Origin of the sequence: Paenibacillus hamazuiensis, assembly GCF_023276405.1 — a bacterium.
Lineage (GTDB): Bacteria > Bacillota > Bacilli > Paenibacillales > NBRC-103111 > Paenibacillus_AF > Paenibacillus_AF hamazuiensis.
Genome location: NZ_JALRMO010000001.1, coordinates 1,903,161 through 1,959,059, shown reverse-complemented (window position 1 = coordinate 1,959,059; position 55,899 = coordinate 1,903,161). Strand labels below are relative to the sequence as shown.

The window sequence follows — 55,899 nt, the reverse complement described above, 5'->3', positions numbered from 1 at the left end:
GCCCGATTACCTGAACCCCGTTATCCTTCGCTTTGACGACGAAATATTCGCCTTGGCTCGTTTCCATAATTAAGCCCTCCTCAGGTCATTCACTTTCCTTATGATGCTAAAAAATAAGCCGCCTGTCAACTGCGCTATCGAAAACGTGCTCATACCAGGGCTTTGAAAAAAAAGGCCGCCTGTCAGGCAGCCACCGAATCCGATGCGTAACGATTTTTCTTTTGTCCATAAAAGCCTTTGAGCTTGGCAGGAATCAGCTTCGTGCTGACGTTGATGAGCAGATCGGCCAGCTTCACCGTGCCGTAGGCGAACAGCATGCCGGCAATGACGTCGAGCACCCAATGGATCTGCAGGTACATGGTGGAAAAAATGATCGACGCGCAGTAGGTGACCATTACGTATTTAAAGATGCGGTCTTTTTCTCTTAATGCGAGCAGCAGCATCGCGAACGAGATCGACGTATGCATGCTCGGGAAGCAGTTCATTACATTGACGAGCAGGTCGTTTTGCGTCTCGAAGTGGCGGCCCAGCAGATCGGGCTGCTTTTTCACCCACCATACTTCACGGAGCAAAATCAAGTTATAAAACGGCAAAATCAACGGAAACTGAAGCAGGTGCCCCGACAGCGCGTACGACATCATTTTCTTGATGCTGCGCGTCCAGTAGCTGCGAATAAGACAAACCCACAGCGAAAGCACAAAACCGTAGTTGTAAATCCACACCATCAGCTTATCGAGCCTCGGGTGGTTGAACGCGCGCGCCCAGGCGGCATCGTTGTACGGAATGCTGTTCATAAGGTCGTCCCATGTCCAAGGATGCCGGTTGTTTTCGAACATCCAGTTGGCGATTTTCCACCAGAGCCCGTTGCCGGAACCGTAAAAGTAATAAAACACGCCGAGGAGCGGAATACCGAAGATGAAAAAACGTCTCCAATCGACGTCTACCTGGTCTTTACGCACCCCCAGCAAGCATACTAAAAGAAGCACCCAACACGAAGATGACCAGCCGCCCACGACGCCAATCCGCCACGTTAAAAAAATGGATGCGATGATGCCGTACATCGTCCAGTCCTGAGACCGGATGATATCGTTAATTCTCTCTTTCAACAACGGGCCCCCCTTAAGTATCAAAAAACATAGGCTGCAACAAGTATAGCAAAAAAGAAATCATAATGCTTAATAAATTTTTTACATTAAGATAAAATTAAGAAAGGATTAGATCGAAGCGTCTCAAAGGCAAAAAGAAAAAGACATCGCATGTACGATGTCTTTCTCATGGTCGGAGTAGCGGGATTCGAACCCACGGCCTCACCCACCCCAAGGGTGCGCGCTACCAGACTGCGCCATACCCCGAATTACTCACGTAACGAATATTATATAACGCTTTTTGATATTTTTCAATAGCCCGGAAGAAATTTTTGAGAAAACCGAAAAAAACCGCAAAACGACCCGAAGTCGCTCCACGGTTTTTATAAACGTGTCATATACTGAAAATGTATGTACGTTCAAGATTACTGAATTCCGTCTCTCAACGCCTTGCCCGGTTTGAAAGCAGGAATTTTGCTGGCCGGGATTTCGATTTCCTCGCCGGTTTGCGGATTGCGTCCTTTGCGTGCGGAACGCTCGCGAACCTCGAAGTTACCGAAGCCTACCAGTTGAACCTTGTCCCCGCTTTGCAGCGCCTCGGAGATCGCCTCGAATACGGCTTCAACCGCTTTCGTTGCGTCTTTCTTGGAAAGCTCGGTGGACTCAGCTACTTTAGTGATCAAATCAGTTTTGTTCATGCCTTTCACCTCCCTCCAAAAGTGGAATAGATTCTATTCTCTTTGTTCACCGATTTTTGCAAAAATATACATAAAATTGGCGGCAAATAAAGGAAAACCTTGGTGTAAAGCCGTTTGAACAACAAACTTATAGTAATACAGCCGAAGCCGTTTTTCAAGGGGAAAAACAAAAAAGGCACTCAAACGAGTGCGCTTTTCGTCGATTGTGATCAAAGGATGATCGCGATGAGTCCGCCGGAACCTTCGTTGATGATGCGCCCCAGCGTTTCCTGCAGCTTGTATCGGGCATTGTCCGGCATCATCGCCAGCTTGCCTTGTATGCCTTCGCGAACGATGGAGTGCAGGTTGCGGCCGAAAATATCGGACTCCCAAATTTTCAGCGGATTCTCTTCGAAGTCCTGCATCAAATAACGGACGAGCTCCTCGCTTTGCTTCTCCGTGCCGATGATCGGGGCAAATTCGCTTTCGACATCGACGCGGATCATATGGATCGAAGGGGCCGTCGCCTTGAGGCGGACGCCGAAGCGGGAACCTTGACGGATGAGCTCCGGTTCGTCGAGCGCCATATCGGCCAGCGACGGCGGGGCGATGCCGTAACCGGTCGTTTTCACCATTTCCAGAGCTTCGGCAAAATGGTCGTACTCCCGCTTCGCGTGGCTGAATTCCTGCATGAGCTGCAGCAAGTGGTCTTTGCCGCGAATCTCGACGCCGACGACCTCCATCAAGATTTTATCGTACAGCTCGTCTGGGGCGTACAAATCGATTTCGGCGACCCCCTGCCCCATATCCATGCCGGCCAAAGCCGCTCTCTCGATGAAATCATAGCCCTCGAAATTGCTGACGACGCGGTCTACGTCACGCAGACGGCGGATGTCCTGCACCGTTTCGCGAACGGAAGTTTCGAAGTGGGAACGAAGCCAGTGGTTTTCCTCCAGCACCATCACCCAGCTCGGCAAATTCACATTGACCTCGTGTACCGGGAATTCGTAAAGCACTTCGCGCATGACGGACATCATATCGTCTTCGTTCATGTTGGCGACACTGGCCGTGACAACTGGAATGTCATGTTTGGCCTGGAGTTCGTTGCGCAGCTCGATAGCCGCATCGCTGCCCGGTCTGGTTGAGTTGACTATCACGATAAACGGTTTGCCGACCTCTTTCAGCTCGTTAATGATGCGGTCCTCGGCTTCAACGTAAGAGGCGCGGGGAATTTCCGCAATGCTGCCGTCGGTCGTTATGACGACACCTAGCGTAGCATGCTCCTGAATCACTTTGCGGGTGCCGATTTCCGCCGCTTCCTGAAACGGAATCGCTTCTTCGAACCACGGCGTATTGATCATCCTAGGACCGTTTTCGTCCTCGTAGCCTTTGGCGCCTTCCACGACGTAGCCGACGCAATCGACAAGCCGGACGTTCACGTTCAGCCCTTCCGCGACGCGCAGCTGAACGGCGTTGTTCGGGACGAATTTCGGCTCGGTCGTCATGATCGTACGTCCGGCTGCGCTTTGCGGCAGCTCGTCGGTCGCGCGTACACGATCCGCTTCGTTTTGGATGTTCGGCAGCACGACCGATTCCATGAAGCGCTTGATGAATGTCGATTTGCCCGTACGGACCGCTCCAACGACCCCCAGGTATATGTCCCCTCCCGTTCGTTCTGCAATGTCCTTAAAGATATCCACTTTTTCCAAGACAATCCCTCCTACAGGTTGTTTAATGAAGCAGAGCGACGATACGAGTCAACCGGCACCAACCTTGACCGTATACGACGGAACCTTGTACATTCTTTCGGACTAGTAAAAATATATGTACTAGACTTGGGAATATGACTGATGCCCCTTATTAAATTATTTGGCCCCGGCTCCCCATGAATCATCTCCTTGCCGCGACATCACCTTCTCCTGCCCACTGTCAAAATATATATGTTGGCAGTCCATCCGTTATTCATCCATCCGCGCTCGCCGGAACAAAAAAACCTCTATTTCTACCATTTCAGGTAAAAATAGAGGTTCGTCCTGTTATTTGTCGGCCGGTATCGGCTGCTTGCCGTCCCAGTAATACGGATAAGAACGGGCGGGCACATAAGGCGATTCGCCGACCAGCAGCTGGCGCAAATCCTGCTTCGGATCCAACTTGGCCTGCAATGATTTTCTCTCGATAAGCCTGATAATTTCCGCCGTATAATCCAAAGCGACCTGCCCCGATTCGTGCAAAATAAAAGAAAGTGTCAGCTGCCGCGAGTACACGCTCGGCACCTGCATCGGCTTCGTATTCAGCTTCACGTAGTCGACATCGTAAAAATGCGGTGCGAGCTCGGCACCCTTCGGCAGCTCGCCCCCGTGCTTGGAACGGTATTCGTCCACGAGCCGCTGCAGCTCCACCGTCTTTTGAAAAGCGGCCAGGTCCATCAGCTTGACGGTCGGTTTCGTCTCCGGATCGACAAGCACATAAATGTTCGTGCCGCCGTTTTCAAATGCATTCGCCGGCGTATTGCTTATAAACCCGCGTTCCTTCAGCTTTTTGAAGTCGATCATATATTTCTCGTAGATCGGCGTCGTTTCCTCGCTGTTTTTGATCGGGAACACACCCGTCTTGGCGTGGTATTGATCAATGGCGTTTTGTACGAGCAAAATCGATTCTTGAACCGCAACCAGGTTTTCCTTGCGCAGCTCTTTGGGGTAAAGACAGCCGGATAATAAAAAGACGCAGCCGGCCAGAAGTATCAGCATTCTGCGACGGACGCTCATAAGCCATCCTCCTCCCGCTGGCGGGCGAGCTGCTCCCTGATGACCGCTTTCAGCGGATCTTCGGGGACCGTAACGGTTACAGGCCCGATTATCTTCGCTTGGCAAGCAAGTCTGTATCCATTTTCCTCCAGACCGCCGAGCTTCAGCTTTTCGTTCTGCGTAAGCGGAGCAAGTCCCTGCCCGTCCGTTACGATCACTTTACACATCAGACATGCCGCTTTCGCCCCACAGCGGGTCCGTATGCCCACTCCGGCCCGCCGGCCGGCGTCCAATATCGTCGTGCCCGGCCTTACCGATATTTTTCTAAGATCGGGCAAAAAAGTCACTTCATGATTCATGGCGATTAATTCCTCTCGTAGCCGGAGCATCCACCGCAAGCAAATCTTCCATGCGGCGAAGAAGTTCCTTACTCAGGGTGTTGCGTCTGAGCAGCGAATTCAGCGTGGGCCAATGGTTGTCCGGATCAGCGCGCATGACGGCCGCAATGGCCCCGTAGCGGTCTTCCCGGCCGCGCAGCAGGTTGAAAATAAGCTCGTGCGCCAGCGGCATGAGAGGTACCAGAACTTCGCCGACTTCGATCATGACGGCATGCGAGCGTCTTAAATATGCCGTTTCAACCGTATAAATGCTGCCTTTTGAGATAATTTGAAAGCCGCCGACCAGCTCGACTGTCATCTGGTTGAATCGGTAGTGGCTCAGTACCGACCGGTAAATCTCGGTTTCGCTGTATTGCGGGGAATCGACGGACCAAGGGGATAGCTGCATGGCAATGGCAGCCGCATCGTCGCTGTCCGCGTACATATCCAAATCTCTCGGCTCCTTACCGATTTGAACGCCTTGCAGCAGCAGCCCGCAGCTTCCGCCGATCAGCCAATTTGCACTTACGCCTTGAAGATTTTTCACAACTTCGGCAATCGTTTGCTTCATGTGTACACCGGTTTCCATCGTTAAAAATACGGCTTATGTACGACGACGATCGTACCTTCCTGCTGTTTGATAAGCGCCTGGCAGCCCAAACGGAAGCCGCCTTCGATTTCCTCGGGTTCAAGCCGGTCAAGCTCTTCATCCGTCGGTTTGGCCAAATGCTCCAGCCCTTCCGTAACAAGGCAGCGGCAGCGCGCGCAAGTTCCTCTCGTGCACGAGAAACCCCAATCCACTTCATGCTTCAAGGCCAGGTCGAGGATCGACATGCCTTTTTCCGCATCCACTTGCTTTTGCACTTTACGTCCCTTTAGCTCCAACATGTCCTGCCAGTTCCCCCCATTTGCCTGCAATCAAATCATCGATACGAGCATATAGAGCAATATCGGTATAAACAGTAAAAAAGCGACGAACGATAATACGAAACGTAGCACCCCTTTGGTTTTGGCGCGCGCAAACGTGATTAATGCCGAAGCGAAAATCATCAGCCCGATCGCGATGAAAGAAGCCCACATTTTATCCATGCTTGACATCGATTTTTATCTCCTGTAACTGTATGATGATTCAAAACACTAACTTTCATTATAGCATAAATCGCCCATGTAAGTGGAAGCAGAAATGAACGGCCGAGGTATCAAAAAGTAAATTTATCGACTAAATCAAACACAATAACAATCACAAAAAATGAAGTAAGCAAAAAAACGAAACTCAAATAGAGCACCGTACCTCGCCTCAGAACGGGAAGAGAAACCCCGGAAGCTTGCGCATAATGTGCAGCCGTGAGACCGGACAAAATGCCCATGATGAGAAACCATGGTTCGTAAAGCAATAAATCCCATAAAGCAAAGCTTCGCATTTCGGCTTCACTCCAATGCGGTAAGTTAAGCCGAATGATACCGGCAAAATACATGATTTTAGTCAACATACCGCCTGTTCCGTGCGCAATTAAAAAAGCAGTGCAAAACAGGGTGGGGATCAGAATGAGAAGCGGGTGAATCTTGATCCCCCCGAACAATGGCACCGATACAGGAATAACCCTCGTCCAAGGCTTGACAAGCCCGAGCAAAACAAAGCCGCAGAACAGGATCAGGACGCCGGCGAAATAATTGGCCATATTCGCAGAATCTCGAATCGCCTCCGCAGCAATCATTTCAAAAGTTCCGCCTGCCGCTGTATAGAAGCGGACAAATACGGCATACAAAAGTGCCCAAAGGAACCCAACGTACGCCGGCCATACCGATTTCTTTGTAAATCGCTCGAAAGCATTTTCATATTCCTCGGATAAATCTTTTGTTATTGTCCGCTTCATTCGTCCCCTGAGTTGGTAAGATATAGCCGCCATAGTGACGGCGAGCCCCCATACAAAAAAACCGCCGTAAACGAGGATAAACACCCATAGCTGCATCCCGTACATGTCTTCGGGGCCTGAAGTCATCAGGAGATATAATCCTGCAAGCCCAAAATAAATGAATGCCAGACCGCCAAGCCATGCCGGAATAAGTATTAACCGTCGAGCCGCCTTTTTCCCCCAGGGTTGGACCAACGACAGCCCTAAAATTGAAGCCGCACAGGCAAGAAGAGCCGTGATATCAACACCGATGGAATATAAAAAAGCAATGACCGGACCGGATTGCGATTTCATGGAAACGTGCAGCTCTGAAATCCCGTATTCGGAGAATCCTAGAGCAATTCCGAATGCCCACAGCGTTTTCAAACCAGCGTAAGGAAGCAGTGCGGTTGCGGCGATATAACCCCAAACCTTAGAGTAAAGCACTTTGGATATGTTGGTTTTCATTTCGCCCGCACCCCCATCGCACTGTAAACAATCGTCTTTCTTGCCCACTTCATCGCAATCACAACTCCTTATACAACGTTACTGTTAGTATAAGGATCTCCGGTAAACAGGAGGTAAACGGATCATCAACATTACCCTAACTTTGCGTGGAAAGCAATTGAATCGTCAGTGTAGTCCCTTCACCCGGATTGCTGCTGACGATCAACTTACCGCCATGGGCTTCAATGAGTTGGCCGGCAATGGACAAACCCAAACCCGATCGCCCGAAGGAATCGGTCGTTTCACTGCCGGGCACATTGGTTTTGCTGAAACCGATTCCGTCATCGTTTATCCGAATCTCTACGGTCCCGTCATGCAACATAGTTACACCGACTGTAATTCTCGTTCCTTCCGGATTGTGAACAACGGCATTGACGAGCAAATTGCGGATTGCGCGTGCAAGCAGCTTAGGATCACACGACAAGGAAACTCGCTCCGGTTTCGCTTCCATCGTAAGCAGGTAGCCGTTTGCCCAGGGCGCGCTGCCGACGTCCGCCACAGCTCTTCGCACAAGTTCAACGATGTCCGCTACCTCAAGTTTTAAAGGGATTTGCCCCTGAATCGTTTCGTTGAGATCCTGCACCAGCTCTTGCAAATGAGCCGCTTTTTGATGAATGACCGTGAGAAATTCCTTCCTCTCCGTTTCGCTCCAGCGATACTCGTTATTAATCAACATGGCGGAATATCCGGTTATGTAGGTTAATGGCGTCTTTAAATCGTGCGAGATCCCTCTGATCCACTCCCGCTTTGCCCGTTCGGAAGCTTGAAGTTCCTTCTCGTTTTTTTGGAGTGTGCCGGCAAGCATCCGTACATGCTCGAACAATTCCTTGTAGATCGCATACGGAAACTTCAACATGCCGGTTTTGTGTGAAAGGATCTGATTCCGGCGCATGGGAACATCATAATGACCATTTGCCAAGTGTTTGATCCATATCATAATAAAATAAATCGGCTTCCCCAAATACCAACCGATTATAAGCAAGGTGAGAATAAACATGACGGCAAACGCGGCCAATACATAAATTTCTAAAGTACCCGAACCGTTCCCGTCAGAGCCCCTGTTTACAATTGATTGCGGTTCGATTAACCATGCGGCTGCGAAAATAAAGATATGAATGCCAATAAACAGTAAAAAGAATGCGAGCAGTAATTGCAGCGCCACGCGCAGAGTAAAGTTCATAACTCAGCCTCCCGATGGAGGAACGAATTTGTACCCGATCCCTCTCAGCGTCACGATCAGCTTGGGGTCGGACGGATCGATCTCCAGCTTTTTTCTGAGTCGGGAGATGTGAATAACGACCGTTTTCTCATCCCCCTGCACAATAGTGCCCCATACCTGCTCATATAATTGCTGGGCGGTGAACACCCGGTTCGGATGTTTGCAAAAGTAGAGCAGCAGCTCAAGCTCCTTGGCCGGACATGGAGTATCCACGCTGCCCACGATAAGTTGTCCGGCGGTTCGGTTCACCGTAAACGATTCATACCGGTAGATTTCCTCGCTGAATAAAGTATCGGACGCATACAGAGAGCTTCGTCTTAAATGAGCCTGAATTCGTGCGACCACTTCCATCGGATTGAAAGGTTTGGTGACATAATCGTCTCCGCCCAAGTACAAACCTTGCAGCTTATCCAAATCGCTGGAACGTGCGGTAAGGAACAAAATAGGGGTTTTTAAGGTTTTGCGCAGCTCCGTGCACAATGTAAATCCGTCCATATCCGGAAGCATGACATCGAGCACGATCATATCAAACCGTGTCGTTCGCACCGCCATCACAGCTTCGGCAGCGGAACCGGCTTTGGCAATATGAGTGTATCCTTCTTTGCGAAGAAGATTTTCAAGCATGATCAAAATGCCTTCCTCGTCGTCAACTAGTAGAATGGCTTCATTCCGCACGTTCCGGACCTCCTTTGAAATAAGCATATCGTACAAGAAAAAAAGCGCCTTCTGCAAGGCGCTTGACGAACGGTTCATTTCTTGCCCATCATCATTTTCATCAGCGATTCGATGTTGTTCGGATTCATTTTGCTTGCTTTGATCGCCTGAATAATTTCGTTGATGGTCGCCTCGCTAACCGGCACTTTCGCCATATTCGATACCTGCTTGATAAGCTGCCTCAGCTGCGAATCGCTTTGCAAGGTCGACGGTTTTACGCCGCTGGCGATTTTGTTGATATCTTGAGCCGATATATTTTTACCGGTCTTTTTCTTGACGACGTTCAGAACCTCTTTGGATAAATCTTTTCCTGGCATCCTGCATCCTCCCATACACCTAAAGTTAGACATACAAAGTCTAACGTATTGTATGTGAAGAATCGGATTGCGGTATAGGCTCCTGACCGAAGCCCGAGTCGATTTTTTCCGTAGGGGTAACCGTCTTATTCAAGCTCTCGGGTGCGGTCCCGGCCCATTAAGTCCTCAACCGCCAGTCTGGGAGGCTTGCCCTCGAACAACACGCGATGCAGCTCAGCTGCAATCGGCATCTCTACATCGTACCGTCTGGCGAGCCTGTAAGCGGCCTGTGTCGTTTTGACGCCTTCGACGACCATGCCCATCCGTGCGAGTACCTCGTCCAAAGATAGGCCTTGAGCGAGCATAGACCCGGCCCGCCAGTTGCGGCTGTGCTTGCTCGTACATGTGACGATGAGATCGCCGACACCGGCCAGCCCCGAAAACGTCAGCGGGTTGCCGCCCATCGCCGAGCCAAGCCGCGATATCTCGGCAAGTCCGCGCGTGACAAGCGCCGCTTTCGCGTTGTCGCCGAAACCGAGTCCGTCGGAAAGACCGGCACCTAGCGCGATGATATTTTTCAAAGCTCCGCCGACCTCTACCCCAACCACGTCCGAATTCGTATACACGCGAAAATACGAGTTGATGAGCAGATCTTGAGCATGCTCCGCGGCATCCGGCAGCTCGGAAGCGACGACGACGGTGGTCGGACTGCGGCGTATAACCTCTTCCGCATGGCTCGGGCCGGACAAAACGACAATGCGCCGGCTGTCATACTCGGGAAGCGCCTTGGCGATCACCGTGCTCATCCGGTCGAGCGATTCGGCTTCGAAACCTTTCGTCGCGTGGATGAGCAGCGTCTCCGGCTGCAAAAAGGGGCGCATTGCGGAGGCCACGTCCTTCATCGCAGCGGAAGGAGCGACCACGATCACCGCTTCTGCGCCGCTTACGGCTTCTTCCATCGAACGCGTCGCCCTGATGCGCGGGGATAAAGAAACGTCGGGTAAAAACCGGATATTCGTATGAGACGTATTGATTTCATCGACTTGCTGTCCATTGCGGGACCAAAGCGTAACGTCGCGTTCGTTGTCCGCAAGTACGGAAGCAAGCGCCGTTCCCCAGCTCCCTGCTACCAGCACCGATACTTTGCGTAAGTTAGCCATTGTCCCTCCTTGCGGTGTTCGCCGTAATGATTCACGGCTGCGATTTTTTCGAACCGATTTTATTTTCCGTTCCTCGAAGCAGCTTGACGATGTTTGAGCGGTGGCGTACAAATGCAAATACGGCGAGAACCAGGCTTGCCCAAAAAACTTCGGTAGGCCGTCCCATAAAATAACTAAGAATGGGCAAAAGAGCTGCAAAAAGGAGAGAGCCTAACGAAACGTATCGGGTAAACACGATGGCCAAAATCGCCACCACTCCGGCATAAAGCGAGGGAACAAGAGCCAACGTCGCCATTACGCCGATCGTGGTAGCGATCCCTTTGCCTCCGCGAAAGCCGTAATAAACCGGCCAGTTATGGCCGACGATCGCCGCAAGCCCGCAAAGCGCTTCGACAAGCGAGGAACCGCCGCTTATCGCATAGCCGATCCAGATGGCGGCCGTTCCTTTCAACGCGTCCAGGATCAGCACTGCTATGGCCGGTCCTTTGCCGAGCACGCGCAGGGTATTGGTCGCCCCTGCGTTGCCGCTTCCGTGATTGCGGATGTCGATGCCTTTGAGCAGCTTGCCGGCCGTGTAGCTAAAGCTGATCGAGCCCAGCAAATAGGCGATCGCAATCGGTATAATATACGTTAAAGCGAATGTCAAGGTGCAACTCCCCTATTCATCGTCAGACTTTCTTCTGGTCACAATACGAATCGGCGTGCCCTCGAAGCCGAAGGCGTCGCGGATCTTATTTTCCAAATAACGTTCATACGAAAAATGCATCAGCTCCGGATCGTTGACAAATAGAACGATAGCCGGCGGCTTAACCGCAACCTGTGTGGCATAGTTGATGCGCAGCCTTCTCCCCTTATCGGTAGGAGGAGGATTTATCGCAACCGCATCGGAAATGACATCGTTGAGCATATGCGTCTGTATGCGCAGCGCATGCTGCTCCGCTACATTGACGACGACCGGCAGCAGCTTATGCAGCCTTTGCGTCGTCTTGGCGGAAAGAAAGACGATCGGCGCATACGTCATGAACAGGAAATGGTCGCGGATTTTTTGCGTAAATTGCTGCATCGTCTTGTCGTCTTTTTCGACGATATCCCATTTGTTGACGACAAAAACCGCCGCTTTCCCGGCCTCGTGCGCATAACCGGCGATATGTTTGTCCTGCTCGATAATGCCCTCTTCGCCGTTGATCACAACCAAAACGACGTCGGCCCGTTCGATCGCCTTCATCGCCCGCATGACGCTGTATTTTTCCGTCGTCTCGTACACTTTGCCCCGCTTGCGCATACCGGCCGTATCGATGATGACATACTTTTGGCCGTCTTTCTCGAACGGCGTATCGATTGCGTCGCGCGTCGTTCCCGCCACATCGCTCACGATAACGCGCTCTTCCCCAAGTATCGCGTTTACAAGCGACGATTTGCCGACGTTCGGCCGGCCGATAAGTGCGACTTTGATAACCTCTTCGCCGTACTCCTCCTCCTCCTCATCCGGAAAATGCTTGACGACCTCGTCCAGCAAATCCCCGATGCCGAGACCGTGAGAGCCTGAAATGCCGATCGGATCGCCGAAGCCGAGGCTGTAAAACTCATAGATTTCGTCATGTCTTTGCAAATTGTCCACTTTGTTGACGGCCAAAATAACCGGTTTCTTGGCACGAAACAGCATTTGCGCCACTTCGCTGTCGGAAGCGGTCACTCCCGCCTTCGCATCGGTCATGAAGACGATGACGTCCGCTTCTTCGATCGCAAGCTCCGCCTGCATGCGGACGGAACGCAAAATTTGATCGTCGTCATCAAGCTCGATCCCTCCGGTGTCAATCACGCTGAATTCCCTATCGAGCCAGGTACCGATTCCATATAAACGATCCCGTGTCACGCCGGGCTTGTCTTCCACAATCGCTAACCGGTCGCCTATAATGCGGTTAAAAATCGTCGATTTCCCCACATTAGGCCTGCCCACGATGGCAACTATCGGTCTCGCCATCCATTTCACTCCTTACATGCCGTCTCGCGCAGCATGAAAAATTTCACAATGTACATCATATCAAAATCTTTTATTCAAGTCTATGCGGCTCCGGGACCGCAGCCCTATTCGCTGCTGTCACCGCCGTGCTTCACGATGATGAAGGTGCCGTTTTTCATATCGTGGGCGCTGGCGTCGAGTATTTTTTCCAGAAGGAAGGCGAGCTGCTCTTTTTCCGCATCATCCCCGGCGATGAAAATCGGCGCTCCACCGCCGACCTTGTCACGATCCGCCGTCACAACGGCCACGATTTTGCTCAATGCTGCCCCTCCTTTCGCGCTCCGCTTACGTTCCTCTCCGAAGGCATGCGCACGGCGCTTTCCAAAACAGGCACCTTCATCGCGACGTGTTTCGCTTTCTTCGCATCATGCTCCTGAGGCAAAAGAAATACCGCCAGCCGCCCGTCTTTTAAATCCAGCTTCGCCAAAGGCACAAGCGCAGGTTCCCCTTCGTCGCGGTAAACGCCCAGCATGGTCGAAATATCGTGCAGCAAAGCCTGCCTTTGCCCAAGATTGGCAAGCGTCACGCGGCTGTCTTTATTTTTCGGCTTTAAAATGAGGCCGATGCCATGCTCGACAATTTGCTTGCGGTCTTCCTTCAAGCCGACGTTCATAATGTAAATATCGCCGACATATAAATCCGGGCCTTCCAACCGAACCTCCGCTTCCTCCACGTCCGCTATATGGCATAGGCTTTTGCCCGACTTGAAAAAATGCGCCACCAATATGGCCGCCGCCCCCGACAGAAGCCCCCAATACCAGGCAAAAACGATGCTGAACAGCGAGGTTATAAAGGCGGCAAAGATAACGAGGTAATTGCGTCCTTCGAACACCATCGCAATTCCTTCAATGTAGGTGGCCCCGCGCGGAACAAGCTCCATGCTGTCAATCTTGCTCAGCGTCTGGCGCTCCATATTGCGCACATCGCGAAACTGTTGGGCCGCCAAGGAAAGAAACGTCATCGCCGTGTAGTTTTTATCGAGCAGGGACGGGACGGCTACCGCACCCAAGCCGGCAGCGATGACCCCCAGCGAAACGTGTATGATTTTGCCATGCGGATAGGTCGGATATTGTCTGTAATCGGTGCGAAGCATGCCCAGCCTGGCGACGATGCCGAAAATGATACCGAGTACGACGCCGACGGTATATTTTTGCTCAGTCACCCATGCGATCATCCGCTCCCTCCTTTCTGCGCCCTGCCCAATATCGAGCGGCGCTCCTTCCTCCCGCGCATACACCTTGCCAAACGACGCTGCTGCCCCGCGCCATCCAAAGTGCCAGCCACCAGCGGTCCTGAAACCGGGGGCCGCCAATCACGGCGGGAAATCCTTCCGGCGAATGGACGTAAACCGAATACGCATCCCCGAGGAGCAGTCCCACGGATACGCATGCCGCTTGCACGAGAGGCAGTCTGGTCATCAGGAAAGCGGAAAAACCGACAAGCAGGCTTGAGTTCAGGTCGGGGTGAGCCATCATCGCCGGAATAAGATGTGACGCTTCCTGGAGGAAAAAATAGATCGAACCGAGCAGCAGCCCGACCGAGACCAGATGACACTGCAGCATGAAACTTTCGGTTTTCGCAATAACGGCTGCCGAAATTACTACGGCAACGCACGCGCAGCCATAAATACGCCAACTGCCAAACGGAATGACGATTTTTGAAGTGCCAAGCCATAAGACAAAAAAAAGAAGTATCGCCTTGTGAGAAATACCTCTTACCAATACGTCCTTCCATCCGCTGGCCAGCAAAATGAGCGTCATCGCAATAAGCAGAAGGGATAAATAACCGGGATTCATCGTACCCGTCTCCCCGCTTTCCGCCCGAATCGCCACCATTGCCGGCAGCCGTCAAGGAAACCATCAGGAAAAAGCATGCTCCTTCTCCTTTATATGAGCTTGATCTTTTCCTTAGTATGGCTTATTCGGTTGTTTTTACTCCAAGCCCCGTCGTGCATATGCGTACCGATCGATACCGCGCAGCTCGCACCACTCCGCCGTCTCTCCGGTGATAACGGCGGGAACGCTTGTGAGAGCTTCGACAGATGAAACTCCGAGCGCCGTCATAAGCAGCTTAAGCTCATCTTTCAACGTGCCAATATATCCGATCAGCCCGCCCGTTCCCTGCTCCTGCAGCACCTTAAGGAAGCGTCCTGCGATCCCGACGGCCGAAGCGCCCAAAACAAGCGATTTGCAGATGTCCAGACTGCTTATAATGCCGCCGGAGGCGATGATGCAAGCCTGGCGGCGATACTGCAGCGTCTCCAGCAGCGCTATGCTCGTTTTGACGCCCCAGTCGTTCAGCCACTCCATCGGCATTGTACGGCGCGCATTTTCAATAGCTGCAAAATTCGTTCCTCCAAAGCCGCCCACGTCAATGATGCGGATACCTAAACCGATAAGCGAGCGGGCCGCCTCCATATTCAGTCCGAATCCGACTTCCTTGACGATTACGGGTACGTCGAGGCTGGCCGCGATTTCCGCAATCCGTTCAGCAGCACCGCGAAAATCGCGGTCGCCTTCGGGCATGATCAGCTCCTGCATCGCGTTCAAATGTATTTGCAGCGCATTCGCTTCAATCATATCCACGGCTCGCTTCGCCTGCTCCACAGTAGCTTCGCTTCCCAGGTTGGCAAACACGATGCCTTGCGGATTCATTTTACGGACGATTTTGTAGCTGCCGGCAACGTCTTCGTTTTTCAGCGCCGACATTTGAGAGCCTACCGCCATCGCAAGCCCTTGTTCCCGGGCGGCTACAGCCAGCTCCCGGTTGATCGCCTCCGTCTCGCGGGCTCCTCCGGTCATCGCATTAATAATAATCGGCGAGCTCAAAATGAGATCGCCGATTCGGGTCGATAATGAGATATGTTCCACGGAGGTGCCAGGGAGAGGGCTATGGATCAGCTTGATGTCCGCAAATCCTTGATTGCCGCTTTGTCCAAGCTGCAGAGCGTGACGGACATGCTCCATTTTACGCGAGATTCGCATGCGCCTGCTCCCCTTTATCCTGTCAAGATCATTTAAATTTGCTCAATTTGTCGCCAAAACGCTCTCCGAGCGTCATGGTCAAGCTTTGGTTAGGCGGAAGATCCACATGTTCCTTCGGTTCGCGGCCGCGAGGTGCTCTTTCCTTTTCCGGCTTCGCTTCCTGGGCAGGCGCTTCCTCGGTTTCCTTGATGCTCAGGCTGATGCGTTTCTCGTCCACGTTGATATCCAGGACTTTAACGTTTACTTCCTGGCCTTCTTTCAGCACTTCATGCGGTGTACCGATGTGACGGTGAGCAATTTGCGAAATGTGAACGAGCCCTTCCACACCAGGAAATACTTCGACAAACGCGCCGAACGGTACGAGGCGCTTCACGGTTCCGGTAATAATATCGCCGACTTTGAACTTATCGGCCGCTTGCTGCCAAGGACCCGGCTGGGTCGCTTTGATGCTGAGGCTGATGCGCTCGTTTTCCGGATCGACCTTGAGCACCTGCACCTTCACCTGATCGCCTTCTTTAACGACCTCGGAAGGAGTCTCCACATGGTGCCAAGCCATTTCGGAAATATGCACGAGACCGTCCACGCCGCCGATATCGATGAACGCGCCGAATTGAGTCAGACGCTGAACGGTACCGGTCAGCTCCTGACCTACGGAAATACCTGCGATGATGTTCTTTTTATTCGCTTCGAATTCTTCGTCAAGCACGTCTTTTTGCGAAAGGATAACCTTGTTTTTCTCGCGGTCCATTTCCTTGACGCGCAAACGGAGTGTGCGGCCTTTGTAATCGCTGAAATCCTCGACGAAATGGCGTTCCACCATCGAAGCCGGAACGAAACCGCGAAGTCCTACATCAACAACAAGACCGCCTTTAACCACTTCGGCTACCGTCGCTTCGAGTATCGTTTTATTTTCCATATCGGCAGCCAGCTTCTCCCAAGCTTTCTCGGAATCGACCGCGCGCTTGGAAAGCACGAGTTCTTCCTTCGCATCGTTCAGGCGAACGACGCGCAGTTCCACTTCTTGTCCTACCTGCACGCCCTGCGAAGCGTCTTCGAGTTGGACGGAGGACAGCTCGCGAAGCGGAATGACGCCGTCATATTTATATCCGATATCGACGTAAGCCTGGTCGTTATCGACTTTTACGATCTTGCCTTTGACAAGATCTCCTCTTTTCAATGCGGCAACGTCGCCCATGGATTGCTCTTGCGTCACTTCCGCTTGCTGGTTTTCTTGCTCAAATTGCTCAACTTTTGTCTCTTCTGACATGGTAAATTACCCTCCTTGATATGCAACCTGCATCAATACAGCGTTACAATCGCTTATCATTTCAATATAATTAATCTGCGCGGATAACGCAGTTAAAATCGGTTTTAACGGTAGTATGATTCCAATTGCTGTTTTCCATTCAACTATTTGACTCCGCTTTCGTATTCGGCCTTCATCGCACGGATGGTCGACATAATTTTGTCAGTCGCCTTCTCAAGCGCGTCGGCTCCGCCGTCCGCAAATTCCGACAAATCCAGAGGCTTGCCGTAAACGATCACCACTTGCCGGAATGGAGCATAGTTTCCGATTATCGCTGCGGGGATGACCGTCGCGTTTGCTTTCAAGGCAAGCATCGCCGCGCCTTTCTTTCCCATTCCCCCGGCGTTGTGGCGCGAGCCTTCCGGGAAGATGCCGATCAGATTCCCCTCCTGCAAAAGCTGGATCGACAGCCGGATCGACTCCTTGCTGACACCTCCGCGCTTGACGGGAAACGCTTTGATCTTTTTCAAGATTGCGCCGAACACCGGAATCTCGAACAGCTCCGCCTTCGCCATGTAATAAACTTCCCGATCCAGAGGAGTGCCCAGCACCGGCGGATCCAAATTGCTCGTATGGTTAGCGCACAATACGACCGGACCCGAGGCGGGAATGTTTTCTTTCCCGACCGTCTTAAGCCTGAACAACACGGCAAACAATACGCGGAATATTCCTCTAAAAAAGCGGTACAACATCAGTTCATTTCCCCCCGCCTGCATGCTCCCGGCATAAGGACAAGATACTTTCCACCACTTCCGGTATCGTCATTTCCGTCGTGTCGAGCAGCACAGCTCCTTCCGCTCTGACGAGAGGCGATGTCTCTCTTTCCTGATCCATTTTGTCGCGGGCGGCTATATCCCGCTCCAACTGTTCCAAGGAAATGCCGGTCCGTCCGGCATCCTTCAGTTCTTTGAACCTTCGCTCCGCTCTGATGCTCACGCTGGCCGTCAAAAATACTTTAACCTCGGCATCGGGAAGCACGGTGCTGCCGATGTCCCGGCCGTCCATGACAACGCCTTTCGAGGCGGCCATTTCTTTCTGCTTCGCCACAAGCACTTTGCGGATGCCCGCAACCTGAGCCACCTGCGAAACGTTCCCCGTCACTTCAGCCGAGCGAATGTCCGAAGTAACATCTTTCCCGTCGATGAAAACAAGCTGTCCTTGCTCCCCCGGCAGCAGCCGAATTTCAGACTGCTTCGCCAGCTCGATCATTTCCTGTTCATCGTCCAAACGGATGCCCGACTGAATGATTTTCCAGGTGACAGCTCTATACATGGCCCCCGTATCGACGTAAATGAATCCCAAGTTATCTGCGACAAGACGGGCAATTGTACTTTTGCCGGCGCCTGCCGGGCCATCTATAGCAATGTTGAACTTTTTCAAACCGCGGGCCTCCTGACTTCATAAAACGAACGTAGAAAATTATACCATACCTGCTTGGGCTATGCAAAAAGCTTCCGTTTCCCCGGCGCCTTCACCGGCGGTACGGAGTGCCCTCAAGCTGCTCGACTTTGACCAGAAACAGGCGCACCGCCTGAATTTGCAGCAGCAGCTGGGAAGCGATCAGCAGCGCCGTCAAACCTATAATAAACCGAATGAACGCTTTCTCCACTTTGCCGGAGAAAAGCTTAAACAATCGGTCATATCGTCTTTGCCGTTTGCCGTCCGACACACAAACCACCCATTCTTTTCAGAATAGGTGGATAGTATTTCCTATTTCAGCAAAATTATGATATCTTCATTTTTTGCGAAAATCGAGCTGGCGTTCGAAGCAAAAGCGGATGATCTTTTGCCGGTCACGGTCGGATATTTCCTGAAACCTCATCATCACCTGCTGTCTGCCGGTTTCCAGCGGTTTGATGCGAACGATTTCGCCCTTAAACGGCACATGCTCGATCTGATTGTTTTTGAAGTTCACGAGCAGCCAGCAGGAAACGGATTGCTGGCTCTGCAGCGGAACGTATCCGTCGCATATAAACGAGATGCCGCCGCCGCCCACATCGTCCGTCAGCGCAACAAATTGCAGCTGGTCCGAATATTTGACGGCAATTTCAAGCTCGGCCGGAACGCGCAGAAAATTGCGGCGCTGCACCTTCGTAATGGTTTCGGGATCCGGCCGTTTGATCATGACCAGACGGACGATGTCCTCTTTAAAGCCGAGTACCGTGCTGGTGAAGTAATTTTTCACACCACCGTCGGTAATGAAATAAACGGACAGTTCGTCACCCGAATATAACCGTTTCAGCCGGCCTGTTTTTTCATGAATCGGAATTTCCATGCTGATGGACGTATCCGTTACGTCGGCAATTCTCGATTTATATTCTTGTTTAGCCTCTTCCTCGTCGATGGAATTGACTTGTATGTATAAGATTTGACCTATCTTTGGACCCAACTGCACTCGCACCTCCTGATCGCCGGGAAAAGCCTCGGGCTTTTCCGCTGCCTACATTTGCTATTATAACACGGTTCGTCAAGAGGGGGCCGCTTACACCATATCCTCCCCTCTCTTGATTTCCCCTTTTAATCTGAGGAGTCACCCCCTCAATCCCCCTTTTAGGGGGACTCCAGGCGCCCCAAGCGCCCTGGACCCGCCCGGTTTGCGCGGCTGCTCGCTTCTAATTCGCGTCTGTCCGGCATGGATTTTTTGCTTTCAGGCAAAAAATTTTATGCCGGACACGCTGCACGATCCGCTACTGAGTGATGATTTAACCGACAATTCTTACCCCTCTTATCCACTATCCGACCACAAAAAAAGCGACCCAATATGGGCCGCTTCGGTTATGCAGAAGGCGGGGTTTCTTGCTGGTACAGGTTTTCGATTCGCTCCTGAAGTCCGGTATTCGCGTTGACGTAGATACGGTAGTTGCCGCCGTTTACTTTGCCGATGAACTGGTAGCAAAGCACCTCCTGATCCAGCTCGTTGCGAATTAATGCGAGTGCTTCGCTCGATACCTGGAAATTCGGATTGAGCACCTTGCGGGCTTCCGCCGAAGTGATCGAGGGCTTGCCGATTTGCCGGCCGTCCTTGCGGTCGAGCACGTAGTCGGTCGCCTGCAGTCCCGTCACTTCGCCGTTATCCAGTGCAACCTGGACGCTCAGCTTCTCGAGAAGATTCAAAACGTTATCCTTCTTCGTGGCGAACACCATATGAGCGACATTATTATATTCCTGATAGCTGGTGAGCGTCATGTCCTTGTAACCGCGGGTATCGAGAAATTCCGCTGCGGCATCGCGAGCCTGCCGCATATCCAGCTTTTTCTCAGGCACGTTGCGGTCAGCCGAAAACCACAGCAGCTCCCCGCCGTTTTTCGTATAATCCATATGCACGCCGTCGGTTGTGTTGTTTTTCGGAGCGAACACGCTGTATGTCGAATACCCCGTATTTGTTCCATTCTCCACAACGTTAAGGGTGGAAGCATCGGCGTTTAAAAATTGCGAAGCTTTTTGCTTGATCTCCTCCGCACCGACTTCCTTGCCTCCGAGCATGCTGACGTTCCTGTTTTGTTCCGCGTTCAGCGATGTCGGTCCGAAATTCAAATCCGAGTAGGAAGCGACTTTCTTGTCCACCATCATGAACCCGTCGATGATCGTGTTGTCCTGCGGTTCTTTTTGTGTGGCGAGCGCCGTCTCCACGTCCATCCAGCGCAAATTGTTTTTGATGACCTTGTCCTGCGTATCGCGAAGCTGCTTGCTGATTTCTTTCGAATGCTCGTACAGAGCGTTAAGCGTTTTGATCTCATCTTCATTCAGCGGCTGTTTCGTATAATCCCTCACCGCCGCGGTATAAGCGAATTTCGATGTGTTCGCCAGCATCTCCTCCGTCTTGTTAAAAGGCATCAAAGACAGCGGCAGCTGATTGATCTCGTTTTGCGCCTGGCTCGTAATTCGCCAAACGTTGGCCAGCCCTTTGCGGTATGCGTCGGACGATACCGAGTTGACCGCCAGCGTGTTGCCAAGCTCCGTATGAAGCCGGTCCACATAGTAGGACAAGTCGTGGAAAGCCCGCTGATACTGGTTTTCGGCTTTGATCAAAATCGCATTTTTTTCCTGATGCTCCTGGTATCCCCATACCCCCGTCCCGACGAGGGCGATAAGAAGAATCGGAAATAACACCATACTGAGTCGTTTGTACATGAAACGGCAGTCTCCCTTCTTCTGCTTCGCTTTGCCTCTAGTGTTCGCCTCCGGGGTATGGTTTATGCATCCGTAAAAAGCAAAAAGAAGCTCCCGTGAGAGCTTCTTCCGTTTTAAAAATCTTCGGCTTCGATGTCAAAATCATGCTCATTATTGCAGATACACATTTTAAAACCGGTATCGATTTTGCCTTTCTCCCTTTTGCCTTTCAAAATGAAACGTTCACCGCAATGTTTGCAGCGGATCGTCACTTTTACCCGGGAACCTAGAGTGGTCATGCTTTTCCTCCGTTGTTTTCGCAGCTTGCGTTAAGGAACGCTTACCATTCATTATAGGCAACGGATTCAAATTTTAACCTCATCTTCCCGGTGTACCGCGCGAAACGGAGACGTATTGTTGGCGCGGTTTACTTTCCATAAGCTGCGCACCCACAAATAGACCATGAGCGGCACCATCAGCCACGCCCAGTTTGTTTTATAGGCAACCAGAATATAATCGTAAACGCCGTGCCAAAAAATCGGAATGAACAGAGAATAAATCAGATGCTTCTTTTCTATATGCGGGTTGAACTTCGCTTTGCCGAGATGATACCCCATCAGCACGCCGAACATCGCGTGGCCCGAAACCGGCAAAAACGCTCTCAACAGCAGAGCGGAAAAGCTGGAAAAGTTGAAAAACGCATAGATGACGTTTTCCAGCGTTGCGAAGCCAAGCGACACCGCCACCGCGTAGACGATCCCATCATAGGGCTCGTCGAAGGACGCATGTTTATAAATAATGAAATAAACCAAAAACCATTTCAGAAACTCCTCGAGTCCGCTTGAAATGATAAAAGAAAATACGAACGGATCTTCGCCGATCGCGTGAACAAGCGCCCGCTGCAGCACCATCGTCGGAAATACGATAAGCATCCCGAAAATAAACGTCCGTACGACCAGATGAATCGGCTCCGCGTCGTACCGGTCTTTCAAATAAAAATACGACAAAAGAGCGACACCCGGTGCAACGGCTGCCATGAAGATTGAAAAATATTGCATCGTGCGCGCTCCTTTCTTTAAATTATACCCAACCGCGGTATCGCGCGGCTTCGGCCATTTTGCGAACACCTACCATATAGGCCGCGAGGCGCATGTCGACCTTGCGGGTAATATGAACATTATAGACGTTTTCGAACCCTTTTTCCATGACCTCTTTTAGCCTTTGATGGACTTCCTCTTCCGGCCAGTAATACCCTTGATTGTTTTGCACCCATTCAAAATAAGACACGACTACGCCCCCGGCGCTGGCCAGCACGTCCGGAACGATAAGAACGCCGCGTTCCGTCAGGATGCGCGTCGCTTCCAGCGTCGTCGGACCGTTGGCCGCCTCGACAACGATGCCGGCCTTGATGCGCTCTGCGTTTTCCGACGTAATCTGGTTTTCGATCGCCGCAGGAACCAAAATATCGCACTCCTGCTCCAGAAGCTCTTTATTGCTGATCGTGTTCGAAAACAGCTTCGTCACCGTACCGAACGAATCCCGGCGGTCAAGCAAATATTCGACGTCGAGACCGTCCGGATCATATAAAGCGCCGTGCACATCGGAGATGCCGCACACCTTGGCGCCCGCTTCGTGCATGAATTTGGCCAGGTAGCTTCCGGCGTTGCCGAAGCCCTGGATAACTACCTTAGCGTCTTTAATGGAAATGCCCCGCGTTTTAAGCGCCTGATCGATGACGATCGTAACTCCTTTGGCCGTTGCCGTCTCCCGTCCGTGCGAACCGCCGAGCACGATCGGCTTGCCGGTGATGAAGTTCGGCGCGTCGAATTCGCGGATACGGCTGTATTCGTCCATCATCCATGCCATAATTTGCGAGTTGGTCATCACGTCCGGCGCGGGAATATCTTTCGTCGGGCCGACGATTTGGCTGATCGCGCGAACGTATCCCCGGCTCAGCCGCTCCAGCTCGCGGAACGACATTTGCCGCGGGTCGCAGATGATGCCTCCCTTGCCTCCCCCATAAGGAAGATCGACGATGCCGCACTTGAGGCTCATCCAAATCGACAGCGCTTTAACCTCGTCTTCCGTCACGTCCGGATGAAAACGGACGCCGCCTTTCGTAGGTCCGACCGCATCGTTATGCTGCGCGCGGTACCCCGTAAAAATTTTGACGGAATCGTCGTCCATGCGTACGGGAATACGCACGGTCAGAACGCGGATCGGCTCCTTCAGCAGCTCGATCATCGCCTGCGAATAGCCCAATTTGGTAAGCGCCTCTTCAATAATAACCTGGGTCGACCGGAAAACGTTCAAATTTTCAGCCATAGGGAGCCACCTCGGGTAAAAAGGATGTTATTCCGTAAAAAGTGCTTTCGAATCGAAAAATTGCAGCGGGATCGAAACAAGATTGCCGTTTCTATGCTTGACGACCTCCAAAATGACGGGCTTCGCACCGCCATCGGCCGAACCTCCATATTTCAGGAACATGATCACATCCGCCGATGCCTCCACTCCCTCCGGCAGCCGCGTTTGCCCGGGCTCCGTAGGAAGAGCCGCCACTATGGGCAGTTGCCGTTCCCGGCTCCACTGCTTCAGCGCATAAGCGATGGTCGACTGATCTTCATTCCGGGAATGCGGGATTTGCTGCTTCAAAGCCGGAATCCGTTGAAGATGATCGACAAAAATGACAGGCGTTTTCCCGACGTTCGCCGCAATCGTCCCGATCGATGAAATGACCTTGTCGAGCGTCGTATCCAGCGAGCATTCGAGCGTCCACAGCATGCCGCCGATTTGCGAATATGTTTTGTTGGCCTCTGCGATTTGCTCGGGATGGGCTTTTCCGCTCAGCACCATCTGCGGGGCTATGCCGAGAATTCTAGCGATGCTGCGGGCCCAGAGCTCGAAGGAGGTCATATCCCAAGATACGTAAACGACCGGAGTACCTGTACCGGCGATATGGTCCGCCATCTGCTTCATCAGCATGCTTTTTCCTGTGGACGATGCCCCGGCCAGCAAATACAGACCGCCCGTCAGGCCGCCGAACAGCGCCTCGTCCAGCTTGGAGATTCCGGTCGCCGCTCCGGAAACTTGCCCGCGGTACCGCTTCATGTATTCCTCGGTATACACGGTTATATTGCGGACGTCCGGAGAAACCGGCACCCGCAGCGTCTCCTCGATCGTATGGTTCAATATTTGCATAAACATATCCAGCGGGTTTTGCACGCGAACGAAAAAATCGTTAATATCGCGGATCGTTTCCGGCAAATGCACAATGTAGGATTCACTGGCGTACTTTTGCAGTATCGTTTGTATTCTTACACTTTCTCGCCTTCCCAATTCGTCGTTCCCCATACAGATAAAAACCCGCTTTTCCCGCAGCTTCTCCGCATGCTGCTCCTTGAAGGTGGACAGATCCGGAACGGAGACGGCGGGAAGCCGTACTTGAGCCAAACTGAGCACATCAAAAACGCCGTTGCAAAGTACAACGTCTTCGGTTTCGGCGAGTATGAGCTCGTTAAACAAATGGTCCTCCAAGCTGAACAGCGATTTGTATTTCGGCTCGCGGTGATCGATCGTGCGGCCGATCAAATCGACGGTTGTCCCGTTTTCGTCGGTAATCGGGATAATCACCCGGTTTTCGAAATAGTTGCCAAGCTGGCCGGAATCGACGACAAAGCCGATTTTGCCCGGATCGAAGCCGATGCGGTACTGCTCTATGATTTCTTCGCTTATGCCGCGCTTTTGCAAATAGAAAAATGCTTCCTCCCGGAGCTGCTTCTGGTAATGAGCAACCATTTGCTCCAGATCAAACGAGGTTTTTCCCGTATGCACGGATACGCGTTCGTTGTTGGACATAATGCTCCTCCACTTCTGACACGATAAAAAAAGCATCCCACAAAAACCGAATCGTTTTTGAAGATGCTTTTTCAATAAGGTGCGTTATTCAGCCTTTAAAATACGAACAGAGCACTTTGACCGCGTCGTCGGAGATGACCGTCTTCCCGTATTCCTCCAGCACCGCTTGAGTGACGGAAGTCGCTTCGCCATATTCCGACAAAATAGCGATGATTGTCTGGTACCGGTCCTCCTCCATCTCGACAGGTTCGATTTGCAAAATCCACTTGTCTTTATAGGAGTAAAGCGTGCCCCCTTCAATCAACAGAGGATTAAGCACCCGCGAGACGCGCAGCAAATCTTCGAAATCGTGGAAAGCGTACGAAATGAGGTCGCTTTGTTCCAGCGTCACTTCCATTTCGTAGATCTCTTCCGCTTCCTCCATATCATCTATGTGTCGATGCAAGTCCATTTTTCCTCTAGTCACAATGACGACCATCCCTTGGGCATGCATGCCGTATACTTCCACGGCTAGCGGACCTGTCGCATCAAAGCCGAGCTCCGTGTAGGCTTGATCCATCATCTCGCTGAACAATTCGTGCACCTTCGGAATTTCCCGCCACATGTCGTCTTTCTGGATACCGCGCTCAGACAAGTCGTCAAATGTGAGGAAAATCCGAATTTTGTCCTGACTTAAACGCTCAATTTTCACACAGGATCCCTCCCTGCCGACAGGTATAATAACAGCTTATGAAACCGATTGATAAAACGTGAAGAAAAATGGCTTGTATCCATATAATATTATAGCACAGGATGCTCTAGAATGCTTAATTATATTAAAAGTCGCCTTCCGGATCGTAATAAAAATTTTTGGCGACCCATTTACATACCGATGGTCGGTTTGTTATAATCACTTGTAAATAATGGATTTGGTTAGGAGGCTGATTATGAAACGGGAATTGAAACGCGAGCAGACGCTTCAGCTGTTGCTGGGCAGTACGGAACAGTTGGTCCGAGAAAAAGGCTGTGCAAAGACGACGTTAAACGACATTATGGAACGTTCCGGGCTGTCCAAAGGAGCGATCTTCCATTATGTCAAAGGAAAGGACGAATTGTTCGCTCTCGTTCTGAAATCGAAAATCGACGATACGAACCGGAGGTTTTTCGAGGTGGCGAATCAGCCTCAGGCCGGTTTTGAGGGACCGATGAAGGAGATCGCAGGCAGTTTTTCAAAAATGGAAAAATCGGATGAGGTTGCCAATCAAATCTTCCGATATATGCTCGGCAGGAGCGATGAACCCGTGGCTCTCGATATTCTCCGGGAATTTTACGATTACTCCGTGAAGATTTCCAGGCATTGGATCGAAACGGGGCAACAACACGGCGTTATTCCGACCGATATCGACACCGAAAAAACAGCCGAGCTTTTTGTACTGCTTTCCTTCGGTTTGCGCATGCGCAGTGGCATTGCACCGGAGAATTTCGCAATGACTCCCGAGGATTTGATGAAGTACATGGCAAGCACTTTACAACCAAATAAGAAAGAAGGGAATCGATGATGAGCGGATACCTGTTTATTCATTTGCTCGGAGTTGTGCTTTTTGTCGGCAATATCGTGACGGCGGCGTTTTGGAAAGTTCGCGCGGACATCAAGGGAGACTTGAATGCCATTCATCAGGCAGCCCGCAACGTCATGATCGCGGATTGGGTGTTTACACTTCCGGGACTTGTGCTTATTATCGTATCCGGTATTTTGATGGCCGTGGAGCGTGGGTATACAATGAACGGATTTCATTGGATGACTTTATCCCTTTTGCTGTTCGGCCTAACCGGCGTTATTTGGCTGGCCGTGCTCATTCCGCTGCAGCGCGGCATGATCCGCCATAGCGCCGCCTCGCTCCAAGCCGGCAAGCTTTTGTCCGAATATCACAAGGCATCGCTTTATTGGGCCGTTTTCGGCGTATTGGCGACGCTGCTGCCTGTTGTCATCCTTTTTCTGATGATATTTAAAAATGTATGAATCGGGGGTAATAAGAAATGGCTCCTCTAATTGCACTTATCGCATCCTTCCTGCTGTTTCGGGTATTAGGCTGGACGTTCGTCCCATATTTCAATGATTGGGTGGTTGTAATGCGGTTTGCCGTCGCGGTGATGTTTCTGCTCACAGCATCGGCTCATTGGGGCAAACGGCGTCCCGACCTGATTCGGATGGTACCTCCCGCCTTTTCGAATCCGGCTATGTTGGTTACACTAACGGGTTGGCTCGAGATCGCCGGCGCGATCGGTATCGTCATCCCTGCGACCGCCCATCTCGCCTCGATCGGACTCGCCTTGCTGCTCATTGCTTTGAGTCCGGCCAATATTTATGCCGCGCAAAAAGGACTGACGCTGGACGGCAAGCCGGTGACGCCATTGATTCCGCGTATGATTCTGCAAATTGTGTTTTTGGCTGCGGTTATTGCGGCGGGGATCGGCTAATAATAAGCGGAAAGAGTCCAAAATAGGGGAAGAACAAAAAAGCAGCCGAGTCTGTAAGACTCCGGTTGCTTTTTATGGCCGAGGGATTAATTAATGGCTTTGGTATGCGGACTTCTGATTATTATCTTCCAAAATCTCGTCCACCTGCTGCTTGACGCTCTGGTCTTTCTTGACCATATCTTCAACTTTGCTTAATCCGTCTTTGCCGGCTTCGTACGATTTGTTATCAAATGTAGTTGAAGTATAATTCGCTTTTTGCTTCGAATTGTTCGCGCCGCCTGCGTTGCCGCCGATGCCCGCCATCGACATGCCCTTTTCGACGATCTTGCCGATCGAATCGGATGTGCTGCTCATTGTGGACATCATCAGGTTTTTGCGGTTTTGTTGAAAATAAACAACAGCCGCAGCCCCGACGAGACCCCCGAGCAGAAATGCGCCCATTCTCATAAGATGATCCCTCCCAAGCTGTAGTTTGTTACAATCGTATTTTTCGCTACCTCGAAGAGACGCATGCATGATAAAATAAGGAAGCAAACCGCATTTCAACAACTGCAGACGGGAGCTCCATATGAACAGATTAGCCATTTTCACCGCCTTGCTGATGACGCTTGCAGCATGTGCCAAAACCGTACCCGAGCAAACTCGGAATACGTCCGAAAGCGTACATCCTCCAGCCGCTTCCGCACCTTCAACGGTACAAGTGAACGCATCGCCTTCAACCGAACCGCCGAAATCTGCTGCGCCCGATCAAACCACCGCGGCAGCGGAGGTTTCCGGCGCTGTATCCAAACCTCTTGCAGAGACGGAGATCAAAAAGCTGTACCGGATGAATCCGAAAACGTATGACATCGTTCCGATCGACCCGGCCGGCAATAAAAAAGTGGTCCTGCTCACCTTCGACGACGGTCCCAAGGAGAAGGAAATGATTGATTCCATCATCGATACTCTTGATAAGCATAAGGCTAAAGCGATCTTTTTCGTCAACGGCTACCGGGTTAAAAAAAATCCGGACCTGCTGAAGCTCATCCATAACAGAGGACAAATTATCGGCAATCATGCGTGGGATCACGACGATTTGAAGAAAATGAGCAGCGAAAAGGTAGACCAGCAATTGGACGACGTTCAATCGATCGTACGCGAACTTACAGGTGAAACCCCTGTGTTCTTCCGTCCTCCTTTCGGCTCGGGCAGCGATTATGTGCGGGAAAAGGCAAAAAAGGAACATCTGCTGTACATGACCTGGTCCAATGGCTCCAAGGACTGGGAGATGACGGTCAAGAAAAATAATCCTGACGAAGTCGTGCAAAACGTGCTGGACCAGCTTCACTTTGGCAGCAACATTTTGATGCACGAGCTGCCGTGGACGGTTAAAGCTTTGGATACGCTGCTGACAAAGCTGGAGGAGAAAGGATACGGCTTTGTCGATCCGCGGAGCATTGAAGGGGTCACCCCCTAGATCCCCCCATCCGGGGGGACCCCAGGCTCCCGAAGCCGGCTTTGCTCCGCAAAGCCCTCAAGACGCTCGGGCGCCCTGGACCCGCCAGCCGGGAGCTCATGCTCGCTGCTAGTTCGCGTTTGTCGGGAATGGATTTATTGCTGTTTGGCAATAAATCCATTCCCGATACGCTGCACTATCGGCGCGGTGCCGGTGGAGGCGATTCGTGCGTCGGGCCCGCGTTTGCCCGCCACGCTTCGGCTGACGCCGAAATTATGCCTGGCACGCTCTACAGACTACTGACCAGCGGCAGACAGCGAAAACCGTAAAAAAGAGCCCTCAATTCGAAGGGCTCTTTTTCATTGCATATAATGGGTGACGCCCCATGTGAGCAGTCCGGCGACCAAGGCGACAAATAAACCGAGCAGCGACCGGTAAAAGATTTTTACCCATTTTTCCTTCTCGGTCGGATGCACCGCTTTGCGCGGCGGCAAAAAATGCTCGTCCTGCTCCCTCGCGTCTTCCAAATAACCAGGCTCGGGCGAACGTCTGCGGGCCATTATGTCTTCTCCCTCCTGAATCGTAAAATGCAGCCCATCATAAAATCGATCACGAAATGAGCGACGATCGGAGTCCATAGGGTGCCCGTCTGCATATAAATCCATCCCAAGCCGTAGCTGATACAGAACACGAGCCCCGTCATCAGCCAATGCTGCAGGTAGCGGATATGAATGGCCGCAAACAGGATGCTGGTCCAATACGCGCCCCAAGAGTGCTGAATGGCGCCTCTGAATAAAATTTCCTCGCTCAGCGAGACGACCAAAGAAATAACGGCGATATGCCACAACGGACGCCGGGCGAACAGCATTTCGTTCACGCCGCCGTCGTCCAAAATTTCTTCCGGCACATAACGGGAGATGAGCATATCCACGATCAGTACGGCCGCGGCGAAAGCGACTCCCCATAACAGAACGGGAAGCAGCTGCGGGTAATCGAACAAGCCGAGCGGATTGCGTCTTTGAATGAGCATAATAACAAGTCCGACTAGCAAAATAAAGCCCTGCGTCCCATATAAATTGATGAGCAGCATGCGGTCGTCCAGCTCGCTGATGTCAATTTTTTTCAGCTTGAACTGGTCGAAATTGATCTTTTTCATAGAATTCCTCTCCCATTTGAGGCCGTCAAGTATTCCCTTTTCGACATTTTTCACCTATACTAAAAACAAAAAAATAGAAAAGATGAGGAGCATTTCAGAGTATGGAAAAGCGGCTGACTCGCACTGACTATCTGTTTGCCATCATGTTTATCTTTATGCTCGTTGTGGCGCTGGGCGCCTTTTTCTACGGGCTGAAGGTCGGCAAAGAGAAATCGGCTATGAAATACGAGGAACAGATTGCCAAACAAAACGAAGCAACCAAAGAGTTAACCGCCTACCATCAGCAGCACTTGGTCTCATTTTACCACACCATCTACCAACCTTATAAGGAATTTCAGAAAAAGTGGTTCGACCAAATGTATGAAATCGACGCCACAGGCTCGGCCGATGCGTCCGGCATCATGAAAGACCTCGGGAAGCTGGCTTCCGACAAGTATGATGCGTTATCAAAGAAAACGATGCCCGATTCTTCCCCGCTGCTTCAGGAGGGACTGCAAAATTATTTAAAAAGTTTGAAGCTGTTCAGCGAAGCGGCGAAAAACTTCCAGTCCAAGGCAAATTCGATGAAAGGCACCGACCTGCTTGCCGAAATCGAAAAGGACGCGTATTTCACGGAAGCAAAGACCTTCACGCTGAAGGCGCAAAAAAATTATTACGACGCGATGGTCGAATGGAACAAAACGATCGATCCCCAGTTTAAGCCGGCCGATACGGGCAAGCGCATCGGCATCAAGGATTGGAGCCAGCTTAATCTGAATATGAAAAATGATTACATAGCCGCCGTTATGCTGAACGGCAAAACGTTCAAGCCTTATACGCCCCAGGACTTGACGGCCAAAATCGACGACCTCATTGCGAGCGGCCAAGCGAAAAAGATGAATTACGGCGAAGTGCAGCAGGCCGTTGATGTGCTCGTCGCTACCGAAGCGGTTCGCCCCGGCGATTTTATCCGGCAAAAGAACAAGCTGTATGGAAACGAAAATCTGCCCCAAGTTCCATTTTTCTTTAGCCAGGACTAAAGCAGAATCCCTCGGAAGGCATCAGTCGGACGAGGGATTTTTATCTTTTACGGGTGCGTCCCAAAAGTACCAGAGATGAGCGGCAAAGGTTCACTTCACTTTTGGAGGATTGCTCGCGTCAGTCATACTGGAATCCGCGCAGCGATGCTACGGCGGCCATCCCGCCTTCGACATTCACGACCCGATCCACGCCATGCTGCAGCAAATAGTTGCAAACGGCCGCACTCCTCACACCGTGTGCGCAAATGACATATATCGTCTTGTCGTCCGGCAGCTCGGACAATCGCGACGGTATCGAATTCATCGGTATATGCCGGGTATTTTCTAAGTGATAATAATCCCACTCCATCTGCTCTCGAACATCGATGACCAGATCGTCCTCCAGCCCGCCGTTTTCATATTCTCGGACAAACTGTTCGGGGTCGATCGATTGAAATTCGGGCTGCCTCCCGAAACTTGCATCTGACATGAAGGGTTGTCTCCTTTGGATGAAAATTAGCATTCCTTTTATTGAAGAATACTGAAAATTTACAAAGCAATCAAGCTAAACCCGTTGCAAATCGGGAAGGTTTTTTATAGAATATTAAAGGTGAAAGGCGCCGAATCGACAATTTTGTCATTCCCGTGACAATACATGCAGTACCTATTGACACCCCCGAAAGGGTCATGTTACATTAAACACAATTTAGAAACGCAACAAGCAGTGACGGAGACAAGCGTCTGGGACACGAGCAGAGAGCCGATGGTAGGTGCAAATCGGACGTGGATGGACGCCAGGAGCACTCCTGAGCTGCCGTGCTGAACCTGAGCCGGAGATTTCCTTCCCTCAGCATTAGGTGCGGTCGGGCGGAACCCGTTACAGTTCCGGGTCATCAATGACCGATTAAGGTTGCTTGTGTGAGCAAGCAGCGAATTAGGGTGGCACCACGAAGTCAAACTCTCGTCCCTTGCGTACGGCAGACGTATGGGATTGGGAGTTTTTCTGTTTACTGAAGCAAAAATTTCTTTAGGAGGGTCCAAAATTATGTTTAAAGTACTTGTAATGGATGGCATCAGCGATCAAGGTATTCAATTGCTGGCAGACGCTCCGGATGTTACGGTGGAGAAAAAGAACGGCTTGTCCGAGGATGAACTTGTTGCGATTATCGGCGATTATGACGCACTGCTCGTTCGCAGCCAAACGAAGGTCACTCCCCGCATCATGGAAGCGGCCGGCAAGTTGAAGGTCGTAGGTCGCGCGGGCGTCGGCGTGGACAACATCGATCTGGAAGCCGCCACCAAACGCGGCATCGTCGTCATCAACGCTCCGGACGGCAATACGATCGCCACTTGCGAGTTGACGTTCGCCATGATGATGTCGGTCGCCCGTTCGATTCCGCAGGCTTACAAAAAAACCGTTTCCGGCGAATGGGACCGCAAAACGTTTGTTGGCGTTGAGCTGCGCGGCAAAACGCTTGGCGTCGTCGGCATGGGCCGGATCGGCAGCGAAGTGGCAAAGCGTGCGAAAGTGTTCGGGATGGAAGTCATCGGCTACGATCCGTTCCTGTCGGAAGAACGCGCGGAAAAGATGGGCGTTAAGCTCGGATCTGTGGAGGACATTTGCCGGAACGCGGACTTCATCACGGTACATACGCCGCTGACGAAAGAAACCCGGCATATGATCGCCCGTCCGCAATTTGAAATCATGAAAAAAGGCGTCCGCATCATCAACTGTGCACGCGGAGGCATTATCGACGAAAAGGCGCTCGTGGAAGCGATCGGCGAAGGCATCGTCGCCGGGGCCGCTTTCGACGTGTTCGAGGAAGAACCGCCGAAGCCGGACCATCCGTTCCTGAACAATCCGAAAATCGTCGTAACCCCCCACCTCGGCGCATCTACGGTGGAAGCGCAGGAAAACGTGGCCATCGACGTATCCGAGGAAGTGCTGCACATTTTGCGCAACGAGCCGTTTAAAAACGCGGTCAACATGCCACCTGTGCCGGCAACCGTGCTGAACAAACTGCAGCCGTATTTTAATCTCGGCGAAAAGCTGGGTCTGTTCCTCGGTCAAGTGGCCGACGGCGCGGTGAAGGAAATCGTGGTGAACTACTCCGGCGAGCTGTTGGACGTCGACACAAGCCCGCTCACCCGCTACATTGTGAAGGGTGTATTCACCAACAAACTCGAAGGTGTCAATATCGTCAACGCGATGCATTTGGCGAAAACGCGCGATATCAACATCACGGTGCAGACGTCGTCCGCTTCGAAGAGCTTTACGAACCTCGTCTCCGTTACCGTCAAAACGCAAAAGGAATCGACGACGGTGGCCGGCACGCTGCTGAGCGGCTACGGCGAGCGGATCGTACAGATCGACCAATATCCGGTCGACATCCCGCCGGAAGGCACGCTGCTGCTCATTTCGCACAACGACAAGCCGGGCATTATCGGCAAAGTCGGCACGCTGCTCGGCAATAACGATGTCAACATCGCAACGATGCAGGTTGGACGCAAAGTCGTCGGCGGATCGGCGGTCATGATTTTGACGACCGATAAAATGACGCCGCAGGATGTCTTGAACCAGCTTGGCCAATTGGACGATTTGACGGATGTGAAACAGTTGACCATATAGTGCGCCCCCCCCTAAATCGGGTGTGTGCCCCCCTAAACAAGATGACAGAGCGTCACAATAAGATATGAAAATGTTCGAGCGGTTCACGGTTTAAACTCTGTTTAAACCGTGAATTCTTTTTACTACACAGTGCAGGTAAGTCGCCGGGATTTTGAGTGTACGACCTCGCCCCCTAAACTGACTTACCACACCCTGAGAACAAATCTTTGTCGCCACGAGCACACCCATCAAATTTCGGTCTGGGAGGGTGTTGGTAGCCTGTGTAGAAAGGATGATCTATTTGGATGCGATTCGTACTTGCTGCGCCGGCCTCGATGTTCATCAGGCCAACGTTGTTGTTTGCTTGTTAAAAGGCCCTCTTCATCAAAAGCCGACGAAAGTGATTCGGGAGTTTTCTACGGTACTCTCCGGCCTGCTCGAACTAGCCGACTGGCTCACTGAAGAAGGATGCACAGAGATCGCCATGGAAAGCACCGGCATCTTCTGGCAACCTGTTTACAATGTACTTGAAGCTTCTTGCACCATCACTCTGGCCAACGCTGCCCATATTAAAGCCATCAAAGGCCGTAAAACCGATATGAAAGATGCCCAATGGATCGCAGAACTTCATCGGTGCGATTTAATCCGCGGCAGCTTTGTGCCTCCTGTGGAAATCCGCGAATTGCGAGATTTGACGAGATACCGCAAAAAACTCGTTGGGCACGCTACCGCCGAAAGAAACCGCATCTTGAAGGTTCTCGAGATGGCTAACATTAAGCTCTCCACCTTTATGAGCGATGTTTTTGGCGTTTCCGGCCGTCTCATGCTTCAAGCTCTTGTGAATGGCGAAGTTATTGAACCCGCGCAAATCGCCGATCTTGCCAAAGCCTCTCTGCGCTCCAAGATTCCGCAACTCGTTTCTGCTCTCAATGGTCGCGTCACCAAACACCATCGTTCCATGATCGCTAGATCGCTCAAACATCTCGAATTTCTCGAACAATCCATCGCTGAGTTAGAGGCCGACATGGAAGTATACTTCGCACCGTATCAGCGGCAATTAGAGCTATTGGATAGTATTCCTGGTGTTGGCGAGCATACCGCCAAGATCATCTTGGCTGAACTGGGAACGGATATGTCTGTATTTCCCACGGAGATGCACCTATCTTCTTGGGCAGGGCTTAGTCCGGGCAATAATGAGAGTGCCGGTAAAAAAAAAGTACTACCATAACCAAAGGCGATAAAATTCTTAAGTCTGCTCTCACAGAAGCAGCCTGGGCCGCCAGCAACACGAAATCCTACTTAGGTGCAAAGTTCTGGTCCATTACAAGTCGGCGCGGGAAAAACAAGGCTGTCATTGCGATCGCCCATAAGATTCTAGTCATTGCGTACCACATCCTATTGAAGAACGAACCGTACAAAGAACTTGGTGCGGACTATTTAGAGAAACGACGAAGCATTTCCAAGGAAGAGCTAATGATTCGTAGGCTACAAAAATTAGGTTACTCGATACAAAAAGTAGACGAACTTCCCTCAACCAGTTAGGCTCTTTTAAAAAATATTCATTATGGGGACCGGGCATCCTATTGCCTTTTTTCGGCTTTTGACCTCATTTCAATCCATTTTCTCTTCGAAGTGACCTCGAGCTAAACGTTATTTTCCCATCAAATCCCCCCACCGGGGGGACCCCAGGCGCTCGAGCGCCCTGGACCCGCCCGCAGTACGGAAGTGCTCGCTTCTAATTCGCGTCTGCCCGGCATTGATTTTTGGGCTTCGCACCAAAAATCCGATGCCGGGCACGCTGCACTTTTTGCGCGATGTTGTGGGAGTTAGTACGTGCCACGGGCCCGCGTATTTTGGAATGGATTTTGCTTCGGCAAAATCCTATTCCAAAACGCTTTACCACGTACTAAGAGATAGGTTTAGAACCTTCCCTACAATTTGCAAAAAGCGTCAAATTCGGGAATAAGTTGTCCATGTTCCACGAACAACAAGATTTGTCACGCCGATTCTACAAAAAAAGAGGGCTTCCGCTACAAAGGCGGAAGCCCTTTCTACATTTTTTACACGCGTACGCACGGAAGCATGATGGAAAATGTCGTGCCTTGTCCGACGACGCTGCGCACTTGAACCGTCCCCTGGTGCGCCTCGACGATGTTTTTGACGATCGCAAGTCCAAGGCCGGTACCACCGCTCGCGCCGCGTGTACGGGCCTTATCGGCCTTGTAAAAGCGCTCGAACACGAAAGGCAAATCTCCGGCGGGGATCCCCTGCCCTTCGTCGGATACTTCGATGAGCACCGCATCGGCGTCTTTCAGGCGGGCGGCGTCCGCTTTGATAACAATCGAGGCGCCGCTTGGCGTATGGCGCAGCGCATTATCGAGCAAATTCGTCAGCACCTGCTCGAGCCGGTCTTCGTCGGCCTGCTGCAGCCGGAGCGGTTCATCCGGCAGTTCGGCTTTGAGAGAGATTCCTTGCTCCTTGGCCAGGGCGGCGAACTTGCGGTGCACCCTCCTGATGAACGGAGTCAGTTCCACCTCGCGGAAGTTCAGCACAAGATTGCCCGTCTCCATGCGCGCGAGGTCGAGCAGGTCGTTGACAAGCCGGCCCATGCGCAGCGATTCGTCGTGAATGACTTGAGCGAGCTCCTTGCGCTCTTCAGCCGTTCCGGCGATATCGTCCAGGAGCGCTTCGCTGTAGCCCTGCAGCATCGACAGCGGCGTTCGCAGCTCGTGGGAAACGTTCGCGACGAAATCTTTGCGCAGCCGGTCCAACCGGTATTCCTCCGTCACGTCACGCATGACGGCAACCGCTCCGCGCACGACATCCCGCGAATACAACGGCGCCATCACGACGGACCAGACGCCGTTTTGCACATGCAGCTTCGAGGTCATTTCGGCGGCTTTACTGACTACCGCGTCGAACAGCGGCTGCATCGGCTCGGGAATCGCATGGCGCTGCACGGGCGGAACGCCGTCCTCTTCCCACACGATGGTGCTCCATTCGCGCAAAATTTTGTCCCCTTGCGGATTCGTTAAAATGACGTTGCCTTCGGCGTCGAAGGTGATGACGGCATCCGTCATACTGCGCAGCACGCTGGAGAGGTGCTCTTTTTCATGATTGAGCGCCTTGATCGTTTCCTCCAGTTCTTCACCCATATGGTTAAACGTTTTGGCAAGCTCTCCGATCTCGTCCGTAGACGTAATCGGCACTCGGGTGCCGTATTCGCCGAGCGTGATCAGATCGGCCGCTTTTTTGAGCTGCAGCAAAGGTTGGGTAATTCGCGACGATAGGAAAAAAGCGAAAAACGTCGTCAGCAAAAATCCCATGCCAGAGACGTAGGCGAACAGCCTTTTGACATAGGCTTGGGTTGACTCCAGCGTTTGCAGCGTTTGGTACAGCACGGAAACTCCGATGATTTTGCCGTTTTGCCCGCTTGCGACAAGCGGTGCGGCGACAGCCAAATATTCGCTGTTCGGGCGGAGCCGCGGCGACAGCTTCAGCTGGGCTTGGTTATCAATCGTTTGTCCGGCAAGCACCTGCTGAAGATCGCTGTTTTGAAAGAAAGCGGAGTACGGCACCGGCGAACCGGTCGCCATTTCGGGATAGATCGGCTGCAGATTCGTATCCAGCAGAACGATTCTGGCGTCCTGTGCGCCCAGCAGCTCGCTCACGGTTTGCACATAGCCTTTATCGCCCCAATGCAGCACGATTTCCCCGGTCACGCGGGACGAAAGGCGTTTGAGCGTTTCCGTCTGGTCCTGCGATTTGGCGAAATAAGCTTCGATATATTGTCCGAGAAACATACTCAAAATGAGCAGCACGAGAGCGACGAGTCCGATGATGGTCAGCCACAGCTTGCCGACGACGCTTTTGAACAGAAACACTTATTTCGGCACCTCAAGCTTGTAGCCGACGCCCCAGACCGTCGTAATCATCGAAGCCGCATCCGGCGATACTTTATTGAGCTTTTCCCGAAGCCGTTTCACGTGGGTATCGACGGTCCGCAAATCGCCGAAAAACTCGTAGTTCCATACGTCCTTCAGCAGCTCTTCGCGCGAAAACACTTTGTCCGGAGAAACGGCGAGATAATGCAGCAGCTCGTATTCCTTCGGCGTCAGCGCCACTTCCTGGCCGGCTGCGGTTACGCGGTGGGCGTCGTGCTCGATGACCAAATGCGGAAAAACGATGTTATTGCTCGAATTCACTTCTTTGGACAGATACGCGGTCGCCGACGAGCGGCGAAGTATCGCTTTCACCCGGTATATCACCTCGCGCGGGCTGAACGGCTTGACGACGTAGTCGTCCGCCCCGACTTCAAAACCTTGCACGCGGTTCGTTTCTTCACCTTTGGCCGTCAGCATGATCACCGGCGTCGATTTCGCCTGGCGCAGCTTGGCGCAGACCTCGATGCCGTCCATGCCGGGGAGCATCACATCGAGCAGAATCAGATCGTAGTCCTGCTCCATCGCCTTGCTGAGCGCCGACTCTCCGTCTTCGGCCTCGTCGATTTCGTAATTTTCTTTTTCCAGGTACATTCTGAGCAAGCGGCGAATCCGCTCTTCGTCATCGACGACGAGGATGGTAGCTTTGTTTTCCGACATCGACTTTCCCCTCTTTCGGTAAAAGTTAAACGCCTGCGTAGGAATGAAGTCCGGCGATGACCAGGTTCACGCCCACAAGAGTAAACATGACGACCACGAAGCCGAGCACGGCGAGCCATGACGATTTCTTGCCCTGCCAGCCCCGGGACAAACGCAAATGCAGGTAGGCGGCATAAAACAGCCACGTGATGAGCGCCCACACTTCCTTCGGGTCCCAGCCCCAGAACCGGCCCCACGCTTCCTGCGCCCAAATCATCGCAAAGACGAGCGCGCCGAGCGTGAAAATCGGATATCCGATGGCGATCGCCCGGTAGCTGATCTCATCCACGTCCTCGGCGTCGATGCCTTGCATGAGCGGGCTGATCCAGGCTCCGAGCGGCTTTCTCACGATCAGCCGAAGCAGCGCGTACAGTACAAGGCCGGAAAGCACCGACCAGACGACCGTGTTCAGCTTGCGACCGGCGTTTGCTCCCTTCATCCATGACGGCGCCTCAAACGGCGCCTGCGTCATGCCGAGGAACGGCTTCATCTCAAGCTGCTCGGCCCTGTGAGGCTGAAAGATCGGCGGCAGCACGTAATCGACCGTTTGCGTGATCGTCTGCTCCTGCCCCGCCTTGTCGGTCACCGTGACCTGCTCGGCATATTGCGCCCGGTAACCGGCCGCGTTAAAGCTGAAGATAGCCGTGACGAAAGCGATAATCGTCAGCAGCGTAAGCAGCGTGAATTCCACCCAGCGGCGTTCTCTCCGATCATGAGCGGAGTCGCCCGTAAAGTTGACCGTCTTCAGCAAATACATCAGACCTGCGGCGAAGCCGACGGCGAAAAACGCTTCTCCCGTCGCAGCGGTCGTCACGTGAATTTTCAGCCAGTAGCTTTGCAGCGCGGGGATCAGCGGCTGAACCTCATGCGGAAAAACGGACGCGTAAGCGACGATAATAATCGAAACCGGCATCGCGAAAACGCCCAACGCCGGCGTCCGGTACAGCAAATAAACGATGATGAAGGCTAGCGAGATCATCATGCCGAGGAACGTCATGAATTCATACATGTTGCTCGTCGGAATGTGACCGCCCTCGTACCATCTGGTGAAAAAGAACGTCGCATGGCATAAAAAGCCGAGCACGGAAAACGCGAAGGCGGCGCCGCCCCATCTTCTCACGTGCCCTTCCGGATCGCCGTGCCCCCATTTTTTACCCGCAATCGCCACTACGAACAGCAAAAATGCAAGGTTATACACCGCAAAGGCGATTAATAAAAAAGTGCTGCTGACCGAGCTCGTACTCAAGGGCTACCCCCTCCTGATTCCAAAACTTTCGGGTCCACGCGGATGCCCGTTTTGTCCAGCACCCCGGCCACTTCCTTGCGGGCACCGAACCAGTTTTTATTCGTATGCGCCCCAAGCGAAAGCGTCCGGCCGTCGATGCGCAGCCATACGCGGCGATGATTCCAATAAAAGCCCATCACTAGACCGATCATCGAGATGGCTGCCCCGACCCAAATGAACGGCATCGCGCGGTCCACGCGGATGTTCAAATAACTTGTGTACGCGGATATTTCAACGTCCTGCATCGACCCTACGGACAGATCGAACTTGCTCGCCAGCGCGCCGTTGATCTCGTCCTGCCGGAAAGCCTCTTTGTCGATCTGTCTCGGGAAGTAGATGAAAGGCTCCCCTTGCGCCGGCAAATCCGGCCCGGTGATTGTAAATATAAATGCCGGCACCTTCGGCTCGTTCGACTTCGTGACCGGCGTTCCGTTCTCAAGCGCGAATTCGGGAAAATACGCTTTCAGCGTAAGCTTGTAAGGTCCGGCCTCGTAGCTGCTTTCCGGGCGGGTCATCGATAATTTAAAGCTGCCGTACACTTGTCCCGTTTGCTTGTTTTTCAGCGACGGCTTGACCGACAGCAGCACCGGCGTTTCCTTGTAATCGAACTGGAATGCCATCAGCCCTTTGTACTCGAGCGGCTTGTTGACGATAATGTTTTGCCGGTGAACCTCTTCGAGCACCGGTTCTTTCGTCGGGTTGTCGCAGTCCGCCGTGCAGCGATACAGCACGGCTTGCGTTTCATACAGCTTCGGCACCGTCTGCTGGCGGTTTTTGAATTCCGGGGTCATCTCGCTTTCGTCGTAAAATTCCAGCGTAAACTTTTCGTTTTTCAAGTAATACGGCGTATCCGGAATTTTTTTCGTCTCCCCTTCACGGAAGCCGACGTATTGGTCCATGTGCCAACCGGGAAAGCTGCGCATCAATACGGCAAGCAGGAAAATGATGAGGCCGATATGATTGATGTAAGGTCCCCACCGGCTGAAACGGTATTTTTCGGCAAGCAGCGCGGTTCCTTCCGCATCGGTGTGCACACGGAAATGCTTTTTTTTCAGCTCCTCCCGGGCACGGGTCATCCATTGCTCCGTGGATACGCTCTCCGGCAGTTCTCCGCTGTACGATATTTTTTGCCGCAATATAAAGCTGAGATGCTTGCGGATCTGCTGCTTGCTGAGCGCCCGGTACAGCGGCAGCACCCTATCCAGACTGCAAACGACAAGAGATATGCCGATCATCAGAAGCAGCAGCTTGAACCACCAAGACTCGTACGTATGGGAAAGCCCGAGCAGGTAATACCAATGCCCGAGCGTGCCGTACGTATCTTTATAATAGGTGGAAGGGTCCAGGTTGATGAACGTGTTTTCCTGGGGATAAATCGTCCCGAGCGACGCCCCCAGCAATGTGATGACAATCAAATAAATCGCGATTTTGACCGAGGAAAAAAAGTTCCATACCTTGTCCAAAAGTCCCGGATTTTCCTTTTGCGAACGCCGGGCCACTCCGTCGTAGCGCATTTCCAGCGGAGCCGTGCTCTGCTCGTCAAACAGCGGCTTGCCGCATGATTCGCAAAGCACCGTGCCGAGATGGTTTTGGTGGCCGCAATCGCATTTCGTGTTCTCAATCATAGGCGACCTCTTCTATGTTTTCGGTTTATTTCTTGGTAAGCTGTGCGATGGTTTGCTGCAAATAATCGTCGGTCATCATGCCGACCTTGACCTCGGCGATTTTCCCGTCCGGCGATATGAAAAAGCTGGTCGGATAGTTGATGACGCCGTATTTTTTGCGGATTTCTTCCTTGTCGTCATACAAAATCGGGAACGTCACCTTGTATTGGGAGATGAAGTTTTGCACCGTAATCGGGCTTTCCGCCAGGTTTAACGCCAAAAATTCGATGTCTTCGCGCTTCGTCTTCTCGTACTGCCGCTGCATGGCCGGCATTTCTTCCTTGCAGGGCGGACAAAACGTACCCCAGAAGTTGACCAAAACGGTTTTCCCTCTGTAATCGGAAAGCTTATGCGTCTTCCCGTCCATGCCGACGAGGTTGAAATCGGGCGCCTTGTCGCCTTGAACCGGCTTCTTGTTGTCCTGAAACAGGTTGCTGAACAGCGTGAAGCCCCCGATGACGAGAACGGCGGCAAAAATGACGATTTGTACCCATTTTCTATGTTTTCCCATTCGCGCTCACCCTTAATCCGTACTATTACCCATTATAGCGAAATTTGGCGGATTATCTCAGCGCCCTTTTTGAAATTTATGTGTCTTTGGTCCGGGTCGTCCGGTCGTTTTTTTGGCGGATGAGGTTTGCCCTTTGGGCGCTCCGGTCCGGGAGCCCCCGGGGCGCGGGCGGCCTGAGCCCGTCCGCGGCGAATTGGACCACGCTTCGCCGGCTTTGCCTAAGCGGCCTCCCCGCTGGCGTGCGCCGCCTTCGGGCGCCGCCGGTTTCGCGCGGCCCGCGGCTCCGCGCCCGGCCGCGGCTTGTCCCGCACCGCGCGCACCCGCAGCCTTCGCACGGCCGACCGCTCCGCGGGAAGCCGCCGCTGCGCCGGCGGCGGGTCCGCGCTTCGCGCCGGGGGCTGCGGGCCGGACTGCGCGCTTCGCCTTCGGCGCAGGCGTTTCCACGTACCGCTCGTCCCCGATTTCCCCAGCTCTGCCGGCCAGCTTGAGCGCGCTGTCGCGCAGCTCCTTGACCTCGTCCGGCGCGAGCAGCCGGTATTTGCCGCGCGGCAGCCCGCCGAGCGTAAGCGGGCCGAACTGTACCCGTTTCAAACGAATCACCGGGAAAGAGATCGCATCGAACATGCGCCGCACCTGGCGGTTGCGTCCTTCGTAGATCGTGATCTTGATGACCGATTCGTTTTTCTCCGGGTTGACGTCGTGATAGTCGACTTCCGCCGGAGCGGTCATGCCGTCTTCCAGCTCGACGCCGTTTTGCAGCTTTTCCAGCAGCGAGCCGTGCGGCGTCCCTTTTACCGTGGCCAAATAAGTGCGCGGAACATGATGACGGGGATGCGTCAGCAAATTGGCAAAATCGCCGTCGTTGGTCAGCAGCAGCAGCCCTTCCGTATCATAATCGAGCCGGCCGATCGGATATACTCTTTCTTTGATTCCGGGCAAATAATCGCCTACGACTTTGCGGCCTGCCGGGTCGGCAGCACTCGTGATGACCCCTTTCGGCTTATGGAGCATCAAATACACCTTGCGCTCCAGGTTCACGGGCCGGCCGTCAACCGTAATTTCATCTTGCGACGGATCCACCTTGACCCCCAAAGTGTTCACCGTTTCTCCGTTCACTTGCACCCTGCCCGCCGCAATGATCTCTTCGCATTTCCGACGGGAGGCAATGCCTGCCTCGGCAAGCACTTTCTGCAGTCTTTCCGACATTTGGATTCACCTCAAGCTAATGATACTCATCCTCGGGAGAAATCACAAGTTCGGGCCACGGAAAGAACTTGCCGGGGCAGGAAACCGTATGCGGGAATATGTCGTCCGGTTCGAAGCCGTGCGTTTGCGACAACCTGTGGATGAGCTTGCTCAGCAGAAACAACTGCTCTTTCTCGGGAGCGCCCAACAAGGCTCGGCGCTCGTGAAAATCGCCTTCCAGGCAAATATGAATGTAATGAGGATCGGTTTGTTCCGATGCGGGAATGATCGTGCCGTTTTTGGAGATGAAAAAATCGTAGCCTTTTCCGTTGATCGACGGACATGCGGAATGGTGGATCACAATGCCAAAAAACTGCACGCAGCTCACCTCTTAAGCGTTGGCTGCTTACAGTATATGTAGGCGGGTATGGTGGGGTTCTGGCTCGCTCCATATTCACCGGACTTCTGAGTTTAAGTAAATACGAGGTAGCAGATGACGATGGAAGCGACGAAGCCGACCGCATCCGATATCAGGCCGACCTTCAGCGCATAGCCGGCTTTGCGGATGCCGATCGCCCCGAAGTAGACGGTAATGACGTACAGCGTCGTATCGGTGCTGCCCTGGATCGTCGAAGCGATTCGGCCGATCATCGAGTCGGGCCCGAACTGCTGTATCAAATCCGTCGTAAAAGCGAGCGACCCGGCACCGGTAAGCGGCCGTAAGATCGCAAGCGGCAAAATTTCCGTCGGCACGCCCATCGCCTCGCAAATCGGTCTGAGCCACGAGATGAGCAGGTTCAGCGCGCCGGATGCTCTGAATACCTGAATGGCCACCATCATCCCGACCAAATGCGGAATGATGCGGATGGCGGTATCGAATCCATCCTTGGCGCCTTCGACAAACGATTCGTAAACGGGCACTTTGCGGTAAGCTGCATATAAAGGAATAAAGACGACAAGAACAGGAATGGCCCATACGGAAATCAAATTGACGAAGGAGTACAACCGGAATCATCCTTTCTTGGGCGGAATAGGGTGCGGATTGTTGCGGCGGTACCATTTATCCACCAAAATCGCAGCAAGCGTCGAAATAAACGTGGCAATCAGCGTCGTCCCGACGATTTCCGCCGGATTGACGGAATCGAAGCTCATCCGGATCGCAATCAGCGTCGTCGGAATCAGCGTGATGCTGGCCGTATTAAGCGCCAGCAGCGTGCACATCGCCGGGCTGGCGGTGTCCTTGCTCGGATTGAGCTTTTGCAGCTCCTGCATCGCCTTGATCCCCATCGGCGTCGCCGCGTTGCCGAGCCCCAAAATATTGGCGCTCATGTTGGACATGATATAACCGAGAGCGGGGTGATCTTTAGGGACGCTCGGAAACAGAAAGCGGACGACCGGCCTTAAGGCGAGAGCAAGTTTTTTCAGCAGTCCCGCATCCTCCGCAATCCTCATGATGCCGAGCCAAAACACCATAATGCTGATCAGTCCGAAGCAGACCGTCACCCCCGTTTTCGCCCCGTCAAAAATAGCTTCGGTCACAACCTCGATTTTCCCTTGCACCGCAGCCGCGACAAATCCGGCCGCAATAAAAAACAACCAAATGAAATTGATCATGCGGCGCCCCTCTTTCCTGGCAAATCATACTTCTGGAGAACCGGTAAACAAAGTGCGGACAAACGATTGCACAAAATATAAAAAGCGCGAATATTCCGAGTGGTACAAATCCGTTTCGCCCGCGCCGAAGGCGGGCGCGGGACGCGCGCTCAGTCTGGGGCTGCCTTTTTCATAAAGCGGAACTTTGCCGATTTCTCCGCCGTCAAGCAGGATGTGCAGCGTTCCCCTTTCCCCGAGACGGTATGCCAACGTTCGCGTGTCCGCCGCCTCGGGTTTCATCGTCAATTTTCCGCGTTCTTCATCGGAGGCCGGATATTTGAAGCTGTTGCCGGCCACCCACTCGGTACCGGGCGCGGCATCCCCTTTGTTAATGACGGTGGAAAGCGGGTAATATTTGAACCCGTAATCCAAAAGACGGGAATGATCCGCCCAATCGTCGCGGTCGTCCAGCGTAACGACGGCGAGCTGCTGGCCGTTTCGGGTCGCCGACGACACAAGGCAGCGCCCCGCCAGCTTGGTGTAGCCGGTTTTTACACCGTTGGCTCCAAGGTACATATCGAGCATTTTATTTTTATTCAGCCATTTGTAATCCCACGATTCGTATGGATTCGGAGCCGTCCTGACCTTGGTACCGACGATCTGTGCGAACACGGGATTTTTCAAGGCATACGCCGTCAGTTTCGCCAAATCGTTGGCGCTGGAGCGGTGACCGTCCTCGTCGAGACCGTGCGGGTTTTTGAATGTGGAATGTTTAAGTCCGAGCTCCGCCGCTTTTTGGTTCATGAGGTACACGAAGCCTTCGAGCGAACCGCCGACATGTTCGGCAATCGCTGTCGCCGCGTCGTTACCCGAACGAAGCATCAGCCCGTACAGCAAGTTTTCCAGCGTCATCTCCTCACCCAGCTTTAAATAAAGCGAAGAGCCTTCTTTACGGTAGGCGCTGCTGCCGACTTTGACCTTGTCCGTCAGCTTTCCGTGCTCGATGGCGACGATCGCCGTCATGATTTTCGTCAAACTTGCGATCCGCATCACCTTGTCGCCCTGCTGGCTGTAGAGCAGCCTGCCGGACTCCACATCGATCAGCGCGGCCGCCTCGGCATGCGTGGAAATCGAAGGGGCGGCACCGGCCGCCAAGGGCTGAATCAAACATGCGAACATCATCAGGGCGATGCATATCAGACATATCTTTTTCATGAGATCCTCCTAAAGTCTGATCGTTCCTGTCCAGGCATTTGTACAAGTATATGCTTATCCCAAATCGAACATGTCCCCGGATCGCGCGCAAAACGAAAAGACGCACCCTGCCTCAAGCAGACCGCGTCTGAAAAGTTTAACCTTTATTAAGATTCATCGACTTTATCTACGAAAACCGTTAACATTTTGGTCAAATCCACTTCGTAGGGCTGAGTCGGCTGGCCGTCCGGATCCACCAGCACACGTACGACCGGACGCTGCGGAACGGCCGAATTGATGCGGACGACGAACCCTTTTTCCCCCGTGTTTAATGTAACGGAAACCCCAAGCGGGTAAATCGCGACATTATCGCGGAACAGCGCCACCTTCTTTTGCTCATACAGCTTGCCGACCCCGGCAAACAAGATCTCCATCGCCTGGTGCGGAAGCATCGCCAACCGGTGGGCGCGGTGCGTCGTCATCGCATCGTAGCTGTCGGCGACCGCGATCCATTTGGCGTATTCGTGAATCTCGTTTCCTTTAATCCCGCGCGGGTATCCGCTGCCGTCTTCCCGTTCATGATGCTGAAATGCGCAGTGAGCGGCGAGCAGCGGAATATTCGGTTCGTCCTTCAGCATGCGAAAACCGAATTCCGTATGCTTTTGAATTTCTTTATATTCTTCCGGAGTCAGCTTGCCGGGCTTCTGGAGCAGCTTCAAGTCGATTTTCGTCTTTCCGATATCGTGCAGCAGCGAGCCGATGCCAAGTGTCGTCAAATCTTCCTTTGAATATCCGCTCACCATCCCAAGCATCGTCGAGTAAACGCATACATTCAGTGAATGCTGGAAAACATAATTATTCAGCACGTTCACGTTCATCAGCATGAGCAGCGCGCCTTGCCTGGATGACAAATCTTCCAATATCATCTTCATTACATTTCCGAATACCTTTCCGAGCACAGGACCTTTCGAAAATTTGCTTCTCCCGCCGCCTTCCATGGAGGCTTTAAATTGTGCGCGGATTTCCGCCAAAGCCCTCATACGCGTTTCGTCGGAAAGCGGGTCTTCGATGCGGACATCTTCCGTAACGGCATCTTCGATATAAACAAAGTCGACTCCCAACTGCTGCAAACGAATAATCAGATTTTGCGTAAGTTCCGCATGACGGTTCAACAAAACGAGGCCATCTTCATTATAGATACTTTTACCTAGTCTCATGCCGGGACTACAGGACCTTGTTGCAACAAGACGCACGGTCTATTTACCTTCTTCCCAGTACTTTTTTACTATTATGCTAATAAATATAAAGGAATCGGCTGGAAAGAGCAATAACCTGATTTGGTGAAAAATGCCACAAAAAATATGTAAAGCTGCCCTTGAAAAGAGCAGCTGAATTCCAACCTTTTTCTTATGTTTCTCTCTCTGTTTATTATTATCGCTCAAAACGGCCCGATTCTCAAAGAGAGGTTGCTGGAAAGAGTAGCACTAACTGGAACGGGACTTTCGGCTTAGTAATTAAACGATAAAGTTTTGATTTTCGATATTCGTGATTTGAGCGCCGCTCGAGGAAGATTCCGAAACATTCGTTGCGCCGGCCTTGTTGCCTTTGATCATGCTCTGAATTTTGTCGACAACGGCAGGTGCCGAATCAATCAGGCGCTCAAGAATGTGCGTTTGATTGTCAAGCGGCACTACTTTCACGCCCTGCTGGCCGACGACCAGAAAAGCGATTGGCGTAATCGATACCCCGCCGCCGCTGCCGCCGCCGAAAGGAAGAGATACGACCGCATTATGGGCATCGTTTTTACCGTTGTTTTGCCCTGTTTGCGGTTCGTCGGTCACAAACTCGCTGCCGCCCGCCGCAAAGCCGAACCCCACCTTGGAGATCGGCAAAATAACGCTGCCGTCCGGCGTTTCCACAGGATCGCCGACAATCGTATTGACGTCGACCATTTCCTTGATATTTTCCATCGCGGTCTTCATCAGACCTTGTATCGGATGTTCAGCCATAATAGGTCCTCCTCTGTATAATTCATTTTGCAACCTAAGTTTGCCCTAATGTCGAAGTTAATATGAGCTTCTAGGCTTTAAACAAAATGTGCTGCCATTTTTGCGGTCCGCCCTTTACTTTCATAATGCGATACAGGAGCATAACACCGGCGCAAGCCGCATGCCACATGCGAATTTTGGCCACCCACAAGGCATTGGTGGAAAAATGGGTTTCGTTAAACTGGGGAATGACGGCGATTTGCGGCTTCGTGCGAAGCTGCAAATATTGAAACACAAAACCGAGCAGCGACGATTTCAGTCCCCAAACGACGCCGGTCGTGACCGCGGTATCGGCCGCATCGCCCACTCCGAGCCGCGTTTCCCATCTAAGCTTGGTACATTTGACATGGGCAAGCACGCCTTTAAGCCACTCGTTAAGCTGAAATGTATAGCGGACAAGCTCCTTGAGATTCCGAAACGCCTGTTTGATCTTCTCCGCCGTAACGTGCTCTTCCCCTTTGCCGGCGAACCCTGTCCCGCCTTGTTCCATTTGGAGCATGACCCCCTGCGCAAAGCCTTTGAATTTAACCATCGGAATTTCAAAGCGAAGCTTAAGAAGCCCGAACAAAGCGGTGATTTTCACTTCGAACTGATCGTTATTGTTCACTCTGGAAGAAGTGATTTGAACGGTTATATGACTGAGCATCACCAATACTGCCAGCAAAACAACGACGGATGCGATCCAAATCCACACAGACGCTAACCTCCCGTGTATAAAACAAATCCCCAGTAGCGTGGTTGGCCTAACGAAAAAAACTCCGATCAAGGAATCTTGTTCCTTATCCTCGGAGTTAGTATGACCTGAGTTTGGCAAACGATGCAGTGTCTGCATTCCCAAAAAATGCATTTCGGCTCGGCTTGTTACGATTCCGCCGCGACGTCTTCGATCGTTATTTGTTTCGCGTCGAGCTTTTCGAACAGCAGCCGTGTTTCTTCTTCCAGATTATGATCGTTTTCGAACAGTGAAGTATCCGGCAGTTCGGCGATATCGCCAAGAGCAAAATAATCGAGAAACGCCTTGGTCGTGCCATATAAAATCGGTCGGCCCGGAGCATCGGCCCGGTCCACCTCTTGAATCAAATCTTTGGCCACGAGCGTTTGCAGCGCCCTGTCCGATTTAACGCCCCGTATTTCTTCGATCTCCACACGCGTAATCGGCTGCTTGTATGCGATGATCGCCAGCGTTTCCAACGCCGCCTGGGACAAAGCCGAACGCGTCGGCGAATAAGCGAGGCGCTCGAAATAGGGAGCGTGCTCGGGAATGGTAGCAAGCTGGTACGCGCCCGCGAGCTCGACGATTTGAATGCCGCGGCCGGCCCGCTTAAACTCCGCCTGCATGTCCCTTATAAGATCTTTGACAAAATCCGCCCCCACTTCCAGCACGTCCGCCAATTGTTTGGCCTCGAGGCCTTCGTCTCCGGCAACGAACAGCAGGCCTTCAATAGCCGACTTCATCTGCTGAAAATCCATTAAGCTCTTCCCCTTCTTTTGCCTGAATCACGATATCGTCAAACAGCTTATGCTGATGGCATTCGATTTTTTTCATTTTCATCAATTCCAGAAGCGCCAAAAAGGTTACGACGATGTCATCGCGGGTCGTATCTTCTCCGAGCAGCTTGGAGAAAAGAACTTTACCGCCTTGCTCCAGCAAATAGTCGACAACCTGCCGCATCCGGTCTTTGACGGAGATTTCATCCTTGCGGATCCGCGCCACCGTATTGCGCGTCGCCATTCGCTTCATCGCCTTCTGGAAGGCACGCACGAGGTCGGCTACCTGAAGGCCGCGTACCGGATTCGGGTCCTCCGCCGGCATATAAGGCGTGAGGTCCTCCGGCTCCCGGGTATAAATCAGGCTGCGCTCCAGCTCCTTATCGCGCAAATGATCGGCGATCGACTTGTATTTGCGGTATTCGATCAATTTCTGAACGAGCTCGGCCCGTGGGTCGTATTCCTCGTCTTCGTAATAATCGTCAAATTCGTTTTCAATCACGGGAGGCTTGGGCAGAAGCATCTTGCTTTTGATCGACAGCAGCGTGGCGGCCATGACGAGAAACTCGCTCGTCACCTCAAGCTCCAGCTCCTGCATCGACTGCAAGTACTCCAAGTATTGGTCGGTAATCTCTTTGATCGGAATGTTATAAATATCAATTTCCGCTTTGTCGATCAAATGCAACAGCAGATCAAGGGGGCCCTCGAAAACTTGAAGCTTGTATGTAACTTTCACGTACTAAAGTAACCCCCTTGACGGATGATGTATGATGGTGCGGCGGGTGTTACATCGGAAAAGCGAATATATTCATAACCCACTGCGCGATATATTGGTAAACCCGCTCCAGAAGAGACTGGCCGACGGGACTTATAAACAAAATCAGGGTGACGATCAAGCCGAACTTTTCGTATTTTTGCCAAAAAGGCTGCGCCGCAGGCGGCAGGATCGTTTTCAGCATGCCTGCTCCGTCCAACGGATAAAAAGGAAGTATATGCACGACGCCGTACATGAGATTGACAATGATGCAGTATTGCAAAACGCCTCGTAGTGCCGCGATCCATGCCGAATTCGGCATGTCGGCACCTGCAACCGCGGGCAAAGAAAAGTAAAGCCACCAGAAAAACATGCCGAGCAGCAGGCTGGCAGCGGGCCCGGCGGCGTAAACGAGCAGCCGCTCGCGGCGGCGCTGTGCAGCGACGGGGAGCGGCTTCGTCCAGCCGTAAGGCCCGAACAGCAGCATGGCAAGCCCGAGCGCATCGATATGCGCCAGCGGGTTCAAGCTGAGCCGCCCCTGCTCGCGCGCCGTCCTGTCGCCGACGGCCAAAGCCGCGGCGCTATGAACGGCATCGTGAACGGTGGCGGCGATGAGAAAAGCGATCACACGGAACAGCAGAGTGTCCGTGTGAAAATAATAGGCTAACGCGGCAATCATGGCAGCTGCTTGGTCAGATTGGCCATCTCGATCGCGGTTACGGCCGCTTCCCAGCCTTTGTTGCCGGCCTTCGTGCCGGCCCGCTCCACCGCTTGCTCGATCGAATCGGTCGTCAGCACGCCGAATACGGTCGGCACGCCGGTTTTCAGGCCGATTGCGGCGACGCCTTTGGCAGCCTCGTTGCAGACGTAGTCAAAATGCGGCGTAGATCCGCGGATGACGGCGCCGAGCGTAATGACGGCGTCGTATTTCTTGCTTTCCGCCATTTTTTGCGCGATCAGCGGAATTTCAAAGGCGCCGGGCACCCACGCCACCTCGATATCGTCTTCATTTGCGCCGTGCCGCTTGAGCGCATCGAGCGCACCGCTCAGCAGCTTGCCGGTAATGAACTCGTTGAAGCGGCCGACGACGATTCCGTATTTCAAATTATTCGAGACCAAGTGTCCTTCGTAATATTTTACCATTGTGCAAACATCCCTTCGTCTATTTAAGTAAAGTTGTTGTTAAATCTCAAATTTGAGCATATGTCCGAGCTTCTCTTGTTTCGTATGCAAATATTTGCTGTTGTCTTCGTTCTCTTCCATCTGGATCGGCACGCGCTCCACCACTTCCAGTCCGTAGCCTTCGAGGCCTCGGATTTTGCGCGGATTGTTCGTCATCAGCCGGATTTTCCGGATGCCCAGATCTTTCAAAATTTGCGCGCCGATGCCGTAATCGCGCAAATCCGGAGCGAACCCCAATTTAATATTCGCGTCGACCGTGTCCAATCCCTGCTCTTGCAGCTTATAAGCTTTCAATTTGTTGATCAAACCGATGCCGCGGCCTTCCTGCCTCATGTAGAGTAACACACCGGACCCCGCTTCATCAATCTGTTTTAATGCAGCGGCAAGCTGGGGACCGCAATCGCAGCGGTGCGAATGGAAGACGTCGCCGGTGAGACATTCGGAATGTACCCTAACGAGGGTCGGACGATCCGGGTCGATTTTGCCCTTGACGAGCGCCACGTGCTCCTTGCTGTCGACCATATTCGAATAGGCGATCGCATGGAACGATCCGAAGTCTGTTGGCAGCTTCACCTCCACCTCGCGATTCACGAGCTTCTCCTTTTGGTTGCGGTAGTGGATCAAGTCGCGGATCGTAATGATTTTCAGATCGTGTTCGCGGCTGATTTCCATGAGCTCCGGCACCCTGGCCATCTCCCCGTCCTCCTTGATCACCTCGCAGATGACCGCAGCCGGATACGATCCGCACATGCGGGCGAGATCGATCGCGGCTTCCGTATGTCCGGCGCGGCGCAGCACGCCGCCGTTTTTCGCAATCAGCGGAAAAATGTGCCCCGGACGGCGAAAATGCTGCGGTCTCGCCTGCGGATCGATCAGCGCCTTGACGGTGCGCGCCCGCTCGAATGCGGAGATGCCCGTGCTCGTCTCCACATGGTCCACCGAAACGGTGAACGCCGTGCCGTGGTAGTCGGTGTTTTTCGCGACCATCAGCGGCAAATCAAGCTCCTGCGCCCGTTCCTCGGTAATCGGAACGCAGACGAGCCCGCGGCCCTCCTTGATCATAAAGTTGATCACTTCGGGCGTCGCCTTGTCGGCCAACGCAATGAAGTCGCCTTCGTTTTCGCGGTCTTCGTCGTCTACGGCGATGATCACTTTGCCGAGCATCAAATCGTAAATCGCTTCTTCAATCGAATGAAACTTGATTTCTCCCATGCCTATCTCACCTGGCCTCTCTATATAGTAATTGCTTGAACTTACATAAACCCGTGCTCCGCCAAAAACGAAGCGGTCAGCCTGCCGGTCGGAGCGGCGCTCTCGCCGGGCTGCCTGCTGAGCAGCAGCTTTTCTATATATTTGCCCAGAACGTCGCACTCCAAATTGACTTCGTCGCCAGGCTGCTTCCACTTCAGCACCGTTTGCGCGAGCGTATGCGGAATGATGGACACGGTCAGGGAAGAGTCCGTCACCTGCACAACGGTGAGGCTGATCCCGTCTATCGTGATCGACCCGTGCGGGATGACGTATTTGAGCGCCGCCGGGTCGGCGGGCTCCACCGTATAGACCACCGCGTTTTCCTCAGGGATGCGCGAGCGAATCGTCCCTGTCGTATCCACATGCCCCTGCACGATATGGCCTCCGAATCGTCCTTGAGCGGACATCGCCCGCTCCAGGTTGACCGGTTCGCCGACGGCGAGCTTGCGCAGGTTCGTGCGCCGGAACGTTTCCGGCATGACGTCGACGGTAATCGAATCGCTGTCAAATGCGATGACGGTCAGACAGACGCCGTTAACCGCAATGCTGTCGCCAAGATGAACGTCCTCGAGGATCCGTTTCGCCCCGATCGACAGCACCATCGCTTGCCCTTGCCGGGAAATGCGCCGCATGGCGCCGATTTCTTCTATAATGCCGGTAAACATATATGGTTACACCTCTCTTTCGTAGCGGGGATAACCGCTGATGCATAAATCTTTGCCGAACTGCTCGACCGTGACGCGATCCAGCTCGAGCGCCTCGCTCATCCGTTCGAAGCCTGCGAATCGGAAAGTTCCGGGCGCGTCATACCCGCCGATCAGCTTCGGAGCGAAAAACAGCACCAGCTTGTCGACCAGCTGCTGAGTCAGCATCGCGCCGTTCAGCGTCCCGCCGCCTTCGAGCAAAATCGAGCCGATTTCGCGCTCGCCAAGCCGCTTCATCGCCTGAGGCAGATCGACCTGCGGCCCGCTTCCGCTGATCAGCACCGTGACGCCGAGCTCCTGCAGCCGCCGCGCTTTGTCGCCCGGCGCTTGCTCAGTCGCCAGCACGATCGTTTCCGACGTGCGGTCCGTGACCAGCTTCGCCTCCGGAGGGATGCGCAGCAGCGAATCGACGACGATGCGCACCGGATGCAGCCCCGGCACCGTCAGCCGCGTCGTCAGCTGCGGATCGTCGTGCAGCACCGTGCCGATGCCGACCATGATCGCCTGGTGACGGTGGCGCAGCGTGTGGACATAGGCGCGGGCCGCTTCGCCGGTGATCCACTTGCTGTCGCCTGTTTTCGCGGCGATTTTGCCGTCGAGCGTGCTAGCCGTCTTCAGCGTGACGAACGGCAGCTTGCTGACGATGTACTTGTTAAACATTTCGTTCAGCTTCACTGCTTCCTGCTCCAGCAGCCCGACCTCGACCTCGATGCCGTGGCTGCGCAGCTTCGCGATGCCTTCTCCGGCAACGAGCGGATTCGGGTCTTTGCAAGCGACGACGACCCGCTTCACCTTCTCGCGGATGAGCCGGTCGCAGCACGGCGGCGTCCGGCCGTGATGGCTGCACGGCTCAAGCGTCACATAGGCGGTGGCGCCTTCCGCCTGGTCGCCCGCCATATTCAGCGCATGCACTTCCGCATGGGCGGTACCCCGCTGCAGATGGGCACCCATGCCGACGATCCGCCCGTCTTTGACGACGACGCAGCCGACATTCGGGTTGATGCCCGTCTGCCCCGCGGGTCCGGCCGCGAGCTGAAGCGCCAGTCTCATATAGTATTCATCGTTTAACAGCTCCAACTTATCCCCTCCCTTGCCGGTTGCAAAATGAGAATAAAATGCAAAAAAGCCGCCTTTTTGTACAAAGGGGCTTCAGGGAGCAGCACGAAAAAATGCGGAAACAGAGCCTCTGTTTGCCTGTACTAAAAAACACAAAAACAATAAATCCAGGCACGGCAAACACCTCTACCGCACTTACGGCGCTTTTGTGAAAAAAAGTACATAACAAACCCGGCTGTCATTCCGAATTTTTTTCCTTCTCCCATCCAGACTATACTGTCGGTCTCGGAGTTGCACCGAGTCCACCGGCCGCATGTTGCAAACGCGGCACGGGTCACGGACTGAACGGCCGCCACGCGAAAGAACCAATCTTTCACAGGTGGCCATATCACCGCCGGTGGGGAATTGCACCCCGCCCCGAAGGAAACGTATTGATTTTTAGCTTTATTGCATAGTATACCTATTCAAGCAAGATATGTCTACTTCGTCATGAAAAATTTTCATCTTATTTATTTCACTAATCGTTCACGCATCGATAAACGTAAGCTCTCGCCGATATCATTTGCTGCACTGAACACCGTCCGTGTATGATTAAGTAAATATTTGTTTGCCCCAAGGAGGGGATATAAATGACTTGGTATTATCCTGCCGGCTTATTGGACACTCCCGTAGCCCCCGGAAACATTAGCGAAATGGAAATAAATAAGGTTAGCTCAACGGAAGCAGTGAACGATATTTCCTATATCGCTCAATATTATTGTTTCAGCGCTTTAGCTGCCGGCAAACATGCTTTTATCCAAATTCCTGTCCATTCAAACGAAAATTGCGATATTATTATGAAACAAATTGCCCCACATTTTAATGATATTCGGATAATAACTTATGCGAAGAAGGTTACAGAAATTAATTTAATGTCAATTAAGGAAAGTACCGCAGCCATTGTTAGTAAATCAATTGCCGAACATAATTTTAATCAAATTGCGTACGAAATGTTTGGCGATAAATTCAGTGATGATGATGCACCGCCCAAACCAAGAACGCTAAATTGGTTTTCGGTTCATTTAGATCAAATAACTAAGCTTGATATGGATATAAATCAAGAGTCGCTGGCCCGTTTTCCCCAACAAAGTCACCTTGTTAAGGGCGACAGTTTTGGCGTTTATGTCAATGAGTGGATATTTGAAGATGCAATAAAAGATAAGTTGGCGATTCGATTTTTAGCTTCCTTTTGCAAATCGCTGCAATTTGCTGTAGACGCAAACAACAAAGTTACTGAACTTAGATGCTTCTAAGCAAGGAACGGACGATAGTTACCATTCTTTCCAAACGAACCCATGTTTTACATCTCCAAACAAAAAAGACAACCTCCGAAAAAAAATGAAGGTTGTCCTTGCAGCGCTATTATTCTTCCCAAACTTTCACTTCGGACATTTTGTCGCCCGGCTTCACGGCATCGATAAATTCCATCCCTTTGGTCACTTTGCCGAATACGGTATGCTGCTTGTCCAAATGCGGCTGCGGCTGATAGCAGATGTAAAATTGGCTGCCTCCCGTATTGCGTCCGGCATGAGCCATAGCAAGCGTACCGCGCTCGTGCTTGCTGACGTTTGTGTCGACTTCGCAGTTGATCGTGTAGCCCGGTCCTCCCGTTCCGTTGCCTCTCGGGCAGCCGCCTTGAGCGACAAACCCCGGGATGACGCGGTGGAAGGTCAGGCCGTTATAGAAACCTTCGTTCGCCAGCTTT

Annotated in this window: 63 protein-coding genes, 1 tRNA gene, 1 pseudogene, 1 riboswitch and 1 other annotated feature (2 of these 67 running past the window's edge); of the genes and pseudogenes, 8 read left to right on the top strand and 57 right to left on the bottom strand. The window is 52.5% G+C overall.

All coding sequences use genetic code 11. The annotated features are described in order from the left end of the window. From mtrB to MYS68_RS08360, 32 genes are all read right to left on the bottom strand, one after another. Window positions 1-67, bottom strand: the 5' portion of a protein-coding gene (gene mtrB / locus MYS68_RS08515; RefSeq protein ID WP_248925423.1) for a trp RNA-binding attenuation protein MtrB. 155 nt of this gene lie to the left of the window's left edge; the window shows 67 of its 222 coding nt (coding positions 1-67); the start codon lies at window positions 65-67; the stop codon falls past the left edge of the window. A 115-nt stretch (window positions 68-182) separates the two neighbouring features. Beyond that, the gene (locus tag MYS68_RS08510; protein WP_248925422.1) at window positions 183-1,106 is read right to left on the bottom strand and encodes a phosphatase PAP2 family protein; all 924 of its coding nucleotides are present in this window, start codon (window positions 1,104-1,106) and stop codon (window positions 183-185) included. Between the two features lie 169 nt (window positions 1,107-1,275). Then, a tRNA-Pro gene (locus MYS68_RS08505) sits at window positions 1,276-1,352 on the bottom strand. A gap of 158 nt (window positions 1,353-1,510) precedes the next feature. After that, window positions 1,511-1,783 carry an HU family DNA-binding protein gene (locus MYS68_RS08500; protein WP_248925421.1) on the bottom strand — a complete coding sequence of 91 codons (273 nt, stop codon included), beginning with the start codon at window positions 1,781-1,783 and terminating at the stop codon, window positions 1,511-1,513. A gap of 209 nt (window positions 1,784-1,992) precedes the next feature. Continuing rightward, a complete protein-coding gene (gene spoIVA, locus MYS68_RS08495) occupies window positions 1,993-3,471 on the bottom strand; it encodes a stage IV sporulation protein A (protein ID WP_248925420.1) in 1,479 nt (492 codons plus the stop codon). 327 nt (window positions 3,472-3,798) lie between these two features. Beyond that, window positions 3,799-4,527 carry a hypothetical protein gene (locus MYS68_RS08490; RefSeq protein ID WP_248925419.1) on the bottom strand — a complete coding sequence of 243 codons (729 nt, stop codon included), beginning with the start codon at window positions 4,525-4,527 and terminating at the stop codon, window positions 3,799-3,801. Further along, on the bottom strand, window positions 4,524-4,865 hold the full coding sequence (locus MYS68_RS08485) for a 2Fe-2S iron-sulfur cluster-binding protein (protein WP_248925418.1): 342 nt from the start codon (window positions 4,863-4,865) through the stop codon (window positions 4,524-4,526). The genes MYS68_RS08490 and MYS68_RS08485 overlap by 4 nt, the downstream gene beginning before the upstream one ends. Then, window positions 4,855-5,454 carry a nucleotidyltransferase domain-containing protein gene (locus tag MYS68_RS08480; protein WP_248925417.1) on the bottom strand — a complete coding sequence of 200 codons (600 nt, stop codon included), beginning with the start codon at window positions 5,452-5,454 and terminating at the stop codon, window positions 4,855-4,857. Before MYS68_RS08480 ends, MYS68_RS08485 begins: the two co-directional genes overlap by 11 nt. Before the next feature lie 20 nt (window positions 5,455-5,474). Further along, window positions 5,475-5,771 (bottom strand): 2Fe-2S iron-sulfur cluster-binding protein, encoded by a 297-nt coding sequence (locus tag MYS68_RS08475; RefSeq protein ID WP_248925416.1) that lies wholly within the window; start codon window positions 5,769-5,771, stop codon window positions 5,475-5,477. A 30-nt stretch (window positions 5,772-5,801) separates the two neighbouring features. Beyond that, window positions 5,802-5,981, bottom strand: coding sequence for a DUF2768 family protein (locus MYS68_RS08470; RefSeq protein WP_248925415.1), 180 nt, complete (start codon window positions 5,979-5,981; stop codon window positions 5,802-5,804). A 101-nt stretch (window positions 5,982-6,082) separates the two neighbouring features. Continuing rightward, window positions 6,083-7,243: a hypothetical protein gene (locus tag MYS68_RS08465; RefSeq protein ID WP_248925414.1), complete on the bottom strand. Its 1,161-nt coding sequence runs from the start codon at window positions 7,241-7,243 to the stop codon at window positions 6,083-6,085. A 136-nt stretch (window positions 7,244-7,379) separates the two neighbouring features. After that, entirely contained in the window at window positions 7,380-8,462 is a 1,083-nt protein-coding gene (locus tag MYS68_RS08460) for a sensor histidine kinase (RefSeq protein WP_248925413.1), read from the bottom strand. A gap of 3 nt (window positions 8,463-8,465) precedes the next feature. Further along, on the bottom strand, window positions 8,466-9,176 hold the full coding sequence (locus MYS68_RS08455; protein ID WP_248925412.1) for a response regulator transcription factor: 711 nt from the start codon (window positions 9,174-9,176) through the stop codon (window positions 8,466-8,468). Between the two features lie 74 nt (window positions 9,177-9,250). After that, the gene (locus tag MYS68_RS08450) at window positions 9,251-9,532 is read right to left on the bottom strand and encodes a stage VI sporulation protein F (protein WP_248925411.1); all 282 of its coding nucleotides are present in this window, start codon (window positions 9,530-9,532) and stop codon (window positions 9,251-9,253) included. Between the two features lie 125 nt (window positions 9,533-9,657). Then, on the bottom strand, window positions 9,658-10,671 hold the full coding sequence (locus tag MYS68_RS08445; RefSeq protein WP_248925410.1) for an NAD(P)H-dependent glycerol-3-phosphate dehydrogenase: 1,014 nt from the start codon (window positions 10,669-10,671) through the stop codon (window positions 9,658-9,660). Between the two features lie 31 nt (window positions 10,672-10,702). After that, entirely contained in the window at window positions 10,703-11,317 is a 615-nt protein-coding gene (gene plsY / locus MYS68_RS08440; protein ID WP_248925409.1) for a glycerol-3-phosphate 1-O-acyltransferase PlsY, read from the bottom strand. Between the two features lie 12 nt (window positions 11,318-11,329). After that, window positions 11,330-12,652: a ribosome biogenesis GTPase Der gene (gene der, locus MYS68_RS08435; protein ID WP_248925408.1), complete on the bottom strand. Its 1,323-nt coding sequence runs from the start codon at window positions 12,650-12,652 to the stop codon at window positions 11,330-11,332. A gap of 104 nt (window positions 12,653-12,756) precedes the next feature. Next, a complete protein-coding gene (locus MYS68_RS08430) occupies window positions 12,757-12,951 on the bottom strand; it encodes a capping complex subunit for YIEGIA (RefSeq protein ID WP_248925407.1) in 195 nt (64 codons plus the stop codon). Further along, entirely contained in the window at window positions 12,948-13,865 is a 918-nt protein-coding gene (locus MYS68_RS08425; protein ID WP_248925406.1) for a YIEGIA family protein, read from the bottom strand. Before MYS68_RS08425 ends, MYS68_RS08430 begins: the two co-directional genes overlap by 4 nt. Then, window positions 13,846-14,487 (bottom strand): YphA family membrane protein, encoded by a 642-nt coding sequence (locus MYS68_RS08420; protein ID WP_248925405.1) that lies wholly within the window; start codon window positions 14,485-14,487, stop codon window positions 13,846-13,848. Before MYS68_RS08420 ends, MYS68_RS08425 begins: the two co-directional genes overlap by 20 nt. Before the next feature lie 135 nt (window positions 14,488-14,622). Further along, the gene (gene fni / locus MYS68_RS08415) at window positions 14,623-15,675 is read right to left on the bottom strand and encodes a type 2 isopentenyl-diphosphate Delta-isomerase (protein WP_248925404.1); all 1,053 of its coding nucleotides are present in this window, start codon (window positions 15,673-15,675) and stop codon (window positions 14,623-14,625) included. 28 nt (window positions 15,676-15,703) lie between these two features. Further along, window positions 15,704-16,942, bottom strand: a complete 1,239-nt coding sequence (rpsA, locus tag MYS68_RS08410; protein ID WP_248925403.1) for a 30S ribosomal protein S1 — start codon at window positions 16,940-16,942, stop codon at window positions 15,704-15,706. Window positions 16,943-17,085: 143 nt separating this feature from the next. Beyond that, window positions 17,086-17,673, bottom strand: coding sequence for a lysophospholipid acyltransferase family protein (locus tag MYS68_RS08405; protein ID WP_248925402.1), 588 nt, complete (start codon window positions 17,671-17,673; stop codon window positions 17,086-17,088). 4 nt (window positions 17,674-17,677) lie between these two features. Further along, window positions 17,678-18,361: a (d)CMP kinase gene (gene cmk / locus MYS68_RS08400; RefSeq protein WP_248925401.1), complete on the bottom strand. Its 684-nt coding sequence runs from the start codon at window positions 18,359-18,361 to the stop codon at window positions 17,678-17,680. Between the two features lie 91 nt (window positions 18,362-18,452). After that, window positions 18,453-18,650 carry a hypothetical protein gene (locus tag MYS68_RS08395; protein ID WP_248925400.1) on the bottom strand — a complete coding sequence of 66 codons (198 nt, stop codon included), beginning with the start codon at window positions 18,648-18,650 and terminating at the stop codon, window positions 18,453-18,455. 66 nt (window positions 18,651-18,716) lie between these two features. Continuing rightward, window positions 18,717-19,370, bottom strand: a complete 654-nt coding sequence (locus MYS68_RS08390; RefSeq protein ID WP_248925399.1) for a flagellar brake protein — start codon at window positions 19,368-19,370, stop codon at window positions 18,717-18,719. Between the two features lie 386 nt (window positions 19,371-19,756). Further along, window positions 19,757-21,112 carry a germination protein YpeB gene (gene ypeB / locus MYS68_RS08385; protein WP_248925398.1) on the bottom strand — a complete coding sequence of 452 codons (1,356 nt, stop codon included), beginning with the start codon at window positions 21,110-21,112 and terminating at the stop codon, window positions 19,757-19,759. A gap of 113 nt (window positions 21,113-21,225) precedes the next feature. Further along, window positions 21,226-21,390, bottom strand: coding sequence for a hypothetical protein (locus MYS68_RS08380; RefSeq protein ID WP_248925397.1), 165 nt, complete (start codon window positions 21,388-21,390; stop codon window positions 21,226-21,228). A gap of 66 nt (window positions 21,391-21,456) precedes the next feature. After that, entirely contained in the window at window positions 21,457-22,149 is a 693-nt protein-coding gene (gene prsW / locus MYS68_RS08375; protein ID WP_248925396.1) for a glutamic-type intramembrane protease PrsW, read from the bottom strand. Window positions 22,150-22,171: 22 nt separating this feature from the next. Further along, window positions 22,172-23,416 carry a Glu/Leu/Phe/Val family dehydrogenase gene (locus MYS68_RS08370; protein ID WP_248925395.1) on the bottom strand — a complete coding sequence of 415 codons (1,245 nt, stop codon included), beginning with the start codon at window positions 23,414-23,416 and terminating at the stop codon, window positions 22,172-22,174. Window positions 23,417-23,443: 27 nt separating this feature from the next. Then, the gene (locus MYS68_RS08365) at window positions 23,444-24,946 is read right to left on the bottom strand and encodes a DnaB-like helicase C-terminal domain-containing protein (protein WP_248925394.1); all 1,503 of its coding nucleotides are present in this window, start codon (window positions 24,944-24,946) and stop codon (window positions 23,444-23,446) included. 88 nt (window positions 24,947-25,034) lie between these two features. After that, a complete protein-coding gene (locus tag MYS68_RS08360) occupies window positions 25,035-25,637 on the bottom strand; it encodes a genetic competence negative regulator (RefSeq protein WP_248925393.1) in 603 nt (200 codons plus the stop codon). 235 nt (window positions 25,638-25,872) lie between these two features. Here MYS68_RS08360 and MYS68_RS08355 point away from each other — a divergent pair, with 235 nt between their 5' ends. From MYS68_RS08355 to MYS68_RS08345, 3 genes are read left to right on the top strand one after another with little or no spacing between them, the layout of a single operon-like run. After that, entirely contained in the window at window positions 25,873-26,484 is a 612-nt protein-coding gene (locus tag MYS68_RS08355) for a TetR/AcrR family transcriptional regulator (RefSeq protein WP_248925392.1), read from the top strand. Then, the gene (locus MYS68_RS08350; RefSeq protein ID WP_338043555.1) at window positions 26,481-26,945 is read left to right on the top strand and encodes a DUF2269 family protein; all 465 of its coding nucleotides are present in this window, start codon (window positions 26,481-26,483) and stop codon (window positions 26,943-26,945) included. Before MYS68_RS08355 ends, MYS68_RS08350 begins: the two co-directional genes overlap by 4 nt. 17 nt (window positions 26,946-26,962) lie before the next feature. After that, the gene (locus MYS68_RS08345; protein WP_248925391.1) at window positions 26,963-27,403 is read left to right on the top strand and encodes a DoxX family protein; all 441 of its coding nucleotides are present in this window, start codon (window positions 26,963-26,965) and stop codon (window positions 27,401-27,403) included. Between the two features lie 90 nt (window positions 27,404-27,493). Here MYS68_RS08345 and MYS68_RS08340 read toward each other — a convergent pair whose 3' ends face one another. After that, a complete protein-coding gene (locus tag MYS68_RS08340; protein WP_248925390.1) occupies window positions 27,494-27,850 on the bottom strand; it encodes a hypothetical protein in 357 nt (118 codons plus the stop codon). A gap of 121 nt (window positions 27,851-27,971) precedes the next feature. Between MYS68_RS08340 and MYS68_RS08335 the strand changes: the two genes are divergently transcribed. Continuing rightward, the gene (locus MYS68_RS08335) at window positions 27,972-28,859 is read left to right on the top strand and encodes a polysaccharide deacetylase family protein (RefSeq protein ID WP_248925389.1); all 888 of its coding nucleotides are present in this window, start codon (window positions 27,972-27,974) and stop codon (window positions 28,857-28,859) included. A gap of 338 nt (window positions 28,860-29,197) precedes the next feature. Here the strand turns inward: MYS68_RS08335 and MYS68_RS08330 are convergent, their stop codons facing one another. Both MYS68_RS08330 and MYS68_RS08325 read right to left on the bottom strand, forming a co-directional pair. Beyond that, the gene (locus MYS68_RS08330) at window positions 29,198-29,398 is read right to left on the bottom strand and encodes a hypothetical protein (RefSeq protein ID WP_248925388.1); all 201 of its coding nucleotides are present in this window, start codon (window positions 29,396-29,398) and stop codon (window positions 29,198-29,200) included. Continuing rightward, a complete protein-coding gene (locus MYS68_RS08325) occupies window positions 29,398-29,994 on the bottom strand; it encodes a CPBP family intramembrane glutamic endopeptidase (protein ID WP_248925387.1) in 597 nt (198 codons plus the stop codon). The genes MYS68_RS08330 and MYS68_RS08325 overlap by 1 nt, the downstream gene beginning before the upstream one ends. A gap of 101 nt (window positions 29,995-30,095) precedes the next feature. Here MYS68_RS08325 and MYS68_RS08320 point away from each other — a divergent pair, with 101 nt between their 5' ends. Then, the gene (locus MYS68_RS08320) at window positions 30,096-31,013 is read left to right on the top strand and encodes a hypothetical protein (RefSeq protein ID WP_248925386.1); all 918 of its coding nucleotides are present in this window, start codon (window positions 30,096-30,098) and stop codon (window positions 31,011-31,013) included. 118 nt (window positions 31,014-31,131) lie between these two features. On the opposite strand, the gene MYS68_RS08315 is transcribed toward MYS68_RS08320, so the two are convergent. Next, on the bottom strand, window positions 31,132-31,482 hold the full coding sequence (locus MYS68_RS08315) for a rhodanese-like domain-containing protein (RefSeq protein WP_248925385.1): 351 nt from the start codon (window positions 31,480-31,482) through the stop codon (window positions 31,132-31,134). A gap of 225 nt (window positions 31,483-31,707) precedes the next feature. After that, window positions 31,708-31,964 (top strand) — a binding site (T-box leader). 73 nt (window positions 31,965-32,037) lie between these two features. On the opposite strand from MYS68_RS08315, the gene serA reads away from it, so the two are divergent. Both serA and MYS68_RS08305 read left to right on the top strand, forming a co-directional pair. Next, window positions 32,038-33,621, top strand: a complete 1,584-nt coding sequence (gene serA / locus MYS68_RS08310) for a phosphoglycerate dehydrogenase (protein WP_248925384.1) — start codon at window positions 32,038-32,040, stop codon at window positions 33,619-33,621. Window positions 33,622-33,901: 280 nt separating this feature from the next. Then, on the top strand, window positions 33,902-34,828 hold the full coding sequence (locus MYS68_RS08305; RefSeq protein WP_248925012.1) for an IS110 family RNA-guided transposase: 927 nt from the start codon (window positions 33,902-33,904) through the stop codon (window positions 34,826-34,828). An 832-nt stretch (window positions 34,829-35,660) separates the two neighbouring features. On the opposite strand, the gene MYS68_RS08300 is transcribed toward MYS68_RS08305, so the two are convergent. The 20 genes and pseudogenes from MYS68_RS08300 to ribD all read right to left on the bottom strand — a co-directional run bounded on the left by MYS68_RS08300 (window position 35,661) and on the right by ribD (window position 54,176). Continuing rightward, the gene (locus MYS68_RS08300; protein WP_248925383.1) at window positions 35,661-37,484 is read right to left on the bottom strand and encodes a HAMP domain-containing sensor histidine kinase; all 1,824 of its coding nucleotides are present in this window, start codon (window positions 37,482-37,484) and stop codon (window positions 35,661-35,663) included. Next, entirely contained in the window at window positions 37,485-38,201 is a 717-nt protein-coding gene (locus MYS68_RS08295; RefSeq protein WP_248925382.1) for a response regulator transcription factor, read from the bottom strand. Between the two features lie 25 nt (window positions 38,202-38,226). Next, window positions 38,227-39,486 carry a cytochrome c biogenesis protein CcsA gene (gene ccsA, locus MYS68_RS08290; protein WP_248925381.1) on the bottom strand — a complete coding sequence of 420 codons (1,260 nt, stop codon included), beginning with the start codon at window positions 39,484-39,486 and terminating at the stop codon, window positions 38,227-38,229. Then, entirely contained in the window at window positions 39,483-41,150 is a 1,668-nt protein-coding gene (resB, locus tag MYS68_RS08285) for a cytochrome c biogenesis protein ResB (protein WP_248925380.1), read from the bottom strand. Before resB ends, ccsA begins: the two co-directional genes overlap by 4 nt. Window positions 41,151-41,175: 25 nt before the next feature. Continuing rightward, complete coding sequence (gene resA, locus MYS68_RS08280) at window positions 41,176-41,700, bottom strand: thiol-disulfide oxidoreductase ResA (protein ID WP_248925379.1); 525 nt, start codon at window positions 41,698-41,700, stop codon at window positions 41,176-41,178. A gap of 483 nt (window positions 41,701-42,183) precedes the next feature. Beyond that, window positions 42,184-42,906, bottom strand: a pseudogene (locus tag MYS68_RS08275) (pseudouridine synthase); the annotation flags it as partial. Window positions 42,907-42,922: 16 nt separating this feature from the next. After that, the gene (locus MYS68_RS08270; RefSeq protein WP_248925378.1) at window positions 42,923-43,264 is read right to left on the bottom strand and encodes a peptidoglycan recognition protein family protein; all 342 of its coding nucleotides are present in this window, start codon (window positions 43,262-43,264) and stop codon (window positions 42,923-42,925) included. A gap of 92 nt (window positions 43,265-43,356) precedes the next feature. After that, entirely contained in the window at window positions 43,357-43,890 is a 534-nt protein-coding gene (locus MYS68_RS08265; RefSeq protein ID WP_248925377.1) for a spore maturation protein, read from the bottom strand. A 6-nt stretch (window positions 43,891-43,896) separates the two neighbouring features. Continuing rightward, window positions 43,897-44,499 (bottom strand): nucleoside recognition domain-containing protein, encoded by a 603-nt coding sequence (locus MYS68_RS08260; RefSeq protein ID WP_248925376.1) that lies wholly within the window; start codon window positions 44,497-44,499, stop codon window positions 43,897-43,899. A 24-nt stretch (window positions 44,500-44,523) separates the two neighbouring features. Then, window positions 44,524-45,693: a D-alanyl-D-alanine carboxypeptidase family protein gene (locus tag MYS68_RS08255; RefSeq protein WP_420852101.1), complete on the bottom strand. Its 1,170-nt coding sequence runs from the start codon at window positions 45,691-45,693 to the stop codon at window positions 44,524-44,526. 146 nt (window positions 45,694-45,839) lie between these two features. Continuing rightward, window positions 45,840-46,925 (bottom strand): HD-GYP domain-containing protein, encoded by a 1,086-nt coding sequence (locus tag MYS68_RS08250; RefSeq protein WP_248925375.1) that lies wholly within the window; start codon window positions 46,923-46,925, stop codon window positions 45,840-45,842. A gap of 261 nt (window positions 46,926-47,186) precedes the next feature. Further along, a complete protein-coding gene (gene ytfJ / locus MYS68_RS08245; RefSeq protein ID WP_248925374.1) occupies window positions 47,187-47,681 on the bottom strand; it encodes a GerW family sporulation protein in 495 nt (164 codons plus the stop codon). Window positions 47,682-47,751: 70 nt separating this feature from the next. Then, window positions 47,752-48,414, bottom strand: coding sequence for a DUF2953 domain-containing protein (locus MYS68_RS08240; RefSeq protein ID WP_248925373.1), 663 nt, complete (start codon window positions 48,412-48,414; stop codon window positions 47,752-47,754). 167 nt (window positions 48,415-48,581) lie between these two features. Further along, window positions 48,582-49,190 carry an SMC-Scp complex subunit ScpB gene (gene scpB, locus MYS68_RS08235; RefSeq protein WP_248925372.1) on the bottom strand — a complete coding sequence of 203 codons (609 nt, stop codon included), beginning with the start codon at window positions 49,188-49,190 and terminating at the stop codon, window positions 48,582-48,584. After that, window positions 49,159-49,944, bottom strand: a complete 786-nt coding sequence (locus MYS68_RS08230; protein WP_248925371.1) for a segregation and condensation protein A — start codon at window positions 49,942-49,944, stop codon at window positions 49,159-49,161. Before MYS68_RS08230 ends, scpB begins: the two co-directional genes overlap by 32 nt. Window positions 49,945-49,993: 49 nt before the next feature. Continuing rightward, window positions 49,994-50,641 (bottom strand): site-2 protease family protein, encoded by a 648-nt coding sequence (locus MYS68_RS08225; RefSeq protein ID WP_248925370.1) that lies wholly within the window; start codon window positions 50,639-50,641, stop codon window positions 49,994-49,996. Continuing rightward, entirely contained in the window at window positions 50,638-51,105 is a 468-nt protein-coding gene (gene ribH / locus MYS68_RS08220) for a 6,7-dimethyl-8-ribityllumazine synthase (RefSeq protein ID WP_248925369.1), read from the bottom strand. Before ribH ends, MYS68_RS08225 begins: the two co-directional genes overlap by 4 nt. A 39-nt stretch (window positions 51,106-51,144) precedes the next feature. Continuing rightward, the gene (locus tag MYS68_RS08215; protein WP_248925368.1) at window positions 51,145-52,356 is read right to left on the bottom strand and encodes a bifunctional 3,4-dihydroxy-2-butanone-4-phosphate synthase/GTP cyclohydrolase II; all 1,212 of its coding nucleotides are present in this window, start codon (window positions 52,354-52,356) and stop codon (window positions 51,145-51,147) included. A gap of 41 nt (window positions 52,357-52,397) precedes the next feature. Beyond that, window positions 52,398-53,060 (bottom strand): riboflavin synthase, encoded by a 663-nt coding sequence (ribE, locus tag MYS68_RS08210; protein WP_248925367.1) that lies wholly within the window; start codon window positions 53,058-53,060, stop codon window positions 52,398-52,400. 6 nt (window positions 53,061-53,066) lie between these two features. Continuing rightward, window positions 53,067-54,176, bottom strand: coding sequence for a bifunctional diaminohydroxyphosphoribosylaminopyrimidine deaminase/5-amino-6-(5-phosphoribosylamino)uracil reductase RibD (ribD, locus tag MYS68_RS08205; protein ID WP_248925366.1), 1,110 nt, complete (start codon window positions 54,174-54,176; stop codon window positions 53,067-53,069). Between the two features lie 229 nt (window positions 54,177-54,405). After that, window positions 54,406-54,584: riboswitch (FMN riboswitch) on the bottom strand. A 200-nt stretch (window positions 54,585-54,784) separates the two neighbouring features. Here ribD and MYS68_RS08200 point away from each other — a divergent pair. Further along, the gene (locus MYS68_RS08200; RefSeq protein ID WP_248925365.1) at window positions 54,785-55,447 is read left to right on the top strand and encodes a hypothetical protein; all 663 of its coding nucleotides are present in this window, start codon (window positions 54,785-54,787) and stop codon (window positions 55,445-55,447) included. Window positions 55,448-55,556: 109 nt separating this feature from the next. On the opposite strand, the gene MYS68_RS08195 is transcribed toward MYS68_RS08200, so the two are convergent. Continuing rightward, window positions 55,557-55,899, bottom strand: the 3' portion of a protein-coding gene (locus MYS68_RS08195; RefSeq protein WP_248925364.1) for a peptidylprolyl isomerase. It continues 95 nt past the right edge of the window; the window shows 343 of its 438 coding nt (coding positions 96-438); the start codon falls outside the window, past its right edge; the stop codon is at window positions 55,557-55,559.

What these genes read in the sequence shown, in the direction of transcription:
- scpB (WP_248925372.1), bottom strand. Translation starts at nt 49,190, where the DNA reads ATGGATTTTCAGCAGATGAAGTCGGCTATTGAAGGCCTGCTGTTCGTT.
- MYS68_RS08475 (WP_248925416.1), bottom strand. Translation starts at nt 5,771, where the DNA reads ATGTTGGAGCTAAAGGGACGTAAAGTGCAAAAGCAAGTGGATGCGGAA.
- MYS68_RS08335 (WP_248925389.1), top strand. Translation starts at nt 27,972, where the DNA reads ATGAACAGATTAGCCATTTTCACCGCCTTGCTGATGACGCTTGCAGCA.
- MYS68_RS08425 (WP_248925406.1), bottom strand. Translation starts at nt 13,865, where the DNA reads ATGATCGCATGGGTGACTGAGCAAAAATATACCGTCGGCGTCGTACTC.
- MYS68_RS08450 (WP_248925411.1), bottom strand. Translation starts at nt 9,532, where the DNA reads ATGCCAGGAAAAGATTTATCCAAAGAGGTTCTGAACGTCGTCAAGAAA.
- MYS68_RS08225 (WP_248925370.1), bottom strand. Translation starts at nt 50,641, where the DNA reads ATGATTGCCGCGTTAGCCTATTATTTTCACACGGACACTCTGCTGTTC.
- MYS68_RS08355 (WP_248925392.1), top strand. Translation starts at nt 25,873, where the DNA reads ATGAAACGGGAATTGAAACGCGAGCAGACGCTTCAGCTGTTGCTGGGC.
- MYS68_RS08365 (WP_248925394.1), bottom strand. Translation starts at nt 24,946, where the DNA reads ATGTCCAACAACGAACGCGTATCCGTGCATACGGGAAAAACCTCGTTT.
- MYS68_RS08345 (WP_248925391.1), top strand. Translation starts at nt 26,963, where the DNA reads ATGGCTCCTCTAATTGCACTTATCGCATCCTTCCTGCTGTTTCGGGTA.
- ribH (WP_248925369.1), bottom strand. Translation starts at nt 51,105, where the DNA reads ATGGTAAAATATTACGAAGGACACTTGGTCTCGAATAATTTGAAATAC.
- MYS68_RS08325 (WP_248925387.1), bottom strand. Translation starts at nt 29,994, where the DNA reads ATGAAAAAGATCAATTTCGACCAGTTCAAGCTGAAAAAAATTGACATC.
- MYS68_RS08295 (WP_248925382.1), bottom strand. Translation starts at nt 38,201, where the DNA reads ATGTCGGAAAACAAAGCTACCATCCTCGTCGTCGATGACGAAGAGCGG.
- MYS68_RS08320 (WP_248925386.1), top strand. Translation starts at nt 30,096, where the DNA reads ATGGAAAAGCGGCTGACTCGCACTGACTATCTGTTTGCCATCATGTTT.
- MYS68_RS08490 (WP_248925419.1), bottom strand. Translation starts at nt 4,527, where the DNA reads ATGAGCGTCCGTCGCAGAATGCTGATACTTCTGGCCGGCTGCGTCTTT.
- MYS68_RS08330 (WP_248925388.1), bottom strand. Translation starts at nt 29,398, where the DNA reads ATGGCCCGCAGACGTTCGCCCGAGCCTGGTTATTTGGAAGACGCGAGG.
- ribE (WP_248925367.1), bottom strand. Translation starts at nt 53,060, where the DNA reads ATGTTTACCGGCATTATAGAAGAAATCGGCGCCATGCGGCGCATTTCC.
- MYS68_RS08420 (WP_248925405.1), bottom strand. Translation starts at nt 14,487, where the DNA reads ATGAATCCCGGTTATTTATCCCTTCTGCTTATTGCGATGACGCTCATT.
- MYS68_RS08340 (WP_248925390.1), bottom strand. Translation starts at nt 27,850, where the DNA reads ATGAGAATGGGCGCATTTCTGCTCGGGGGTCTCGTCGGGGCTGCGGCT.
- MYS68_RS08255 (WP_420852101.1), bottom strand. Translation starts at nt 45,693, where the DNA reads ATGAAAAAGATATGTCTGATATGCATCGCCCTGATGATGTTCGCATGT.
- MYS68_RS08470 (WP_248925415.1), bottom strand. Translation starts at nt 5,981, where the DNA reads ATGTCAAGCATGGATAAAATGTGGGCTTCTTTCATCGCGATCGGGCTG.
- MYS68_RS08215 (WP_248925368.1), bottom strand. Translation starts at nt 52,356, where the DNA reads ATGGGAGAAATCAAGTTTCATTCGATTGAAGAAGCGATTTACGATTTG.
- MYS68_RS08500 (WP_248925421.1), bottom strand. Translation starts at nt 1,783, where the DNA reads ATGAACAAAACTGATTTGATCACTAAAGTAGCTGAGTCCACCGAGCTT.
- MYS68_RS08485 (WP_248925418.1), bottom strand. Translation starts at nt 4,865, where the DNA reads ATGAATCATGAAGTGACTTTTTTGCCCGATCTTAGAAAAATATCGGTA.
- resA (WP_248925379.1), bottom strand. Translation starts at nt 41,700, where the DNA reads ATGGGAAAACATAGAAAATGGGTACAAATCGTCATTTTTGCCGCCGTT.
- MYS68_RS08405 (WP_248925402.1), bottom strand. Translation starts at nt 17,673, where the DNA reads ATGTTGTACCGCTTTTTTAGAGGAATATTCCGCGTATTGTTTGCCGTG.
- MYS68_RS08460 (WP_248925413.1), bottom strand. Translation starts at nt 8,462, where the DNA reads ATGAACTTTACTCTGCGCGTGGCGCTGCAATTACTGCTCGCATTCTTT.
- prsW (WP_248925396.1), bottom strand. Translation starts at nt 22,149, where the DNA reads ATGCAATATTTTTCAATCTTCATGGCAGCCGTTGCACCGGGTGTCGCT.
- serA (WP_248925384.1), top strand. Translation starts at nt 32,038, where the DNA reads ATGTTTAAAGTACTTGTAATGGATGGCATCAGCGATCAAGGTATTCAA.
- MYS68_RS08370 (WP_248925395.1), bottom strand. Translation starts at nt 23,416, where the DNA reads ATGGCTGAAAATTTGAACGTTTTCCGGTCGACCCAGGTTATTATTGAA.
- ytfJ (WP_248925374.1), bottom strand. Translation starts at nt 47,681, where the DNA reads ATGGCTGAACATCCGATACAAGGTCTGATGAAGACCGCGATGGAAAAT.
- MYS68_RS08445 (WP_248925410.1), bottom strand. Translation starts at nt 10,671, where the DNA reads ATGGCTAACTTACGCAAAGTATCGGTGCTGGTAGCAGGGAGCTGGGGA.
- der (WP_248925408.1), bottom strand. Translation starts at nt 12,652, where the DNA reads ATGGCGAGACCGATAGTTGCCATCGTGGGCAGGCCTAATGTGGGGAAA.
- rpsA (WP_248925403.1), bottom strand. Translation starts at nt 16,942, where the DNA reads ATGTCAGAAGAGACAAAAGTTGAGCAATTTGAGCAAGAAAACCAGCAA.
- resB (WP_248925380.1), bottom strand. Translation starts at nt 41,150, where the DNA reads ATGATTGAGAACACGAAATGCGATTGCGGCCACCAAAACCATCTCGGC.
- MYS68_RS08350 (WP_338043555.1), top strand. Translation starts at nt 26,481, where the DNA reads ATGATGAGCGGATACCTGTTTATTCATTTGCTCGGAGTTGTGCTTTTT.
- MYS68_RS08260 (WP_248925376.1), bottom strand. Translation starts at nt 44,499, where the DNA reads ATGATCAATTTCATTTGGTTGTTTTTTATTGCGGCCGGATTTGTCGCG.
- MYS68_RS08380 (WP_248925397.1), bottom strand. Translation starts at nt 21,390, where the DNA reads ATGACCACTCTAGGTTCCCGGGTAAAAGTGACGATCCGCTGCAAACAT.
- MYS68_RS08465 (WP_248925414.1), bottom strand. Translation starts at nt 7,243, where the DNA reads ATGAAAACCAACATATCCAAAGTGCTTTACTCTAAGGTTTGGGGTTAT.
- MYS68_RS08480 (WP_248925417.1), bottom strand. Translation starts at nt 5,454, where the DNA reads ATGAAGCAAACGATTGCCGAAGTTGTGAAAAATCTTCAAGGCGTAAGT.
- ypeB (WP_248925398.1), bottom strand. Translation starts at nt 21,112, where the DNA reads ATGTACAAACGACTCAGTATGGTGTTATTTCCGATTCTTCTTATCGCC.
- MYS68_RS08200 (WP_248925365.1), top strand. Translation starts at nt 54,785, where the DNA reads ATGACTTGGTATTATCCTGCCGGCTTATTGGACACTCCCGTAGCCCCC.
- MYS68_RS08315 (WP_248925385.1), bottom strand. Translation starts at nt 31,482, where the DNA reads ATGTCAGATGCAAGTTTCGGGAGGCAGCCCGAATTTCAATCGATCGAC.
- fni (WP_248925404.1), bottom strand. Translation starts at nt 15,675, where the DNA reads ATGCGAATCTCGCGTAAAATGGAGCATGTCCGTCACGCTCTGCAGCTT.